This window comes from Vibrio sp. 10N.222.55.C6 (assembly GCF_041473395.1).
In the GTDB taxonomy this organism is placed as follows: domain Bacteria; phylum Pseudomonadota; class Gammaproteobacteria; order Enterobacterales; family Vibrionaceae; genus Vibrio; species Vibrio crassostreae_C.
Genome location: NZ_JBFRSD010000002.1, coordinates 349,716 through 407,386 on the forward strand (window position 1 = coordinate 349,716; position 57,671 = coordinate 407,386).

The window sequence follows — 57,671 nt, forward strand, 5'->3', positions numbered from 1 at the left end:
CCGATGTATCGCTCCAAATTAAGAAGCCCGAACAGAAATGTTCGGGCTTTTTGGTTTCTGACGTTTAGCTTTTACGTTTAAGAACTCTTCTTGTTCGAATCCGCACTCAACATTCATTTCTATCTCTGTTTCAAATTTTGCAATCAAGTTAGTTTTTAAAAGCGAGATTCCCTATGAACTCGTTCCTCGTGCTAGGGAATGACGGAAAGACGGTATGACCTCAAAGTCTCTCTAGTAACGTTTATAAATCCACGTCGTCATCCTCGGGCGTGAGGAACGAGCGAACCGGGGAGCTCTTGCCGTTTGCTGATTAACTTCAGTTTAATCTATTGCATCAGATAGTTTCTGAATAAAACAATACATCGACATGTTGTAAGGGACTCCCAATGAACTCATTCTTCAGGCTAAGGAATGACGGAAAGGCGCCACAGCCTCAAAGCCATCACTAACACCGCCTGTACACCCACGTCGTCATCCTCGGGTGTGAGGAACGAATGAACCGGGGATCTCTTTCCCAAACGATAGTGTGACGATATTTACAGCAATTACTTAGCCACCGCTGCTATTTATCAAGCTATTACTAAAAACTATTGATCGTTCATTTCACTTTATGTTACTTTCCCGCGCAATCTCGGAATGAAAATGTTCAAGAAGAGCAACGATTGCTTCTGGGGGATACGCGTAGTGACCATTCTTGCTGATTGGGACATTACGTAGGGTAGGTATTGGCTAGTCCTTTAGCTGATAGACGGGATACTTATGGCGCAGTTCGTCATGTTAATGGGAAACCCAACATTGAACACACTAATTACAACATTGCTAATCAGCTCTGCATTTCCAAAGGGACCAGCTCCTCATAGCTGCCCGATCCTGCAAAAATGTCCAATTCTTCAAAACAGTAGCATTACTGAACCTTGAGCTCACGCTAACAATTTATCGCTGTCTTAAGACGGCTTAATTTCGTATTCGTCATTTGACTTATGCGAGCGTACAGCTATATCTCATTTCTAGACAATACGTGTACTTCACTATGAACTCTCTCCAAATTTAACGAGAGTTGGTGGGTAATTGCGTCTGATGGAGGTGAGTATGAACACATTCAAGGGGACTTTTATGACTACCGCCTTTGAAGTCGATATCAATACTATCGCAAATTCATTTTCAACTATGGTTCCTATCTTAGAGGGAACGTACGACCTAACACCTGACGCTATTTTGCTAGAGCAAGAACAGCATGAGTCGGATGTTCGCTCTTACCCAAGACGCCTGCCTATTGCTATTAAACGAGCATGTGGCGCTTTAGTTGAAGATACTCGTGGCCAACTCTTTCTCGATTGCTTAGCCGGTGCAGGTACACTTTCTCTGGGTTACAACCACCCTGAGATTAACCAAGCACTTAAAGACCAACTCGATTCTGGTTTGCCATACCAAACACTTGATATCACGACTCAAGCAAAAGAGACGTTTATCAAGCGAGTTAAAGCTTTTCTTCCTCAAGACTTTTCAAATAACTCGGTTCTTCAATTCTGTGGCCCATCTGGCGCTGACGCTGTGGAAGCGGCGATCAAGCTCGCCAAGCAAACCACAGGTCGCAACACCATGTTTGCTTTCCGTGGTGCTTACCATGGTATGACGAACGGCACCATGGGTATGATGGGTAACCTCGGCACTAAAGAGCGTCGTAGCGGCTTGATGTCTGATGTGCACTTCATGCCTTTCCCATACAACCTACGCTGCCCGTTTGGTATTGGTGGTGAAGCGGGTGCTAACGCGAGCATTCGTTACATCGAACGTATGTTGAATGATGACGAGTCTGGCATCATGAAACCGGCGGCGATGATCGTTGAGCCTGTGCAAGGTGAGGGCGGTGTGATTCCTGCTCCAGCATCTTGGTTACAAGGCCTACGTCGCATCTGTGATGAGCACGGCATCCTACTGATTTTTGATGAGATTCAGTGTGGTGTGGGCAAAACTGGCCATCGATTTGCGTTTGAAGAGTCTGGTGTTAATCCAGATATCTTATGTTTATCTAAAGCGATTGGTGGCGGACTGCCTATGTCGCTGCTTGTGTTCGATAAGAGCATTGATACATGGAAAGCGGGTGAGCACACCGGTACATTCCGTGGTAACCAATTAGCAATGGTCTCTGGCGCTAAGGCGTTGGAGATCATCGAACGAGATGGCTTAGTTGAGCACGCGAACATCGCAGGCCAATATTTACGTCACGGGCTTGAGAAGATTCAATCACGCGTTAGCTGTATTGCTGAAGTTCGTGGTAAAGGCCTGATGCTCGGTGCTGAGATCAAACAACCAAATGGTGAGCTTAACAAGTTTGGCGAACCACAATCAGACGGCGAACTAACCCTAGCGATTCAACGAGCAGCGTTAGAGCGTGGCTTGATGGTTGAAAAGGGTGGTCGTGATGGCTCGGTAATTCGTTTCCTTCCGCCAATGATTATCTCTTTTGAGCAGATTGACTTTGCACTCCGCGTAATGGAAGAAGCGATCATCGCAGCTGGTGGTGGCTTACAACAAGACCCAGCTTCAAGCGAACAAGCAAACCAAGAATGGAACAAGCATTTCATCCATACAGGTTTAGGCGGTAGCGACGAATTTGCTAACGTGATGAACCAAACCACTCAAGCGATGAAAGCGGTTTTTGAACAGGTTGAAACCCCTTATTCGGGTTTAGATCCAAAAGTGCTAGAAGCAGCTATCAATGCTGTCGACCTTGATAACAATCAACACGCTTTGGTTGATGTTGTAGATAGTACTGCAGACCTTGTCGCTGCAAACTCCATCTTCGTGCAACACCCAGATTGCATTGCACACCTTCACACTCCTCCTCTTATGGCTTCGGTAGCAGCGGAATCGATTATCGCGGCGTTGAATCAATCAATGGATTCATGGGACCAAGCATCGGCTGCGACTTATGTTGAGCAGCGCGTTGTGGATTGGATGTGTGACAAATACCAACTTGGCGCACAAGCTGACGGTGTTTTCACTAGCGGAGGCACGCAAAGTAACCTAATGGGTTTATTGCTTGCGAGAGACTGGGTTGCGGATAAGCACAATGGTCATTCTATCCAAAAGCTTGGCTTACCAGAATACGCGAGCAAACTGCGTATCTTATGTTCAAAGAAATCTCACTTCACGGTTCAAAAGTCAGCCTCTCTACTAGGGCTAGGCGAAGCGGCAGTGTGCTGTGTTGATACCAATGCAAACGGCACTATCAAGCCTGATTTGTTAGATGCAGAAGTGAAAGCGCTTAAAGCACAAGGGTTGATTCCTTTTGCTGTTGTCGGTACGGCGGGTACAACCGATCACGGTGCTATCGACGACCTTGATGCGATTGCAGACCTCGCAAGCCAACAAGGCCTTTGGTTCCATGTCGACAGTGCTTACGGTGGCGCGCTTATCTTGAGTAGCCACAAGGCTCGCTTACAAGGCATCGAAAAAGCGGACTCTGTGAGTGTCGATTTCCACAAATTGTTCTATCAAACAATCAGCTGCGGCGCGGTATTGTTGAAAGACAAAGCGAACTTTAAGTACCTTCTACATCACGCAGATTACCTAAACCGCGAACACGATGAACTGCCAAATCTAGTCGATAAGTCTATTGCGACCACCAAGCGTTTCGATGCATTGAAAGTCTTCATGACGATGCAAAGCGTTGGACCAAAGCAGTTGGGTGATATGTACGACCATCTTCTTGAGCAAACGCTAGAAGTGGCAGACCTGATTCAAAACCAAGCTGACTTAGAGCTACTCGCAGAGCCGTCACTATCAACAGTGCTGTTCCGATCTAAGCCGTCAGCAAACGGCGAGCTAGATTTAGACAAATTGAATCAAACGCTAAGACTGGAAGCGCTGACTCGTGGTGTTGCAGTACTCGGTGAAACGGTCGTGGATGGTAAGAGTGCGCTTAAATTCACTATCTTGAATCCGTGCCTAAAGACATCAGATTTCAAATCTCTAATTAACAAAATTCAAACTCTAGCCACTGAGCTAGCAGAACAACAAGGGTAATTAATACTATGGCTATTCTACAAATTGGTGCAGGCGGCGTTGGTTGGGTTGTTGCACACAAAGCAGCACAAAATAACGAAGTACTGGGTGATATCACAATCGCTTCTCGCACAATCGCGAAGTGTGAAAAAATCATCGAATCTATCAAGGGCAAAAACAACCTTAAAGATTCAACTAAGAAACTAGAAGCACGTTCAGTAGACGCTGATGATGTTGATGCGCTTGTTGCTTTGATTAAAGAAGTTCAGCCGGATCTAGTGATCAACGCTGGTCCTCCTTGGGTAAACATGGCAATCATGGAAGCATGTTACCAATCTAAAGTTTCTTATTTAGATACATCGGTAGCGGTTGACCTATGTTCTGAAGGCCAACAAGTACCACAAGCTTACGATTGGCAGTGGGGCTACCGTGAGAAGTTCGCTGAAGCAGGCATCACAGGTATTCTTGGTGCTGGTTTCGATCCAGGTGTGGTATCAATCTTTGCTGCATACGCGGTTAAGCACTTGTTCGATGAGATTGACTCAATTGATGTAATGGATGTGAATGCTGGTGACCACGGCAAGAAGTTTGCGACAAACTTTGACCCAGAAACCAACATGCTTGAGATCCAAGGCGATTCTTTCTACTGGGAAAATGAAGAGTGGAAACAAGTACCTTGTCACTCTCGTATGCTTGAGTTTGAATTCCCGAACTGTGGTTCTCACAAAGTTTACTCAATGGCGCACGATGAAGTTCGTTCAATGAAAGAGTTCATCCCAGCTAAGCGTATCGAATTTTGGATGGGCTTTGGTGATGCATACTTGAACTACTTCAACTGCATGCGTGATATCGGTCTTCTTAGCCCAGATCCGCTAACACTGCACGATGGTACTGTGGTTCAGCCTCTGCATGTTCTTAAAGCACTACTACCGGATCCAACATCTTTAGCTCCGGGTTACACTGGTTTAACGTGTATCGGTACTTGGGTTCAAGGTAAGAAAGATGGTAAAGAGCGTAGCGTATTCATCTACAATAACGCAGACCACGAAGTGGCTTACGAAGACGTAGAGCACCAAGCGATCTCTTACACAACTGGTGTTCCAGCGATTACCGCTGCACTTCAGTTCTTCCGTGGCGAATGGGCTGATAAAGGCGTGTTCAACATGGAACAGCTAAATCCAGATCCGTTCCTAGCAACTATGCCGGAAATTGGTCTAGATTGGCATGTTCAAGAGCTTGAAGCAGGCCAAGGTCTTCCAGTGATTCATGAGCTGAAAAAATAAGAACTGATTTCTTGTTTTGATTGCTAATTAAAGGGGACATGGATTGTTCCCTTTTCGATGATGATAGCCTTGAAGCTTTGGTATCATTTATTTTGATTTTGTAACTCACTGCGCTCGGACAGGACAAAATCAAAATAAATCACACCAAAATTGTTAATTTACCTTTCCATCTATAGATGCTGCTTGAGTGTTTACAAAAATGACGTTTAAGAAAGAAGAACTAAAAACCCCATATTTCATGATCAACGAAGACAAGTTGATTGCGAACTTAGAAAAAGCCAAGCAACTGAAAGAGATTTCAGGTGTGAAATTGGTACTTGCGCTTAAGTGCTTCTCGACTTGGGGCGTGTTTGACATCATCAAACCGTACCTAGACGGTACTACTAGTTCTGGCCCTTATGAAGTGAAATTAGGTCACGAAACTTTTGGCGGTGAAACTCATGCTTACAGTGTGGGCTACAGTGAAGATGACGTGAGAGAGGTTGCTGACATCTGCGACAAGATGATCTTCAACTCTCAAAGCCAACTTGCTGCTTACCGTCATATTGTTGAAGGTAAAGCTTCACTGGGTTTACGTTTAAATCCGGGCGTGAGCTACGCAGGGCAAGACTTGGCGAATCCAGCACGTCAATTCTCGCGTTTGGGCGTGCAAGCTGACCACATCAAACCAGAAATTTTCGATGAGATTAATGGTGTGATGTTCCACATGAACTGTGAGAACAAAGACGTCGATGCGTTTATCGGCCTGCTTGATTCAATCTCAGAACAGTTTGGTGAGCACTTAGATAAGTTGGACTGGGTGAGCATGGGCGGAGGTGTGTTCTTCACATGGCCTGGCTATGACATCGAAAAACTCGGTCTTGCGCTGAAAGCCTTCTCTGAAAAGCACGGTGTGCAGATGTATCTTGAGCCGGGTGAAGCGATCATCACTAAAACAACCGACCTAGTTGTGACAGTGGTCGATATTGTTGAGAACGTGAAGAAAACAGCGATTGTGGATTCAGCGACTGAGGCGCACCGCCTTGACACGCTTATCTACAATGAGCCCGCATCAGTATTGGAAGCATCAGAAACAGGCAGCCATGACTACGTGATTGGTTCGTGTTCATGTCTTGCGGGCGATCAGTTCTGCGAAGCGAGCTTTGATGAGCCACTTAAGATTGGTCAAAAGCTGCATCTGTTAGACAGCGCGGGTTACACAATGGTGAAATTGAACTGGTTCAATGGCCTTAAAATGCCTTCAATCTACTGTGAACGTAGCAGTGGTGAAGTTCAAAAGCTAAATGAATTCGGCTATGAAGACTTCAAACGCTCATTATCACAATGGTCAGTTAAGTAACTGAATCACAAGTTCAGAGCAATACAAAGAGCAGCTAATGAGCTGCTCTTTTTTGTTCTTTAATTTTGTTTATTTAGCTTTCAATCATCACACGAGTATCTTCACTGAGCGTTTCGAGTTCATTAACTACGTCGTCGATCTGTACTTCGATTGGCAGCTTAACGGCGATTTTTGATGTGAATAGACTTGAGCTAACACCGCCGCCACCAGCGATAAAGACGCGGTGACAATCCATATCGAGAATACTGATTCCTTGTCTATCCAATACATGAGTCACTTCGTTGACGATACCTGCTCGGTCGTTAGAGTCGAGTCTCAAGTGATGGACCGTGTCTTGAACATTGTGTGTATGATCGGAATCGACAAACTGCACGATGAGATCTGGATTGGCGCTGAACGCTTCTTTTACAATCGATTCGTTGATGGCTGGAAGTTGAACCTTTAGTACGCCTGCGACTTGGTCTTCAATAAAGTTCACTTTACTGATGAGCCATTTGCCGTCGTTTTCGTGAGTAACCGCAGCAAGCTGTTTGATTGTTGCTGGTGATGCTTTTCCGATAAAGTTTACGATAAATGTACTGTTCATATCAGCCCCCAAGGTTTCAATTATTCTTTGCTAATTAAATGTTTGATATCATGCGATAAAGTTCTTTAATTTCAGTGTAGAAGGTTACATCGAACAATGTTTGACCTAGGTCAATTTTTGAAACTAAGCTTCGATGCAAAAAAAGAGAATGAAGAGTAGGGCACAAAAAAAGCGGCTAGAGAGCCGCTTTTTAGAAGAGTTGTCACTGTGATTGATGATTCAGCAACTTATATTCAATAACTTATATTGAGTAGTACTAGAGACGAATTAGAACGTTACTTTGAAGTTCATACCAACAAACTGAGAGTCGTATGGTGCGCCAGCATCGTAAGCAAAACGTGCAGCGTCTTGGTTATCCCACCAAGGGTTAGTATTCAGGTTAACTTCTGCATCACCGCCCCATGCGTCACTTACCCAGTAGTGAATGTGTCCAACAGGGTTAAGGAAGAATAGCGACACATCACCCATGGTTTGAGAGCCCATCACTTCGCCACCTGAAGCAATGATATCCTGCTCTGCTTCTAGCATCATTTCACCGACAACCGCACCGAAGAAAGGTGTGATGAAGAGATCTTGCCATGAAGGTACTTCTGCAAACGCTTCTACGCCGTATTCCCAGAAGAACGTCGACATAGTCCAAGAGTATAAGAATGACTCAAACTCGTCGTAACCTGCGTGTCGAGCTGCGGTGTAGTAAACACCACCGAAATATGGGTGCATTACGTAGTTTAGGAAGTGTTCGTCACGGTCCCATGTTGGACCAGCAGAAACGTTATCTTTCCACTTTTTACCTAATGAGCTGATATCACGTTGGTCATCATCCCACTTAGTAATACTTTCAGGGAGCAGAGTCATTAGACCCACTGTCGCGACACTCAAGCCAAGAATGGTGTAGGTTTGACCCATTAGGTAATCCCAATCTTTCTCCTGACTCACCAACATGTGTTTTGGTTGTTGGATTGAGAAGTCGTACTCATCACTCGATTCGCTCAGTGCGTAATTGGTACTAGGCTTGTAGGTGTACAAGTTGTCATTAAAACAGTAATCTTGAGCACATTCATCCGAGTAAGAAAGGTTGATTGGCTGGTCGAAGTCGTATTGGCTTGCAACCGAGTTAACTGACATTAGCATTGAAAATGCGGCAGTAACCTTTGCTAGTAACGGTGATTTGGACACAAGGGTCTCCATGAGAAAGTTTGGAATTGATCAGGGTCACAATTATCTATTAAATGCCTGATTTAGGGAACTAATAATTTATAGCTTTTCCTAAGAAAACCTTAGGTTTAACATTATTAATATTAGTGAAAAGGCGAATTGCTCCAAATTCAACCATAGACCAGTTTGTAAATAATGCAGTGTCTTTTTATGACAACAAGGGATAGAAATATGACGAAAATCGCAATGTTAAGCACAGGTGAAGAAGTTCTTCATGGAGACATTGTAGATACAAACGCAGCTTGGATGTCTGCTGAGTTTTATCAGCATGGTTTTGCGCTTGCTAAGCGCTCAACTGTGGGTGATCAAATGAATGCTCTTGTTGAAGAACTGCTGATGCTGAGCTTTAACTATGATGTGGTTATCGTTAATGGTGGTTTAGGCCCGACAACCGATGATATGAGTGCTGCCGCCGCTGCAGCTGCTTCCGAGCAGAAACTCGTCATGTTCCCTGAATGGCTTGCTCGTATGGAAGAGATGTTCTCTGGACGTGGCATGCCAATGCCAGACAGCAACCTTAAACAAGCTTTGTTACCTGCGAGTTCAGAGATTGTCGATAACCCTGTAGGGACGGCTTGTGGCTTCAAACTGAAAATTAACGATGCGACTTTCTATTTCACGCCGGGTGTACCAAGTGAATTCAAGCGCATGGTGACGTTTGAGATTCTTCCTGACTTGTCGTGTACCAACCCTCAAGTGGTTGCCTCTGAATGCAGTCGACTGTTTACGTTTGGTTTGTCTGAGTCCGGTATCTCTGATGTTTTGGATCAACTAAAGCTGCCAGAAGGTTATGAACTTGGTTATCGCTCTTATCTGCCGTTCATTGAGGTCAAACTGTTTGGTCCTAAGGCAGACTTAGAAACTCGCGTTAAGCTTCTGCAGATGGTTTACAAGCTGCTAGAGAGTAATGTCGTTAGTGTTGATGAGCCGATGATTGACCATATTGGACACATCATGGCGGAAAAAAAGAAGACGTTATCTGTGTCTGAAGTGTCGACCAAAGGTTCACTGTCAGCGTGGCTGCAATTGAATGAGCAGATAGAAGATTGCTTCGGACACTCATGGGTGATGGCTGAGTCAAAAGAGAGCGAACTTGAAAAGAGCGATCCATTAGCCGCGACCTTTGCGCTGGCTGGAGCAACAAGAGATAAGTGCGGAACTGAATTGGCTTTGGTGACTGGTAAGCTGGAAGGCAACACATTCAGCGTTGCATTGTCGACTGAAGCAGGCGAGTGGGGGCAGGTACTTGAGTTTTATCGTCAGTACTCGCGTGAAGACCAACGCAACGTGATTAAGACCGTTGCCGCCGATATGCTGAGAAGGCATTTAGATAACAAACCGATGTTTGGTACTTATTCTTCGGTTAAGCGATTAAAAGACATGTTTATTCCAGCGGCTATCATTAAGTAGCTATGTAAGCTAACTCGCTAAGTCTGTATTAAAAACGCTAGAAAAAACGAAATAAAAAGGCCCAACATCTAAATAGGTGTTGGGCCTTTTGTTTATCTAGCCTTCTAGATAACCAAACAAGCAGCGATGTTTACACGCAACTCATGTCTGTAAGAACTCGATTACAAACCGCTTGTCATATGTAGGCTGTAGAACAAACCACGGCCGATTAACTCTGAAGCCAAGAACAATACTAGTGCTAAGCCAAGGTTAACTGGGTTCACTTTTGCTTTGTTCAGCATAGGTAGAATCCAAATCAACAAGCTTGCCATTAGCAGTGCCACTTGAAGAATCACATAGCTACCTAAACCATCGACTAACTCAGACGCTTTTGCCGCTGAAGTTTGGATGTCTCCGATTAGGTTCAGTTTTCCTACTGTCACAAGCAAGCTGATAGCAACAGCGATAACAGCCAACATGGTGATGTTACGGTCAACCGTAAAGCGGCTGTCGTTTGCGAATACAATCACGAACTGAGATAACAGCAAGCCACCCACAACCATCGTCATGATGAAGCTCAGTGGTGTGTAGATGTTGTCCCACGTCGGTACTGTGTTGATCATGTATACGTTGATCATCGCGTACATGAAGATAACACCCAGTACCATCGCGCCAACCATCAGTGCTTTCTGGATAGCAACGCCACCTTTCTTGACTACCGACAGTAACCATTGCAGGCCACCGACAGCGAAGAATGCCGCACCGAAGAACACTTCGTTAGACAACCAAGCCGAACCTAGCTGATTAAAAGCGTTAAACGCGCGCAGTGGAGAGCCAAGGTGCGTTGTCGAGAACATGAAGCCAAGACCCATCAGTACCCATAGGATAAACATTGGAACCTTGTAGCTGTTCAGCTTCTCTTCGTCATGACCAAGTACCAGTGCACGTGCGCCAATCAGTAAGTAACCACCAACCGCAGTTTGCGCCAGCACCGTAAAGAAGATTAAAGACCACTCATGAAAAATCATCTTACACCTCCTTCGGGTTTGCTAGGTGACCGCTGGTATCGCCAGTCGGCTTCGCGTTTTTGTTCAGCTTAATCACGATGTTTGGTAGCGTTTCTGTTGAAGATGGCAGTGGAGCCACATCCGCACCAGAGCCGTACTTCTCACGAAGTGTATTGATTTCACCAAACTCCAATGCACGAAGTGGGCAAGACTCAACACAGATAGGCTGTTTGCCTTCAGAAACACGTTGGTAACAACCATCGCATTTCGTCATATGACCTTTCTTAGCATTGTATTGTGGTGCGCCGTAAGGACACGCATTGCTACAGTGCTGACAACCAATACATACGCTCTCATCAACCACAACCAAACCGTCTTCATCACGTTTGTGCATTGCGCCCGAAGGACACACTTTCACACACGCTGGGTTAGTACAGTGGTTACAAGCGATAGATAGGTAGTAAGAAAAGACATCTTTCTGAACCCAGGTATCACCATCTTGAGTGAAGCCACCACCGGCATATTCGTATACGCGACGGTAGTTCGTTTTGATGTCTAGATCGTTATAATCTTTACAAGCAAGCTGACAGGTTTTACAACCCGTGCATTTACTTGAATCAATGTAAAAGCCGTATTGTTTCATTCCAACCTACCTTATGCTTTCTTTAGCGCTTTGATTTGAACTAGGTTTGTATGCTGAGGGTTACCCTTAGCAAGTGGGCTCGGGCGCTGAGTCGTCAGCACGTTGATAGAGCCTGCATGGTCGATCTTCTGACCATCTGGTGCGTACCATGCACCTTCGCCTAGTGCCACAACTCGAGGAAGAATCCTAGGTGTCACTTTCGCTGGAATATGTACTTCGCCACGGTCGTTGAAAATACTCACCATGTCGCCGTTATCAATACCACGTTCTTTTGCATCGATTGGGTTGATCCACAACTCTTGCGGTGCTGCTGCTTTGATTTCTGCAACGTTGCCGTAAGTCGAGTGAGTACGTGCCTTGTAGTGGAAACCGGTTAGCTGAAGTGGGTACTTCTCTGCTAGTGGGTCGTTATGACCTTCGAAAGAGTCCGCGTAAATCGGAAGTGGGTGAATCACTTCGTCTTCTTTCAGCTTCCAAGTCTTCGCGATATCAGCCAGTTGCTCTGAGTAGATCTCGATCTTGCCACTTGGTGTGGTCAGTGGGTTCGCTTCAGGATCTTTACGGAAATCTTCATAAGCGATGTAGTGGTGGTCGTAGCTACGTTTGTAGATACCCAGCTCTTTCATCTCTTCGAAGGTTGGCAGTGTTGGATCGTTCTTACGAGTTTCTGCGTAAAGGTGCTCAATCCATTGCTCTTGAGTACGGCCTTCGGTGAACTCTTTTTCTACGCCCATTCGTTTCGCAAGCTGAGTACACATCTCGTAGATAGATTTTGCTTCAAACTGAGGCTCAATCGCTTTCTGCGCGTAGATGAAGTAAGGCATGTTCGCCGCTTTACCGTCCATACACCAGTCGTCTTGCTCAGACGTTGTTAAGTCTGGCAGGATGATATCGGCGTACTTCGCTGAAGACGTCATATGGTTATCAACCACGACAATCATTTCACACGCACTTTCATCTTGAAGAATCGCGTGAGTCTTGTTGATGTCTGAGTGTTGGTTAATGATGCAGTTACCTGCGTAGTTCCAGATCATCTTGATTGGGTTCTTAAGGCGCTCTGCACCGCGAACACCATCAGTGATGTCGGTCATTTCATGGTGACGGTAAATCGCGTCTGTCCACATGAACATTGAAATAGACGTTTCAACTGGGTTTGGCACAGTAGGGAAGCGCACAAATGGAATGTTGATGTCGCTTTCACGAGCGCCTGTTGAACCGCCTGATACGCCCACAGAACCAGTGAGCAGTGACAGCATCGCGATTGCACGACACGCTAGTTCACCGTTCGCAGTGCGTTGTAAGCCCCAACCTTGGTGAATCGCACATGGTTTCGCTGTGCCCATTTCACGGCCAAGCTTAACGATGGTGTCAACTGGAATCCCCGTGATCTTAGAAGCCCATGCTGGTGTCTTCTCTACGCCATCTTCACCTAAACCTAGGATGTAAGATTTGTAGTCGCTGTTTTTAGGCGCTGATGCAGGAAGGGTCTTCTCATCGTAACCGACACAGTATTTGTCTAGGAACGGTTGGTCGACAAGGTCTTCAGTGATCATCACGTGTGCAAGACCCGCTACCAATGCCGCATCTGTAGAAGGACGAATTGGGATCCATTGATCTTCACGGCCACCGGCAGTATCGGTGTAGCGAGGGTCGATGATGATCGTTCTTGCGTTTGATTTGTTTTTGCTTTCAACGTAGTGGTGGATCTGGCCGCCACCAGACATACGCGTCTCAGCAGGGTTGTTACCAAACTGAATGTTAAGTTTAGTGTTCTCTAAATCAGAGAAAGAGTTGTTGTTTGCCCAACCGCCGTAGGTGTAGCTCAAGCCTTTCGTGATTTGCGCTGTTGAGTAGTCACCGTAATGGTTTAAGTAACCACCACTTAGGTTCATTAGACGAGCAATCAGCGTTTGAGCTGGTGGCCAAGATTTAGTAACCGTGCCGCCCAGCGTACCTGTACCGTAGTTTAGGTAGATAGTGTCGTTACCGTAGTCTTTGATAAGGCGTTGCATGGTGCCTGCGACTTCATCATAAGCCTCTTCCCAGCTAATACGCTTAAACTTACCTTCACCACGTTTACCCACACGTTTCATTGGGTACTTTAGGCGATCTGGGTTATAAACACGGCGGCGCATCGAGCGACCACGTAGACACGCACGAACTTGGTGATGACCGTATTCGTCAGTGCCTGTGTTGTCTGTTTCTACGTATTTGATTTCACCGTTTTGTACATGCATACGCAGTGGGCAGCGAGAGCCACAGTTTACTGTACATGCACTCCATACGATTTTCTCATCCACATTTTCAGCAACTGCAGCCGCTACTGGTTTGGATTTGAAAGGTAATGCAATACCGCCCGCAAGTGCAGCTGCACTACCTACTGCAGAGGAAGCTTTCATGAAGCCTCTTCGAGTAAGATTCATTACCCCAGATTCTTTCTTATTCGTCATTCTAAGATGCCTTTTACTATTGATAGCTAGCACTTTATAGGTAGTTTGTTCTTTATGTATTTATTTCGAATTATTGATTGATTGGCATCAAATAAGTGTGGAATTTAAAGTTTATGAATTGAATGTATAAAATAGATCAAAGAATGAAATGAGTTAATTAATATAATTATCTTTAAACCTATAACGGTATAAATAATAATGATTATCGATACGCATAAATTGTTGGGTTCGCTATTTTATCAAGCGACAAGTAAAGAACAGTTAATCACCATTGTCGAAGCTTTGGTTGAGAGCGAAGTACTCTCTGAAGAATGCTTGCAGGCATTAAGAAGCGAAGACGAAGATGCGCTCGCAGCAGAGTTCAGCCGCCTGTTTGAAGGCGTTGGAGACATGCCAGCTCCGCCTTGGGGTTCTGTGTACCTAGATAAAGACCGCGTTGTGTTTGGTGCTTCTACGGTTGAGTATCGCCAGTTTTTAGAATTGAATCAGATTGAATTAGACACTGGGTTAAGAGAGCCGGAAGATCAATTTGGTTTAATGTTATTCGCTCATGCGTATTTGTTAGAAAATAATAATATTAATTCAGCTGGTGAATTACTTGAGGGTCACTTATTAACTTGGTCTTCTGTTTATTTAGAAAAACTAAATAAAGCATCAGAGTTATCTTTTTATAAAAAGCTATCGGTTGATGTAATAGATTGGTTTAAGTACTTAATATCTGAATATAATTTAAACGTTGCTACTAAAAAGTTATATATCGATTAATGTCTGAACAAATAAATTCAAATAGACGCGGTTTCTTAACTCGACTTTCTAAACCGGTTAAAGCCGCCGCGAATTATGAAGAGATATCACAGCGCTTGCATGCAAGACCGCCAAGAGCGGTCGATGAGGTGCTGTTTGAGCGTCTTTGCGACGGTTGTGGATTGTGTGAACAATCGTGTCCAAATAGCGTTATTGAGGTGCTAGAGGGCAGTGCGCTGCTGAATTTGGATTACAACAGTTGTTCTATGTGTAACAAATGCACTGAAGTGTGTCCGACCGGCGCACTTCATCCAACGGTCACGCCTTATATCGACCTCAAGCCGAGCTTTGCGGATAGCTGCAATAATTACATGCAAATGGACTGTTCAGCATGCCAAACGGCGTGTTCAGCTGGTGCAATACACATCGAAGTAGGAGAGTTGCCTACAGTGGACAAAGATAAGTGTAACGGCTGTGGAGAGTGCCGAAGCGCTTGTTATATTGGCTCTGTGACTCTTAACCTGACTCAGCAATAAACGTTTGGCTTTGTATGACACAAGCCAACAGGAAGATTTGGTTGAGTGATAGACGAGTCGCTTTAGATACCTAAAGACATAAATAGAAAAGGGTCCGCATTCCTAAAGGAAGCGGACCCTTTTTTGATTCTTATTGACGATATTCGAACAAAGTGACCTAAAGCCAGCTGGCTTATGCGCGTTTTTGCTTGTTTCTATGAATAACGTTACTCAGCGATAGCTCAGTCTTTGCTTTACAGATACAAGGCAATATCTCATTACCTTGCGTGTAAGCCATAGCAAAACCAACGTACTCGACCTCACCAGAATCCAACGTGCAGCGGCAAGCGCCACAGTGACCATCTCGGCAGTTGTATTCTGGCTCTAACCCAGCTTGTTCCATTGTTTCCAACAGAGTGTTTGAAGGGTTAGATTCAATTGAAGTCAGTTTGTTGATTTTGATTGTTGGCATTACAGCTCAAATCCTTCAAAGTCGTCAGCTTTTACTTCGTTGTCGATTTGGCCAACTAGGTAAGAACTGATTTCTGCTTCTTGTGGAGCAACTTGAACGTTATCTGAAGACAACCAAGCGTTGATCCATGGAATTGGGTTCGACGTTGCTGCTGGGTAAGCCGTACCTAGGCCAACAGCCTGCATACGGATGTTGGTAATGTACTCAACGTATTGGCAAAGAATGTCTTTGTTCAGACCAATCATAGAGCCATCTTTGAATAGGTATTCTGCCCACTCTTTCTCTTGCTCAGCCGCTTCTTTGAATAGGTCGAAACACTCTTGCTTACACTCTTCAGCGATCTGCATGAATTCAAAATCATCTTGACCATTGCGTAGCAAGTTGATCATGTGCTGTGTACCAGTAAGGTGAAGGGCTTCATCACGAGCGATTAGCTTGATGATCTTCGCGTTACCTTCCATTAGCTCACGCTCAGCGAATGCAAATGAACATGCGAAACTTACGTAGAAACGAATCGCTTCTAGTGCGTTTACAGACATTAGACATAGGTAAAGTTTCTTCTTCAGGTCGTGAAGTGAAATCTTAACGTCTTCGCCGTTGATGCTGTGGTTGCCTTCACCGTAGCGGTGGTAGTCAGCCGTTAGCTTGATTAGGTCGTCGTAGTAGAAAGCGATGTCTTTAGCACGCTTCAGAATCTCTTCATTTTCAACGATGTCGTCGAATACTACGCCTGGATCATTCACGATGTTACGGATGATGTGCGTGTAAGAACGAGAGTGAATCGTTTCAGAGAAAGACCAAGTTTCAATCCAAGTTTCAACTTCTGGTAGAGATACCAATGGAAGTAGGGCAACGTTAGGGCTGCGGCCTTGGATTGAATCTAGAAGCGTTTGGTACTTCAAGTTAGAGATGAAGATGTGCTTTTCATGCTCAGGAAGCTTGTTGTAGTCGATACGGTCGCTAGACACGTCTACTTCTTCTGGACGCCAGAAGAAAGAAAGCTGCTTCTCGATAAGCTTTTCGAAGATTTCGAATTTTTGTTGGTCGTAACGTGCAACGTTTACCGACTGACCCAAGAACATTGGTTCTTTTAGTTGGTCATTTTTTTGCTGAGAAAAAGTACTGTAAGCCATAAATGCCTCAAATCCTTTAAAGACCCGTAATAAAACGGACCCTGTTAATGCTTTAAACCCAGAGAAGATAACTCTTCTCTGGGGTCTTAATGTTTATTGCGGTTTAGATCTTACAACCGCCGCCTTCACAATCTTCTTCCGGCACTTGAACTGCATCGCCTTGGTCGTCTTTAGCACCATCACGAGTATTATGGTAGTAAAGCGTCTTAACACCGTACTTGTACGCTGTTAGTAGGTCTTGAAGCAGCTTCTTCATTGGTACTTTACCGCTGTCGTAAACACTTGGATCATAGTTAGTGTTTGCAGAGATAGCTTGGTCAACGAATTTTTGCATGATACCCACTAGGTGTAGGTAACCGTCGTTAGAACCAATGTTCCAAAGTAGCTCGTAGTTCTCTTTAAGATTTAGGAAATCTGGAACCACTTGCTTAAGGATGCCGTCTTTCGATGCTTTCACTGATACGTAACCACGTGGTGGCTCGATACCGTTAGTCGCGTTCGAGATTTGAGACGATGTCTCAGAAGGCATAAGCGCTGTTAGCGTAGAGTTACGCAGACCGTGCTCCATGATCTCTTCACGTAGAGAATCCCAATCGTAGTGCAGTGGCTCTTCACATACTAAGTCGATATCTTTTTTGTAAGTATCGATTGGCAGTAGGCCTTTCGCGTAGTTGGTCTCGTGGAAAGATGGGCAACGGCCTTGCTCTTTCGCTAGTTCAACAGATGCTTTTAGCAAGTGGTATTGAATTGCTTCAAAAGTACGGTGAGTCAGGCCATTCGCGCTGCCATCAGAGTACTTAACACCATTCTTCGCTAGGTAGTATGCGTAGTTGATTACACCTACACCTAAAGTACGACGGTTCATTGTCGACTTGTATGCAGCTGGAAGCGGGTAGTCTTGGTAATCAAGCAGTGCATCTAGAGCACGAACAACCAGCTCAGAAAGCTCTGCTAGGTCGTCCAGTTCATTGATTGCGCCAAGGTTGAATGCTGAAAGCGTACATAGTGCAATTTCGCCTTCGTCATCTTCTACGTTAGAAAGTGGCTTAGTAGGAAGCGCGATTTCTAGACATAGGTTCGATTGACGAACAGGTGCTACTTCAGAATCAAACGGGCTGTGTGTATTACAGTGGTCAACGTTCTGAATGTAGATACGACCAGTAGAAGCACGCTCTTGCATTAGCAGAGAGAAAAGCTCAACGGCTTTAACCGTTTCACGCTTCACTGAAGGATCGTTTTCGTACTTAACGTATAGCTCTTCAAAACGGTCTTGGTTTTCGAAGAACGCATCGTAAAGGCCAGGTACGTCTGAAGGTGAGAACAGGCTGATGTTGCCACCCTGAACTAGGCGAGAGTACATAAGCTTGTTCAGCTGTACGCCGTAATCCATGTGACGAACTCGGTTCTCTTCAACGCCGCGGTTGTTTTTCAGTACTAATAGAGACTGAACTTCACCGTGCCATAGTGGGTAGAATACCGTTGCTGCACCGCCACGAACACCACCTTGAGAACAACATTTTACTGCTGTTTGGAAGTATTTGTAGAAAGGGATACAGCCCGTGTGGAACGCTTCACCATTACGGATTTCAGAACCAAGCGCACGGATACGACCTGCGTTGATACCAATACCAGCACGTTGAGATACGTAACGAACAATTGAGCTTGCTGTCGCGTTGATAGAATCAAGGCTGTCACCACACTCGATCAGTACACAAGAACTGAATTGACGAGTAGGCGTACGTACACCAGACATGATCGGTGTAGGTAGAGAAATCTTAAACGTAGACGATGCGTCGTAAAAACGTTTGATGTAGTCAAGACGAGTCGATTTCGGGTATTTAGCGAATAGACACGCAGCAACTAAAATGTAAAGGAACTGAGCACTCTCGTAGATTTCTTTCGTTACACGGTTTTGCACGAAGTATTTACCTTCGAGCTGCTTAACCGCTGCGTAAGAGAAGTCTAAGTCACGTTTGTGGTCGATGTACTCGTCAAGCTCTTCGAATTCAGCTTTCGTGTAATCTTCCATAAGGTGGCTATCGTATTTACCCATATCAACCAGTTTTGCAACGTGGTCATACAGTGCAGGCGGCTCGTATTCGCCGTACGCTTTTTTACGTAGGTGGAATACAGACAGACGTGCTGCTAGATATTGGTAATCAGGAGTCTCTTCAGAGATTAAATCCGCTGCTGACTTGATGATAGTTTCATGAATGTCAGTAGTGGTGATGCCATCGTAAAACTGAATGTGAGCTTTCAATTCTACTTGTGATACAGAAACATTGTGCAAGCCTTCAGCTGCCCATGTAATCACGCGATGGATCTTCTCTAGATCGATCGTTTCTTTGCGCCCGTTACGCTTGGTAACAGTAAGTTGTTGGTTCATTCTGCTTAATTTCCCTAACAAAACTGAACAAGGCCGTGTTTTTGTGTATTTCTGTGTAATTTTTGTAAATTACGTTTCGGCTTTGTGATCTTGGTCTACCCATACATTGTAGTTCAAACACAACATATAGGGGTCATTTGTTTGTTGGGTTACAAGATAGTGCTACAACTGATATTTTTCAAGGTAAAGAAATGGGGTTGCTTGTGGATAAGTGGTGGATTGAAAAAAAACTGTAAGTGACCACTAACTGATGAGGTTATATGTGACTTGATTGTATAAAAGTCGGCTTTTAATGATGCTTTATTTTTGCACGCCCATAAAAAAAAATTCCTTGATCTTTGGCCAAAATGGGCGATTGATTTTAGGCGATTAAATTTAAATCGAGGTGGTCAAAATGGAAGCTAGCGCACGAAATTTAGACTGAAAAAAGTCGCAAAGTTATGGTAATTGCAACTCTTTTCATTCGTCTTTTTTACAAAAGGTTTTACGGTAGGGCTACCGATATTTTTTAGCCAAAGTTTTGCGTGTGGACGATGTAGTTTACGTCTACATTTGTGCCTAAACGATAAGTGTCCGTAAGAGGATTGTAGTGCAGCCCTGTAATCCCTAGTTCTTGCAGCGGAGTGTTATCGACCATCTTGATAAGTTCAGCAGGGCGAATGAACTTCTCGTGTTCATGAGTGCCCTCAGGAACAATCTTAAGTAGCTTTTCTGCACCAACAATAGCGAACAGGTAAGATTTGAAGTTACGGTTCAAGGTAGAGAAGAACACGTGACCACCCGGTTTCACTAATTTTGAACATGCACTAATCACAGATTGTGGATCAGGAACGTGCTCTAGCATTTCCATGCACGTTACCACATCGTACGTCTGTGGGTTCTGTTCTGCGTGGTCTTCGATAGTGCTCTGGATGTAATCGAGCTTGGTGCCCGTTTCTAATGCGTGAAGGCGCGCGACTTCTAGCGGTTCTTTACCCATGTCTAGGCCTGTCACTATCGCACCTTCAACCGCCATGCTTTCTGCAAGAATACCGCCGCCGCAGCCAACATCGAGGACTTTCTTACCAAATAGGCCTTCAGTCTTCTCTAATACGTAATTTAGTCGCAGTGGGTTGATTTGATGTAGTGGCTTAAATTCGCCTTCTAGATCCCACCAGCGTGACGCCATGTCTTCGAATTTCTTGATTTCTGCTGGGTCTACGTTCTGTGATTTAGTCATAATCGGCATTTCCAAGTTAAATAATGCATCCATGAAATTGCAGGCATTATAACTTGCCTTTTCGCGCTGACCAGAAGATCTACAATTTTGCTAGTTTATTGGATGTAAAGTGACCATGTTTCAGCAAGATATGATGCGGAGGTGCAATTTCTCATCAATTGATTGGCTACAAGGGTCACAAGATGGTAAAAGGAGAGGGAAAGTGATGCCTCCGTAGGTAAATTTGTGTTATATTTTTCGGTCTTATACGTATTCAAAAATACGATCTGACTATAGAGGGAAAATGGCTCTATGAGCGATCTAGCGAAAGAGATCACGCCCGTAAATATTGAAGATGAGCTTAGAGGTTCATACCTAGACTACGCGATGTCCGTCATCGTTGGTCGTGCCCTTCCAGATGTGCGTGATGGCCTAAAACCTGTACACCGCCGCGTTTTGTTCGCGATGAATGTACTAGGTAATGATTGGAACAAACCATATAAAAAGTCTGCTCGTGTAGTAGGTGATGTAATCGGTAAATACCACCCACATGGTGATAGTGCTGTATACGATACTATTGTTCGTATGGCGCAACCGTTCTCACTGCGTTACATGCTAGTTGATGGCCAAGGTAACTTTGGTTCTATCGATGGCGACTCCGCGGCTGCAATGCGTTATACCGAAGTTCGTATGGCGAAAATTGCTCACGAGCTCCTGGCTGACCTTGATAAGGAAACTGTGGATTACGTACCGAACTACGATGGTACAGAACAAATTCCAGCAGTACTTCCTACAAAAATTCCTAACCTATTGGTAAACGGTGCTTCTGGTATCGCAGTAGGTATGGCTACCAACATCCCACCACATAACCTTGGTGAAGTTGTTGATGGCTGTTTAGCATTTATCAATAATGAAGATATCACTATTGATGAGCTAATGGACTATATCCCTGGTCCTGACTTCCCAACAGCAGCACTTATCAGTGGTCGTAAAGGCATCGTAGATGCTTACAAGACTGGCCGCGGTAAGGTTTACATGCGTTCAAAAGCGGATATCGAAGTAGAGAAGAATGGTAAAGAAACCATTATCGTTACTGAGATCCCTTACCAAGTAAACAAAGCTCGTTTGATCGAGAAGATTGCTGAACTGGTTAAAGATAAGAAAGTAGAAGGCATCAGTGCACTGCGTGACGAGTCTGATAAAGACGGTATGCGTATTGTTATTGAATGTAAGCGTGATGCAGTAGGCGAAGTGGTTCTTAACAACCTATACGCTCAAACTCAACTGCAAACGACTTTCGGTATCAACATGGTTGCGTTGAATAACGGTCAACCACAGTTGTTCAACATCAAAGACATGCTTAAGTGCTTCGTAGACCACCGTCGCGAAGTTGTGACTCGTCGTACTATCTTCGAATTGAAGAAAGCACGCGACCGTGCACACATCCTTGAAGCATTGTCTCTAGCACTTGCTAACATTGATGAAATCATTGAACTGATCAAGAGCGCGCCAACACCAGCAGAAGCTAAAGTTGGTTTAGTGTCTCGTGGTTGGGATCTTGGTAACGTTGCTTCAATGCTTGAGCGTGCAGGTACTGACGCAGCTCGTCCTGATTGGTTAGAAGACCAATACGGCATCCGCGATGGTCAATACTTCCTAACGGAAACACAAGCACAAGCAATTCTAGAACTTCGTCTTCACCGCCTAACAGGCCTTGAGCACGAGAAGATTCTAGACGAGTACAAAGCCCTTCTAGAAGAAATCGCTGAGCTAATGCACATTCTTGCAAGCACTGAGCGTTTGATGGAAGTTATCCGTGAAGAACTTGAAGCAGTACGTGAAATCTATGGCGACGAGCGTCGTACAGAAATCACAGCGGCAGTTCATGACATCGACATGGAAGAGCTGATTGCTCAAGAAGACGTTGTAGTAACGCTTTCTAACGCAGGTTACGTTAAGTACCAAATCCTAAGCGACTACGAAGCTCAGCGTCGTGGTGGTAAAGGTAAGAGTGCAACTAAGATGAAAGATGAGGATTACATTGAGCGTCTGCTTGTTGCTAATACTCACGATAACATCCTATGTTTCTCTACTCGTGGTAAGACATACCGTCTGAAAGTTTACCAACTGCCATTAGCAAGTCGTACTGCTCGTGGTAAGCCTATCGTTAACATTCTTCCTCTAGAAGAAGGTGAGCGTATCACGGCTATCCTGCCTGTTTCTGAGTTCTCTAACGAGAAATTCATCTTCATGGCAACGGGTGACGGTACTGTTAAGAAGACATCACTGGATCAGTTCGCAAACGTACGTGCTAACGGCCTAATTGCAGTTAACCTACGTGACGATGATTCACTGATTGGCGTTGACATCACTAACGGTGATAGCGACATCATGCTGTTCTCTAAATCGGGCAAAGTTGTTCGCTTTAACGAGGACAAAGTACGTGCAATGGGCCGTACTGCCTCTGGTGTTCGTGGTATGAAGCTTCCAGAAGACGATCAAGTAGTATCGTTGATTGTTCCTTCTAACGAAGGCGATATCCTAACTGTGACTCAAAACGGTTACGGTAAGCGTACTGAACTAGCTGAATACCCAACGAAAGGCCGTGCAACGCAAGGTGTGGTTTCTATCAAAGTCTCTGAACGTAATGGCCCAGTTGTTGGCGCTGTTCAAGTTGAAGAAGGCGACGAAATGATGATGATCACCGACGCAGGTACGCTAGTACGTACTCGCGTAGCGGAAGTAAGCCAAGTTGGTCGTAACACTCAAGGTGTAACACTGATTCGTACTGCTGAAGACGAGAACGTTGTAGGTCTACAACGTATCGACGAAGTAGAAGAAGCTGAGATTGTAGAAGGCGAAGCTGAAGAGGCTGGTGCTGAAACTATTAACGCTGACGTTGCTGAATCAAGCGAAGAGCAAGCATCAGACGCTTCTGATAGCGAGCAAGACACTGAGTAATCTTTCACTTCTATAAATAGAAGTTGAGACAAAAAGCCGAGCCATTGTGCTCGGTTTTTTATTACCTAGAATTTGGCTGTGACTTGTTTAAAAGCCAATAGCTAAACCTCGATCAATATTGTTTTAGTGAGAAAAAGGTACAGTAAAGCGTCAATGAAAGGAGAATGGAATGGATATCTGGTTACTGATTGCTTTGCTGCTAATGAGCCTATTTCTAGTGGCAATCGTGATCGCATCAAACAGAAAAACCAGTCATCTTAAAGGCAACCTCCTTATTTCATGTGTGGCGATATTAGCCAGCATTCTGGTTTGGTCTCAGATGAAACAAGAAGCCCCTCAACTTACTTCAAGTGACGACAGCAGCTATACAGCAACAGATTTCCAAAATGAACTTCAGCAGAGCCTGGAGCAAGACCCTAATCAATTAGACCTTTGGTTTAAGCTTGGTGGTGTTTATATGCAGAAAGGGGAGTTTGATGCTGCATTTACCTGTTACGACTATGCGATTCGTTTAGACCCACAGGCGCCTTCAGGGCTTTATGCAGCTAAAGCGAGCGCCTTGTATTACCTAAGTTCACAGGCGATGAGTGATGATGTGAAAGTGCTCTTAAATCAATCCATGGAGCTTGATCCCAACGATCGTACGGCATTGATGTTGATAGCGACCGATCACTTCATCAGTATGCGCTACCAACAAGCGATCGATGCTTGGACTCAACTTCTCGATTCTAACCAGAAAGGCATTGATCGTGTCTCTATCATCCATTCGATCAACCAAGCTAAGCAAATGATCCGTTAAACGGGCACTATCTGTAATTTCGAGATTATTTGCTTTCTTGCATCTCAATTAAACCGCCAGCGTTGTGGATCTGTGTAAACCCTTGAGCTTTCAAATACTGGTAAGCTTGTCCTGAGCGGTTACCACTGCGGCAATACAAAACGATAGGTTGAGCTTTGTCTATGCTGGCAAAGTGCGTAGCGACTTCAGAAAGAGGGTAGTTAATCGCATTGTCCAGATGACCTTGCTTGAACTCTCCTGGTGTCCTGACATCAACGACCAGCGCACCTTCCTCAATCATTTCCCACCCTGTTTCTGCTCGTTCTGAGGCGTGAAGTCCTGAACTTGTTAATGCGATGCATAATGCCGAAAGCGAAAGTAAGTGCTTCATTCTTTGTTCCTTGAATTAGCTAAAAGGTAATGTGAAATTGGGACGGTTGAGTGCGCCCAAATCTAAAAAACCAGCCACACCTTTACAGTGTGACTGGTTTTATCTTATTGGTCTATTTGAAGGAACTAGTATTCGTAGTTAGCTTCACGCTTTTCAGCTTGCTCTTCCCACTTAGGAACCACGGTGTCTAAGAAGTGTTGCTTCTCAGCATTCATCTTATCCATGTCCATTCCTAGCGCTTTCTGAGCGGCTTCTTTGGTTGAGATATCTGGAATCTCGATTGGATCGGTAATGCCTTTCTTCGCAAGTAGACGAACAATCTTAGTTCGCGCGTCTGCTGCGCGGTCAACCGCCGTTCCAAGAACCTCTAGGGCTACTTCAGGCGCGTGCATGTGAACACCATGAGATGCGATAGCGTAGTCCCAACGCCATTGCGCATGACGAATATCTTGTAAGATAGGTGCCATCTCTTGTTCTGTTGCGCCTGCTTCCCATGCTGCGCCTGCTTCAAAGTGAGCGGCTACGATTTGTTTCTCAGCGGTCAGCTTCATGTTTAGTACTTGAGCTTTGCGGCTTGAAACGATGTTACGCATGGTCTCTTTAGATTGAGTATGGCAGTTAGCACAAGTGTCTTCGAAGCGGTCAAACGGGTTACCTACTTTATGGTCGGTGTAAACGGTACCGTCTTCTTTCGTCACTTTAGGCATGTGGCAGTCAACACAAGCGACGTTGTTCTTACCGTGAATACCTTCACGCCAAGTTTCGTAACCTGGGTGCTGAGCCTTTAGCATTGGTGCTTTAGAGACTTTATGTGTCCAATCTTTAAAACCAATCTGATCGTAGTACTCTTCCATCTGTTCAACACGCGTCCCTTTATCCCAAGGGAATTTCACACCTTTTGTTGGACCCGTGAAGTAGTATTCCACGTGACACTGAGCACACACAGAGGCTTGCTGATCAAAGCGACCTTGCTCTTCGAAGTTCTTCCCAATCGCATCGAACGCACGTTCAACATAAGGACGAGTGATCTTTAGTGCAGGTTCGCCATTTTTAAAGCCTTCACTTTGAGTATCGTGACAGTCGGCACAACCAATTGGATTGACTATCTCGCTGCCAAGACGAGCCCATTTACCTTCAAAGTAGCCGTCTTCACCACGCTCTTCAATAACGCGTGCTACGTCTGGGCTTTTACAGCTCCAGCACGCCATTGGCATTGGGCCTGAATTTTCGTCGGTTGGTCCGCCAGTACGCAGGGTTTGTCTTACATCATCAACCGCATAAAAGTGGCCGCGGGCTTTGTTGTAGTCTTTCGCGAAACCGTAGCCCGCCCATAGAATAACCATGTTTGGATCTTCTTTTAGTGCGTCTTCAATGGCTTCGCTCTCTGACGTTTGTCTCCATGAATGGTATTGATCTGGGTGGTTTTGCTCGAACTGGTCGTTACGAGGATCACCAATTTCTTTTTGTTCAGACGCAGCAAAACTGGTCGCGCTTACTAGTGATGCGCTAACCATTAATAATGCTGTGACGGAATTACGTATCCAATGCTTTTTCACAGTGATATCTCCAATATACTGATTTTTATACCAAGCGTTGTGAGTTTGCTATTCAAATTAAGAACTGGAGAATTGCTGTTTATATTAATTCATAAATAAACACATTTTGTTACGTGTCGGATGTTTGCTTGTTTTAGATCAATTAATGACAGTGACTTCAATCACGTTGAAGTTTATATAACCCTAAAGGGGTATGTGGACATCAAGTTAGACTGGTCCTATTGAGAATTATTATCATATATAACAAACAATTACCCGACATGCCCTCACTATAAATAGGGTGATTGTGTTCACATATTACCCTTTGTATATTTCGCTTTACCTAATTAGGGGTATATTCTAAATATAGAAAGCGTTGTGGCTTATCCAAAATAAGAATTGATATCATTTAAGCGGTAATAATATCGTTTAAGGGTACTTTTGTTTAACCGGAATATTATTTAGTTGAGAGTTAAATAATGCCGGTATAAGGAAAGGATAAAATGGGCAATATTAAATTGGCCATAGTCATAATGCTTAAATCCCTTCTAGCATTCTGCCTCTATGGTTATTCCATTCATGCTGTTGCAGAGCCTGCTGTTACGCCAGTAGGAGAGTCAACAAGACATGAAGTCGAATTAATACGTGACAAAGATTACAAGTGTGTCCAATGCCATAAAGATTCTAAAGAAACGGTATTTGGTTCACATGGTGAGAGTGCGCACGCTTTGCTTGGCCGTGAAGTGAATTGCACAGATTGTCATAGTTCTATTGGCCCCGATCACCGTGATGGTGCACCTGAGGTGGTGAAGTATCGCGCGGCTCAATCACAACCCGGAACCGAAAAGGTTTTCCTCGATCCTAGCTTAATCCTAGATGCCAACAGCCAATGTATAGATTGTCATAAGCCTGATGATCTGCGCGAAGCGAGTTGGACTCATGACGTACACGCACAAAACTTAACGTGTTCAAACTGTCACGATGTGCATGCGAGTGAAGCGAAGGTGCTTGGCTTAGATAAAAAGCAAACCATCAAGCTGTGTGTGGATTGCCATTCAGACTTCAACCAGAAGAAAGAAGGGGAGTAATCTATGAGCTGCTCAAGAAGAAACTTTTTAGCTGGCGCGGGTGCCGTTATTTTCACAACTGGTGTTGCAGGTACTGCAGCGGTTACAAGCCGCAAAACGCTGGCTAATGTTCAGGAAGATGGCACCAAGCGTTACGGAATGGTTCATGACGAAACCGCTTGTATTGGCTGTACTGCTTGTACTGAGGCGTGTCGTGAAGTAAACAAAGTGCCTGAAGGCGTATCGCGCTTAGAAATCATAAAGAGCGAACCTCAAGGTGAATATCCAAATGTTGATTACCGTTTCACTCGTAACTCTTGTCAACATTGTGATAATGCACCTTGTGTGATGGTTTGCCCAACAGGCGCCGCCTATAAAGATGAGAAGACAGGAATTGTTGATGTACATAAAGAGAAGTGTGTCGGCTGTGGTTATTGCCTGCTAGCTTGTCCATATCAAGTGCGCTTCTTCCATCCTAAGAATAAGTCGGCCGACAAATGTAACTTCTGCCGCGATACCAATCTTGCGCAAGGTAAATTACCTGCTTGTGTTGAATCTTGCCCTACCAATGCGCTGATATTTGGCGACTTAAATGACCCTAAGAGCGAGATAAACCAGGTACTTAAATCTGAAGTGGTTTACAGAGATAAGGCTTATCTAGGTACTCAGCCAAAACTCTATAAAGTGCCACACCAAAAAGGGGAGATTTGATTATGAGTGCATGGGATACAGCGTTTCAATCAGGTACCGTGGTTTGGGACTGGATCATTGCTATCTATCTGTTTTTGGCGGGTATGTCAGCGGGTGCAGTGATGATCTCGATTTACCTTAAGAGAAAGGTGATTGAGGACGATCCAGCGAATAATGGTGTATTAAAGGCAACGGCTTTTCTAGCACCATTCGGGATCATCTCAGGTTTATTGATCTTGGTTTTCCACCTGACGAAACCACTATCATTTTGGAAGATCATGATCTTTTATAATCCGACGTCAGTGATGTCGATGGGTGTGATCTTATTCCAAGTGTATATGGTGATCCTATTTGTTTGGATCGGCATTATATTCCGAAATCAGATTGCCGTATTCTTGAGTGATCAAGCATGGTTAAAAGGGCGACTCGATTTTGTCAGTAACTGGATTGGCAAATTAGAATCTTTTGAGAATGTTTTTGAAATATTCTTAGCTGTGCTTGCGCTATTACTTGCGGCTTACACTGGCTTCTTACTCTCTGCGCTAAATACCTTCCCAATGCTGAATAACCCAGTGTTGCCGATATTGTTCTTATTCTCGAGTTTATCCTCGGGAGCGGCGGCATGTATTTTATTTGGTGTGTTGGTCTTTAAGGAGTCTCCGCATAGTGCGAGTATTTCTTGGATCCACGGCTTCGAACGTCCTGTTGTTATGTTTGAACTGTTTGTCCTTGTTACTTTCTTCACTGGGTTGATATTTGCTGGTGGTCAAAGTGAGCAGGCAGTATGGAACGCGATTGGCGGTGGTTTCTGGGCAAGTTGGTTCTGGTATGGCGTAATTGGTGTGGGTATGGTTTTACCCTTGTTGCTTAACGCCGTGACACCAGCATCGGTTCGCCATAGTACTGTGTATATTTTCTCTGTTACTTCATTGAGTCTGATGGGCGTATTAATGCTAAGAACGTTTGTCCTTTATGCAGGACAATTAACGTTAGCTTAATTTCGCTCAAGGTTATAAGTGAGTGGATGTTGGATACTAAACATCTGCTCACTAAATTTCTTTTCGCTGAGTAGCAATAGCTAGTTGAGTTACATCAGCTAGTTGAGCAATCAATGCCAATAATGGTTTAACTTGGTTCTGCTTAGGTAGAGCCTGATTGAGGTGATATGGTCGGTTCTTTGGGGCTGTTTAGTTTAATTTTGGTCGCTGTTCTCAGCAGCATTATCGCTGTGTATTCGATGTATCAAATGCTAACTAAACAAGCACAAAATGTGGCTTTAATTCGCAGTTTCTCCCTCTCTAGCGCTTTGTTTTCCATTGGCGCTATCGTTTTACTTGGCTATGCCTTTGTAGGTGACGACTTTTCCATCCTCTATGTTGCAGAACACTCCAATACTCAATTACCCACCTTCTTCAAAATGGCCGCTGTGTGGGCTGGACATGAAGGCTCATTGCTATTTTGGGTCTTAACCATTAGCTGTTGGTCGGGTGTGATTGCCCTACAAAAGCAATATTCTTCTGAGTATCAGAGCCGCGTATTGTGGGTGATGAATGTGTTACTCGCGATATTTGCATGGTTTACCTTATTTGCTTCGAACCCATTTGAACTGAATTCGACCTTGCCACTTGAAGGGCGTGACCTTAACCCAATGCTGCAAGACGTTGGTTTGATATTCCATCCGCCTCTGTTGTATTTGGGTTATGTTGGTTTCTCTGTGGTCTTGGCATTTGCTGTGGCCGCTTTGCTGGTGGATCCGATTGAGTTCGATTGGGTCGCTCATTGTCGCAGTTGTTGTTTGGTCGCTTGGATCTTTTTAACCGCAGGGATCATTCTTGGTTCTTGGTGGGCATACTACGAGTTAGGGTGGGGTGGTTGGTGGTTCTGGGACCCGGTAGAAAATGCCAGCCTATTACCTTGGCTAACATCAACCGCTCTATTGCACAGTTTGGGTGTTGCTAAAGGCAAGCAACAGTTGCTGAAGTGGTCACTTAGCCTTGCTTTCATTACGTTTTGTTTAAGTATCCTCGGTACTTTTATTGTTCGATCTGGCGTCCTCACTTCCGTTCATGCTTTTGCTGTTGACCCAACCAAAGGTATCGCGCTGTTGCTGATACTGGTTTTGGTGTTAGTGAGTTCGTTTTCTCTTCTTATTGTTCGTGGTGAATCTTTCGAGTCGAATCCAATCACTAGCTTTGCGAGTAAAAGTTTTTTGAGTTTAGTGGCGGTACTTATATTTGTACTGGGTACGGCGGTGGTGGTGTTTGGTACCTTCTACCCAATGGTTTTTGAATTACTTGGCCTTGGAAATATCTCTGTGGGCGCACCTTACTTTAATCTTCTTATTGCGCCATTGGCTCTGCTTGCGATGGGAGTGATAGGGTTAGCGCCATTGCTCAGTATCAAACCTCAAGCGTCGAAAGGTGTGATTGGAATTATTACCTTATTGTCTCTCTGTCTTGGCTTTGTAACTTATGTTTTGCAAGTTGAAGCGATCCAAGTGATGGTGCTAATGACATGGTCACTTGCGTTTTGGGTAGCCCTGACTCATGTTTACGGCTTAGCGGTAACGCGCAACTCTAAGTTTCAACGCAAAGTATGGGTGATGACGTTGGCGCATGTGGGTGTCGCAGTATTAGCGATAGGTGCCGCGATGAATAGCTACCACTCGTTTGAGCGAAGTTACAAATTGAGCCCAGGTGAAGAGGTTGAGTTTATGGGCTGGACGCTCTCTCATCGTGATACCGAGCTCTATGTCGCCTCCAACTTTACTGCAGAAAAAGCGATACTCGAATTAGATGCTAGCGAGAAAAGCTTTTCCATCGCGCCAGAAAGAAGACACTACCAAGTTCGTGTTATGAACATGAGTGAGCCTGCAATGAAGTGGTTCTGGCATGGCGATGTTTATATCACCATGGGCGAGAAAGTCGATTCCACCGCTTACGCATTTCGTGTTCAGTATAAGGCGTATGCGCGCTGGATCTGGTTTGGTGGGCTGTTCTCCATTATCGGCGCTTTGCTCTCATTGACTCATCGTAAAAAGAAAACCGTTAAGGCGTCACAGTATGCATAACAGCGTTCGTAACAAGCTAATTACTCTAATTGCCTTAGCATTGATTGTGGTGCTGGGATTTGTCTTTGCGCTTGATAATAAGCAGCAATCGACCATGGTGTCTGAACAACAAAGGGCATTTCCAGAATTTACATCGAGTGCGTTAGTGAATAGTGAAGGCGTCAGTGGTCAGCAGAAAGTTACGCTTACTGATGTCACGCAGCACCCTTATCAACTGGTTAATGTATGGGCATCTTGGTGCGGGATATGTAAAACCGAACATTCATTTTTGCTTCAACTTCACGATAAAGGCATTCCCATCGTTGGGCTCAATTATCGAGATAACTCTGGGGCTGCGATTAACGTGTTATCGAACGATGGCAACCCGTACTTAACCGTGATCAGTGACCCTCAAGGCAAGTTAGCGTTAGAGTTGGGCGTAATCGGCACACCTGAAACGTATTTGGTTGATGCCAATGGCCAGATCATTAAAAAGCTATTGGGCGTGATTAATGAAATGGTATGGAAAGATGAGCTTGCGATGTATTTTGATGGTGTGAATGGATGATGAAGTCTCTAATACAAACCTTGTTTATGCTGTCAGCTCTTTTAGTGATTAGCCTTTCAACCATGGCTGAAGATCTGTTTACTGCCAGTAATACAGAGACGAGTATTCAAGTTGAACTGTTTGAGTTTGAAAACCCAGAACAACAGCAACGTGCTATTAGCTTGGCGAAAACGTTACGCTGCCCACAATGTCAAAACCAAAATCTGATTGAATCCAACTCACCAATAGCAAAAGACTTACGCCTTGTTGTGTTCAATATGGTGAAAGCAGGGAAGAGTAATAATGAGATTACTCGATATATGACGGAAAGATTTGGTGAATTTGTACTTTATAAGCCGGCGATGAAGGTTTCAAATCTATTACTTTGGTTGCTACCGAGCCTATTATTTCTCTTATTTATATATTTATCAGTAAAAAGTGTTAGGAAGAGCTCATAAAAATTGTGTATTACTGTTTACCAACTGACCTGTATTTTGTAACATTAACCGATTATAAAGGCTAAGCACTGCTATATAAGGATGTATCTGTGGATAACGTAATCTCAAATTTAAAGAAAGAGTTCCATACTCATGTCCAGTCAGATAAATGGGCAGAGAGATACAGTGCTAAGTCGAGCATTTCTACGCTTACGCAAGAAGAGCTAACCGAATTAGAGAATGCTTGGGTGCAACTTGTCATCTGGAAGCAAACTCAAGTAAGTTGAGCGTTCTGTAAAAAAGTGTAGTTTTAGCCGCAACTGTTTAATTTATAACCCCATGTTGGTCATCCCAATGTGGGGTTTTTTCTTACTTGAAAAATAATTGTTATATTATAACAATTTGTACAAGGTCGACCTTGAAAAAAATTGTTAACAGCCTCATAGTGTCTATCATTAGATAGTTAGCTACAAAATATTGCCTAGACATATAATGTAGCGTCGTTAAATACATCGAATTTTCAAGTGAGTATAGCTATGGCGGAAGTGCGTGCCAGAATAGATTTCAAAGTAGGGGTAACAAGCAGTATAGATGCTGAACTTCTGTCTTTTCATGGATTGAAAACAGATAAAGAGCATGTTGCTGTGATATTTAAATCAGCAGACAAGACACAAGACATACCTCTTGTTCGTATGCACTCTGAGTGCCTGACTGGTGATGTTTTCCATTCCTCTCGCTGTGACTGTGGTGAGCAGCTAGACGAAACCATTAGAATTATGGGTGAGACGGGTGGAGTGATTCTTTACTTACGCCAAGAAGGTCGTGGTATTGGCTTGTACAACAAAATCGATGCGTACCGTCTGCAAAGCGAAGGCATGAACACCTATGAAGCCAACAACCACCTAGGTTTTGGCGATGACCTACGCGATTTTACTGAAGCTGCTGAAATGCTACGCGCCTTAGGTACTACAAAAATCCGCTTAGTCACCAACAACCCTAAGAAGATCAATGAGCTAAAATCTTTTGGTATTGAGATTGAAGAAGTGGTGAATACCTCTGCTCATATCAAATCGGGTAATGAAAGCTACCTGAAGGCAAAAGTCTCACACGGTAAGCATAATCTGGATATCTGATTAGCCTCTTTGTTACGCTTAACATAAAAATGTTTAAAGACCTCACATATGTGAGGTTTTTTTGTATTTATCTTGCAATAAAATTGTAAGTTTGTATTATTTCAATCCGTAGTGCAAATGATAATGGTTTGCACTATTACTACGAATAATAATTTAAAGCTCAACAAGGATGCTTCATGACCATTAAATCTTTAGTGACAAAAGCCGTAACTTCGTCACTCATTTTTGCCTCTGCTTCTTCTTTCGCAGCAGTAACTCAAGATCAAGTTGTAGAACATTACGCAGATATTGCGCATGCAGTGTTTGCAGATTCAGTAATTACAGCAAAAGCGTTGAACTCTTCTATTGATACCTTCTTAGCTTCTCCTTCTGCTGGCAACTTCGAACAAGTAAAACAAGCTTGGCTTGAGTCTCGCGTACCATACCAACAGTCAGAAGTTTTCCGCTTCGGCAACGCTGTTGTTGATGATTGGGAAGGCCAACTGAACGCATGGCCACTTGATGAAGGCCTGATTGATTATGTTTCGACTGATTACCAATATGAACTTGGTAACGAAGGCGCTAGCGCAAACATCGTGGCTAACAAGACTTTCCAAATTGGTCAGACTACCGTTGATGCAACCAACATCACCCCTGAGCTAATCGCAGACTTGAACGAGATCGGTGGTTCTGAAGCGAACGTAGCGTCTGGCTACCACGCAATTGAATTCCTACTTTGGGGCCAAGATTTAAACGGTACAAACAGCGGTGCAGGTGAGCGTGCTTACACTGATTTCGTTGTTGGCGCTGAGTGTACTAACGGCAACTGTGACCGTCGTGGCGCATACCTAAAAGCATCTGCTGAGCTACTTATCCAAGACCTAGAGTGGATGGAAAAGCAGTGGGCTGAAGGCGAGAAAGGTAACTACCGTCAAGAACTGCTTTCTGAATCTAGCGAAAACGGCCTACGTAAAATGTTATTCGGCATGGGTTCACTGTCTCTTGGTGAGCTTGCTGGTGAGCGTATGAAGGTGGCTTTAGAAGCTAACTCTACTGAAGATGAGCACGACTGCTTCTCTGATAACACGCACAACTCTCACTACTACAACGAGCAAGGTATCTACAACGTTTATACGGGTCTATACAAGCGTGAAGACGGTACTCTGCTTTCAGGTCCTAGCCTGTTTGACCTAGTAGAGCAAAAAGATGAGCAAGCTGCGAAAGAGATCCAAAAGCAGTTTGACTTAGCACGTGCACAAGTTGGCCAGCTTGTTGTTTCTGCAGAGAAAAACAACCAGCATTTCGATCAGCTAATTGCTGCTGACAACGCTTCGGGTAACGCACTAGTAAACAAAACAATTGTTGCGCTAGTGTCTCAAACGGCTGCGATTGAGCGTGCTGCTGGTGTGATTGGCATTGATAGCCTAAACCCAGACACAGCGGATCACGAGTTCTAAGAACCCGAGCCGACACAAATGTAAGGGCTCTGATTGAGCCCTTAATTGTTTGATCCTCAAGAAAGCCACACCCACATAAAAACTAAAATCAAAAACACAGCAAGGCAATGTATGAAGTCGTATCTCTCAGCCTCACTATTAACCGCACTGTTTTTCGTATCTCCATTACACGCTCATGAAACCTACTCTGGCGGCAAAACGACCGTGAAGAAAGAAGGAGCGAACGCTTTTTCCCTTCCCGCAGCCAATCTACCAATGAGTAAGCGCTTGGATTTCAGCGTAGGTAATAGCTTCTTTAGAAACCCTTGGGTTCCTGCACCGTCATCAACCGATGCTCGTGATGGGTTAGGACCACTATTTAATACTAACGGCTGTCAAAACTGCCACATCAAAGATGGTCGTGGTCACGCGCCAGAAGAAGGAGATGAGAACGCAGTATCCATGTTGGTTCGTTTAAGCATTCCGGCTGAAACGCCTGAGCAGCGACAAGCCTTCATTCGAGATGGTGGAATTCCAGAGCCGACGTACGGCGGTCAGCTACAAGATTTTGCGCTTCAAGGTGTAAAACCAGAGGGCAAAGTGAACATTAGCTACACGGATGTTCCTGTTGAATTCAAAGACGGCACCGTCGTTACTCTGCGTAAACCCACTTTAAATATTACTGAACTTGCTTTCGGCGAGATGCATCCTAAGACCGAGTTTTCAGCTCGTGTTGCGCCACCAATGATCGGCCTAGGTCTGCTTGAGAGCATCCCACAAGAAACGATTCTTGGCTTCGCGAAGCAACAAGCTGCGGACAGCCAAGGCGTAACAGGCAAAGCCAATTATGTTCTTGATGTTCAAACTAACGAAATGGCGTTGGGTCGATTTGGTTGGAAAGCCGGACAGCCAAACCTAATGCAACAAAATGCTGCAGCATTTAACGGCGATTTGGGCTTAACAAGCAGTTTGTTCCCGAACGAAAACTGCACATCAGCTCAATCAACCTGTGATGATTTTCCAAATGGTGGTGAACCTGAAGTCAGCGATAATATCCTAGATTTTGTTGAGTTCTATTCGCAGCATTTGGCGGTTCCAATTCGTCGCAACGTTGATAAGCCTGCGGTTGTTCAAGGTAAAAAACTGTTTAAAGCTATTGGTTGCCAAAGTTGCCACCAAGCTGAAATTCGCACAGCAGAACGTGAAGGCTTACCTGCGTTGTCTAAACAGCTAATCAGCCCATATACCGATATGTTACTGCACGATATGGGAGAAGGCTTAGCCGACAATCGCCCAGAGTATCTAGCAAACGGTCAAGAGTGGCGCACCACGCCATTGTGGGGATTAGGCTATACCAAAGAAGTGAATGGTCACACCTTCTTACTTCATGACGGTCGTGCGAGAAATGTTATGGAAGCTGTGCTTTGGCATGGCGGTGAAGCAGAAATGGCGAAACAAAACGTTTTAGATCTTAGTAGCAGCGAGCGTGAAGCACTATTGGCGTTTTTAAACTCGTTATAAGCTGAGTTGAATTCAGTTTAGTTAACGGCTAATGACTTAAGAAAGCCGCTATTAAACCACTTAGCACCGCTGAACTTGTAGCAATACGAGGCCAGCGGTCGTTTCGCATTTAATGAACTCATATAATTAAAAGAAAAATTAGGAAGTAAGGTAACAGCATGATACATAAATTTTTGTTAATGCCTTTGTCGGCATTAATTATGGCAGGCTGCCAATCATCGGGTGAGCAAGCCGCTTCATCTGAGGTTAACGGTGTCTCTTATCAAGCAGACACGACCCACCACATCAGTCGCAGTGTCTATCAACAAGAGTTTGATTCTGCAGTCCTATTCGCCAAGCAAGCCAACAAGCTAGAAGTCTTGATGCAGGGTTACTGCCAAACTAATGATGTTGAGTTAGGTGCTTTGAAAAGTCAGTGGCAGCTCACCATGAACAGCTGGATGGCACTACAAGGCCAAGAAAGAGGCCCAACAGCAGCGCTTGAAGAGAGCTGGAATGTTCAATTCTGGCCAGACAAAAAGAACACGACGGGTCTTAAGATGCGTCAGCTAACTCAGCAGAACAAAGCTTGGACTCAAGACGAAATCGCGCAGCAGAGTGTGACCGTTCAAGGGCTAGGTGCGTTGGAATGGTCGCTTTATGACGAGCAATCGCCACTGCTTCAAGATAAAGCGCTAGGTTGCCAATCATCACAAGCGATTACTGAAAACTTAGCGATTAAGTCATCTTCGATTGCACAGGCATGGCAGGTTAACCCGTGGTTAGCACTGGACGAGATGCGTTGGGAATCGGAGTACATCGCTTTGTTGACCAATCAACTTGATTACAGCATGAAAAAACTGAGTCGTCCGATGGCTAAAATTGGTCATCCACGCCCTTACTTCTCGGAATCATGGCGCGCTCAAACCTCAATGACTCAGCTGAAATCGAACGTAGCGGCGCTAGAGAAATTGTACTTAGCAGATGGTAATGGTCTTGATGGTTTATTGAGAGAAAAGGGCTTAAATGACCTTGCCGATCGTGTAGCTGCCCAGTTCACGCTAACCTTAGATACTTGGCCTACAGACTCTAGCTTGTTTACTCTATTACAGAGCAAAGAGGGCTACCGAGAGGTGCTGACTCAATACAACAAACTAGAACGTTTGAAGTACCTGATTCATGAAGAAGTAGCGATAGAGCTTGGCGTGGTAATAGGATTTAATGCTACCGATGGTGACTGATAATACGCGAAGAACGCTACTCAAGGCTGCACTGGGTTGTGCAGCTGTTCCATTGCTTCCGTTTGGCTGCGCTAGTCGCTCTGGTGCTGTGAGCTCATCTAGTGAGCCTCAATTAATCGGTTGTGCGCTGAATGGGCGAGGTCAATATTCAGCGGTTGTGGCTGACGAATATGGAATGCCATTGAGTCAACTGCCGATCCCAGATCGTGGTCATGGCGTCGCGATTTGCCCAACCTCATCACATGCGGTGGTTTTTGCTCGTCGTCCTGGTGACTATTTTATGGTGTTTGACTATAAAAACGGTCAGCAGATCAAAATGGTCGTGAAAGGTAACAACCGTCACTTCTACGGTCATGGCGTTTACTCATTAGACGGCAAGTTACTGTATGCCACTGAAGGGAAAACGGACAGCAGCCAAGGTGTGATTGGCGTTTACGATGTCGAGCAAGGGTATCGTAAGGTCGAAGAGTTCAGCGGTTTTGGTATTGGGCCTCATGAAGTGATCATCATGCCGGATGGTAATCTCGCGATCGGCGTTGGTGGCGTTCATACTGATGGTAGAACACCGAAAAACCTCGATTCGATGCAGCCGAGCTTGAGTTATGTTTCTCCTGAAGGTGTGTTACTTGATCAGGTTGAATTGTTGGATAAGAAGCTGAGCATTCGACACTTAGCCCATGATGGTGCTGAAACCGTGCTTTGTGGCCAGCAATATCGTGGTGAACCAGATGAGTATCCTTCGCTATTGGCGATGCATACTAAAGGAGGCCAGTTTGAATCACTTAACGCAGAGCCAGAGCAATGGGCAAGGTTCAATCACTATATCGCCAGTATTGCGGCGTCAGACGATTGGATTATTGCGACTTCGCCAAGAGGCAACTGCTACGGTATTTGGTCTAAAGAAACCAAAGAATTAGTAGAACTCTCTGCGCTATCTGATGCTTCTGGTGCTGTGCTGCGTGATGGTGAGTTTCGATTAAGCTCTGGGGCGGGAAGTGTGGTAAGCCAGAGCAAGCCTTATGAGAAATCAACTCAGCAATCATCGGTCCAGTGGGATAACCATTGGAGTTCAATCTGATTTATAAAGCCTCTTAAAAATAACATGCTTACTCCGATTTCTTTGCCATACTTATGAGATGGTTGGTGATGGAGTTAAGCATGTTCGCAAAATACTTCTGTGGATTATTAGTTCTAGTTTCTGTGCACGCATGGAGCTATACGAGTTCTGACGAGAGCCGATTTCTTCCGGCTGATTCGGAGCTCTCTTTTATGCTGATTTATCCAGAGCTTACCCAGAGTATTTATCAAGACTCGTCTCTGCCTATTCTTTGGGATTCACCTGAACTTGTTAAGGCGTTTGAATTTCAATTGTCGCTTCTCGAACAAGCTCAAATGGCACCACTCTTCGATCGACAACTCAAGCAAATTCGTCACTATCAATCCCATGCTCAATGGCAAGAGTTGGACATATTACTCACCGATACCTTTATCTATTACCTGAGCTACGTTGAAAACGCCCCTCTTGCCGGTAAAGAGTGGTACTTCTCGGGCAAGCTGCATTCCAAATTACCTGCGCCTTCTCCGCATATTCTGATGAGATTAAAAAGCAGCGTTGCCAATGATTACTTATTGGAGATGGTGTTGTCTTACGCGCCGCCTGTTGGGGATTTTGACCAATTCAAAGCAACCTATTCGGTGTTAGAAACCGCCTCTGAACTCAATATTGAACGATATAGACAGAAAGGTTTGAAGCGATTAGGTGATCAGCTTTCAGACAAAGCGGTTCTTGTTGAGCGTATTGCTTTGGTCGGTGTTGATACCTCGATGATCGCGGTCGATTTTCCCAAGTTCGATCGAGATCTGCAAAAGGCGATTAAATCTTTCCAACGCATGCACGGTCTTACGGATGATGGGATCATCGGGCCAGACACGATCAAATGGATCAATATGGGCTTTGATGATCGACTTACTTCCCTAGCATTGAACGCCGAGCGTGCCCGCTTATGGCCAAGAAATAGAGACTCACTGATTGTGGTGAATGTACCTAGTTTTGATATGAAGTATTGGGAAGATGGGGAAGAGGTTTTTGAATCTAAAGTTGTGGTTGGGAGAAAATCGAGAAAAACACCACTCTTAGAGATAAATCTCGATTCGGTCATCCTAAACCCGACTTGGAATGTGCCATGGAAAATCATGGTCAAAGACATCTTGCCTAAGGTGAAAGCGGACGAAAGCTATCTAGATACACACAACTTCCAAGTGATTGACGGTTGGCGCACTATGGAGACGGTCGACACCACTGAGATCGATTGGCAGACTATCAATTTCAATTCTTTCCCATATCGAATGCGTCAGCAGGCAGGCTCGCGTAATGCATTAGGTTTGTACAAGTTCAACACACCTAACAAGCGAGCTATCTATCTGCACGATACGCCAAGTAAAGGTCTGTTTAATGACGACTTCCGTGCTTATAGCTCTGGTTGTATTCGTGTTGAGCATGCCGAGGAACTCGCGGAGTTGTTATTTGCGACTAAGGTAAAGAAAGTGCCGAATCAGGATGATGAACTTGCGCCCAATACTAAGGTTCGTCTCAAGAAGCGAATTCCAGTGCATATCATTTATCAAACCGTGTTGTTTGAAGAAGGAGGCATACAATACCGCGGTGATATCTACCAATATGATAAAGAGGGCGGTTGATTGAAATATGGTCAAGAAAGGTGATCTTGACTGAAAAATGACAACCAAGCTTCTATTGATAAAATTATAATGAGTATCAATAACTAACCGTGCAAAGGTTACAAATACTAACGTTTTGCACGGTTTTTGTACGTTGACGCAGCAAATTCCATTATGTATCGTGCATTTTTCGTTCGATCTAATTGGTTTTTTTGCTGTATGTCTCAAAGTTTATTTTCACGCCGTCAGTTTCTGACTTACGCTGGTGGTACTGCTGTAGTCGCCTCTCTTACTCCTTCTATCGCTTTCGCTTCATACCCGGATCAACCAAGAACGATTAGCATGAACAATCTTCACACTGGTGAACGATTAGAGACTTGTTATTTCGATGGCACTAACTATGTTGGTGACGAGATGGCACGCCTTAGCAAACTGTGCCGTGACTTCCGCCGCAATGAGATTCATCCAATGGATAAGAACCTGTTTGATCAGATCACTCAGATTCAAAATGTACTGGGTATTCAAAAAGAAGTTCAAATCATCTCTGGCTACCGCTCTCCAGCAACCAACGAAGCGTTGCGCTCTAAGTCGAGTGGTGTCGCTAAAAAGAGCTATCACATGCTTGGTAAAGCGATCGATTTTCGTATCGATGGTGTTGATTTAAAGGAACTGAGAGACGTAGCTAAAAGTCTGCAAGCAGGTGGTGTTGGTTATTACGCTCGTAGTAACTTCATCCACATTGATACTGGTCCAGTTCGCAGCTGGTAGAGCTAAGCTGAGTTATTGAGTGATACGGTAGGCACTTGTCAAAGTAGACATCCAATGTCATAGTTTGCCCAAATTTCAGTTTGTTCTAATAATTCGGTTTATTGCTGCTCAGTTTGTTGCTGTTTAGTTTGTTATTGTTGGGTTTGTTGCCAATAACATAGCGATATTCGAGTTGTTCACCAGATTCGCTCTTTAAGGTTTGTATATGTCTCTTAAGTATCAAGTTGTACCTGTTACCTCTTTTTCTCAGAACTGCTCGATTGTGTGGTGTGATGAAACCATGGAAGGCATCGTTGTCGATCCGGGCGGTGATGTTCAACAACTCGCGGCTATCATTGAAGAACTCGGTGTTAAGGTTGTGAACTTGGTACTGACGCACGGTCACTTAGATCATGTTGGCGGTACGGTACCACTTGCTGAGATCTTGAAGGTTGAAATTGTGGGCCCGCATAAGGCAGACAACTTCTGGCTACAAGGTCTAGAGAATCAAAGTCAGATGTTTGGTTTCCCACTGTGTAAAGCTTTTGAACCAAACACTTGGTTAGAAGAGGGCGACAAAGTCACTTTTGGTAATCAAGTGATTGATGTGATTCACACGCCGGGCCACACGCCAGGTCACGTTGTACTGTTCAGTGAGCAAGCTCGTTTAGCGTTTGTGGGTGATGTGTTGTTTAACGGCGCAATTGGCCGTACTGACTTCCCACAAGGTGACTTCAATACGCTTATCGCTTCAATCAAGACTAAGCTTTGGCCACTAGGCAGTGACGTAACATTCGTTCCGGGCCATGGTCCTGAATCGACATTCGGTCGCGAGCGTGCATCAAACCCGTTCGTCGCAGATGAAATGCCTCTGTACTAATTAAATCTTTGATTTTCCAACCGATTATTTGTGTCGATTGATTGAAAATGAAGCTTAGCTTTTGTCCTGAAAGCTAAGCTTTTTTATTGTGTGTGAACTTACTGGTAAACCTTAATCAGAAAGACGTTCAGCGGCAGCCAAGTAGCGTCGAGCCAGCCCCACAAACTCTTCTCCACTCATATTCAAATCATGGGTTGATATGAAAATGTCATAACCGTGGAAGCCCCTTTGATATTTCATTCTGTTGGCAAGCATCGCCTGCAATCCAGAATAGTTTTTAATCACCGCGTTTGGACTGTTTGTCTCATTCGGTGAATCAAGGTTGTCCTGTGATTGGTTATCGTTGAAATTCACGTTGTCGGTATTCTGCGACTCTTTGTATTGGCTTAGTTCGACACAGCCACTTTCAGTACAACGCGCATGGTAATGCGATGAGTCGAGAACCATATCCTCAAAGTTGGACTCTTTGCCTGCTTGTTTGGCTCCTAAGTACAAAAGTGCTCGTTGGCTGAGCAATAATTCACAAGTTATTTTAGGGCAAATCGAATCGAGGTAGGGCGAGTAATCTTTTACTTTAATTCCGACCCAGGGCAGAGGTTGATGCCAACCATCTTGTTCATAAGTGCAAAGACCAATTTTTTGGATGTTACTCCATTTTAAAACCCAACCCCCTTTGTAAAAGTGCTGCTGAAAATGAGTCGGGGTAAGTGTGAACATCACTCGGCTGCGCAGCATCAAATAGTAGCCAGTTCCCAGAAGCGCAATACTGCAAAAAGCACCCACGATCAGTAACTTTGGATTGTCACTGTAGAGCGAAACGATCAAGCAAATGAAGCCTAAAATAATGGCGAGGATACGGTACGAGCGAGTGAATGAAGGCAAAGAGAAATTACTAAGGTGACGAGTGTCCATAGGTAACACCAAGTTTTCATATTTTTGTCTGGATGGATAACCAGTGTATATGACCCTGAATTGATAAGTCGATGTTTAAATAATAGACGCTAGTAGACAATATCGGTATTTTTCGTCGACTTTCGACGCTTCACTCTACAAATAGCTCCTGTTTTTTGGTATAAATCGCGCTTCAAATTTTCACCACTGCGAAAAGAGCAGTGAACTGGAGAAATATTCAATGAGACTTGCTCATAAGCGTAAGGTGCAGGCTAAACTGCAGAAACGCACTAAAGCGGCTGTAGTTAAAGCAGTGGCAACGCCGAAAAAAGCGAAGCCTGTCGCAGAGAAAGTTGTAGCAGAAAAAACTGTAGCAGCAAAACCAGCGGTAGAGAAAGCAGTAGCAGCAACTAAAGAAGTTGCAGTAGCACTGACTCCTAAGCAACAACAAGTTCTAGACATCGTTGTTAGCAATGCTGAAGGCATTAACCCTAAAGGTATCGGCCTAGAAGCTGGTCAAGAAGACGCGAAAGCAGCTTCATGGGCAACAGGCGCATTGAAAAAACTTCTTGAAGAAAACCTAGTAGCGAAAGAGCAGCTAGCAGGTAACAAGGTTATCTACAAAGCTATCTAATCCTGTGGGATTACATTCGCTTCGTTAAGTTTTTAAGCCTCGATTTTCGAGGCTTTTTTGTATCTGGCACATTATGCCAAGTCCGAGCCCAAATCCAAGCCTAAACCTAGGCTCTATAATCTCAATTCCAATTCGATATACGGCTTAACTGATTAGTGTTGTCTCGTGTCAGAGCTTCGAATCAGCAAGCACTAAATTAGGGCGTTAGCTAGGTAGATCAAGAGAGCAAAGCCTTGATTTTTTTCCCTAAAATACAGCAATGAATAGAGCTTCATCACGAAATGGCAATCAATTGTTAAGAGTATTTAATTATTAATACTTAGGTATTTATCAATACGCATTGCCTTGGTGAATATCCAAACTCCTTTGAAATCGACACTATTCAATCATCTCCTACGTAGTTCTACTTAACCCTTTGGTCTAATACGCAGTTTGTGTGCGCCCGTCGTGCGTGCTCTCCCTGATATCTTGTTGCCTCATCACGGTGCACTCTTATGTTTAATCATAAAAAATGCTCATAGAAAGAGTGTTAACCCAACAAAGGACGTGAACATGAGTCTCATTTCTAACTCCCTCACACGAGTTTTTAAAAACGTTGCAGTAACTGCTGCGGCTTGTTTAGCTTTGGTCGCTACTGGTGCTACAGCCGCTGATAAGGTTTACCGTTTAAAACTTGCGGAAACTTGGGGACCAAACTTCCCAGTTTTCGGTGATGCAACCAAAAACATGGCGGCGATGGCTGAGAAGATGTCGAATGGTCGACTGCAAATCAGAATCGATTCAGCAAACAAACACAAAGCACCTCTTGGCGTTTTTGACATGGTTAAGTCTGGTCAATACGACATGGGTCACTCAGGCTCTTACTACTGGAAAGGTAAAGTTCCAAACACTCTTTACTTCACTTCTATGCCTTTCGGTATGACGCCAGCAGAACAATACGCGTGGTTCTATCACGGTGGTGGTATGGAGTTAATGGAGCAGGTTTACTCTCCACATAACTTGATGTCTTTCCCTGGTGGTAACACGGATATCCAGATGGGGGGTTGGTTTCAAAAAGAGATCAACAGCGTTGAAGATCTACAAGGTCTGAAAATGCGAATCCCGGGCTTTGCAGGCGAGATTCTTGCTGAGCTAGGTGCTAAACCGACGAACATTGCCCCAGGTGAACTTTACACGTCTCTAGAGCGTCGCACGATTGATGCACTAGAGTGGGTAGGTCCATCGCTGGATTTACGAATGGGCTTCCACAAAATCGCGCCTTACTACTACACAGGTTGGCACGAGCCGGGTTCAGAGCTTCAATTCCTAGTGAACAAGCGTACATGGAACAAGCTGCCTGAAGACCTACAAGAAATCTTACGTGTTGCAATGCGTACTGCGGCTTACGACATGTACACACAAGCAACGCACGAAAGTGGTAAGAACTGGGTTTCAATGAAGACAGAATACCCAGATGTACAAGTGAAAGATTTCCCACCAGAGGTTATGTCTGCTCTGAAAGAAGCGAACGATCGCCTACTGGCTGCACATGCTGAGAAAGATGAGCTAGCAAAAGAGATTCAAGCTTCACAAGCAAGCTACCTAGAGCAAGTACGTTCATGGACGGATATTTCACATAGAGCTTATCTAAATAGCCAAGCGAAATAATCGACAGTTGTTGAACTGAATCTAAATGAACCCGAAGCTTTTCTTATTGAGTATTTAAGAGTGAATAAGCCGAGGGTTCATTTTCAACATAATAATTAAATGCCCAAGAACCCTTTCTACGTCGTGCCTATTGCTAGCTATAAACTGAATCGTTTTTAGTTGGGTTAGCTGTACTGCAAGATGTCTTTTCAAATTCCATGGAGTCGGGAATGCGAAGTCTAATTTATATTGAACGCCTGTTTAATCGTATCGGTGACGCACTGGGATGGCTTTCCAGTATGTTGTTTATTCTACTTATCGCCAACGTCGTGTATGACGTTGTCATGAGATATGCCTTCAACGATGTCTCTATCGCCTTCCAAGAGATGGAATGGCACCTTTTCTCCGCCGTTTTCCTACTCGGTGTTCCTTATGCCATCAAGGCTGGTGGCCATGTTCGAGTTGACGTGTTCTATGAGCAACTGAGCTTTAAAGCACAAGCGATTATTGACCTGCTTGGCACGCTTATCTTTCTACTTCCGTTTTGCCTGCTGGTGGCTTGGTTTGGTATCGATGTTGCCAAAGAGAGTTATGAACTGGGTGAAACCTCAGGCGATCCCGGTGGCCTGCCGTATCGCTGGATCATCAAAGCTATGATCCCGCTGTCATTCTTTTTGATGGCACTCAGTGGCGTAGGTTTGATCCTGCATTCACTGAATAAGATTTTTAATCCGCATCTTATCCATGCAAACAATATTCATACAAAAAACAAGTAGAGGCTGAACATGATTGGAATAGTAATGTTTTTTGTCGCCTTGTTTGCGCTTTTACTTGGCTTCCCAGTGGCGTTTACCTTTGGTGGTATCGCGTTAATCTTTGGTGTTTGGGCTGAGGGCATTGAAATGTTTGCCTTCATGCCATATCGAATTCAATCCATTATGGAAAACACGGTTCTGATGGCCGTTCCATTGTTTGTTTTTATGGGGCTCGTTCTACAAAAGACCAAGCTTGCTGAGCAGTTGCTTGAGTCTATGGGGCGACTGTTTGGCGGCGTTCGTGGTGGTATCGCGATTTCAACCGTATTAGTAGGTTCACTACTTGCGGCTTCTACTGGCGTGGTTGGTGCTTCTGTTGTTGCTATGGGACTTATCTCCCTACCTGTAATGCTCAAGTACAATTACGACAAAGGCTTAGCCTGCGGCACTATTTGTGCGTCTGGTACGCTAGGGCAGATCATTCCACCCTCCATCGTATTGATTCTATTGGGTGATGTTCTAGGTGTTCCTGTAGGCGACTTGTTCCAAGCGGCGATTTGGCCGGGCGTGATGCTGGTCGGCGCGTACATCGTTTATATCTTGATATACGCAAAGCTACACCCTGAAGCGGCTCAACCTATTGAACGTGATGACTCCATCAGCCGTAAGCAGGAAGTGTTTAATGCACTGAAAGCGATTCTTCCGCCTCTAGCGTTAATCATTGTTGTACTGGGCTCTATCTTCGCAGGTGTTGCTACGCCAACAGAGTCAGCCGCATTAGGTGGCGCGGGTGCGATGATACTTGCACTGCTTTACGGTCAATTTAGTTGGTCGATGGTGTACGAGGCGTCGAAAGAGACGGTGAAAGTAACGGCGATGGTATTTGCTATCTTGTTGGGTGCAACGGCATTCTCAATGGCGTTTACCTACACTGGTGGCGACTATCTGGTTGAAGAGTGGATGCTACAACTGCCAGGTGAAAAATGGGGCTTCCTGATCATTACCATGCTGGTGATTCTGATTCTGGGTTTCTTCATCGACTTCGTAGAGATCTGTTTCATCATCGTGCCGATCATTGCGCCAGTTGCTGAACTGATGGGCATCAACATGACATGGTTCGCTATCCTTATTGCGATGAACCTACAAACTTCCTTCTTAACGCCGCCATTTGGTTTTAGTTTGTTCTATTTAAAAGGCGTAGCACCGAAAGGCGTGACGACTAAGGACATCTACCGAGGTGTGATGCCGTTCATTCTGATTCAAATCCTCGTACTTGGATCACTTCTCGCTTTCCCATCTTTCTATGGAATGTGAGTGAAGCCAAGAATGTGAATGATATGTTTCGACGGCTATCTATAAATTGCTAAAGTAAAACGGCTTATTGATGTTCAGTAAGCCGTTTTTTGTGAGGGAAAGGAATGCCTCTAAAAGCCAAGCTGATTTTGCTGACGTTGCTCCCGTTGCTGCTGGTAACGGCGAGTATTAGTTGGATCTCGCTGCACCAGACTAAGACGTTAGGCGCTAAAGAAGTCGAGATCTTTAGAGACAGCCTAATCAAGTCGCGTGAAAACGCCCTCAAAGACACGGTTGATCTCGCGTTCGACGCCATAGAACACGTCTATAACGATCCAAATATCCAAGAAGCCCAAGCCAAAAAAAAAGTTCGAACCATATTGTCTAAACTTAGATATGGCTCTGATGGGTACTTCTTCGCATACGATCGCCACGGGACCAACTTGGTTCATCCAATTCAGCCAGAATTGATAGGCCAAAACCTACTCCAACTGCAAGATGAAGATGGCGATTTTCTGATAGAGGCTCTGTTAAGAGAAGCGCAAACCGGAGGCGGGTTTCACCAGTATTTGTGGCAAAAACCGTCGACGGGTGAGGTGGTGTCTAAGCTGAGCTACGCCGCTTGGTTAGAGCGTTGGGACTGGATGATTGGCACCGGCTTGTATATTGAAGACGTACACCAAGAAGTGGCTTCGATGCAGGCTGCGATAAATAAGAATATTGAAACCACGTTCTTTTCGATTGTGGTGATTTTGAGCGTAACGGTCGCGGTCATCATCGTGCTGACCTTGGCTATTAACATGCATGAACATCGGATTGCTGATAACAACTTAAAGGAGCTGGCGCATAAGACGGTGATGTTCCAAGAAGACGAGAAGAAGCATCTAGCGCGTGAGTTGCATGATGGTATTAACCAATTATTAGTGTCGAGTCGTTGCCATTTGGAACTGCTCGGTAATAAGCTACAAAATGAAGACCTTAAAGCACATTTGAATAAGTCGCAGCATTCACTGATGCGAGCGATCGAAGAAGTGAGGCACATCTCGCATCAACTTCGTCCAAGTTCATTGGATGACATAGGCTTAGAAGCGGCATTGTCTTCATTACTGTTAGATTTTCAGGCGCACTCGGGCATAGAAGTCGAGACCATGTTTGCTACTCAACCTGGTAAGTTAAAATCAGAGGCGGCGACGACCCTATATCGAGTCGTGCAAGAGTCGCTGAATAATATAGAAAAACATGCACAAGCGACCAAAGTAACGGTTATCGCTCAGCAAATTGGTAATGTGTTGCAACTACTGATTCAAGATAACGGTGTCGGTTTCAACACCTATAAAGCGATGGAAAAACGAGGGATCGGGCTGCGTAACATGAGAGAGCGAGTGGAGTTCATCGGTGGTGACTTTGAATTGATGAGTGAGATTGGCCTCGGAACGGAAATTACAGTGTTACTGACACTAGAGGGATTAATGAATGAGTGAAGTTATTCGAGTTGTGATTGCTGATGATCACCAAGTGGTACTGGATGGCTTTATGGCGAGATTGGAACTCGAGCCAGATATTAGCGTGATAGGTACGGCCAGCAATGGACTAGAAGCGGTAGAGGTCGTTAAGTCTCTGCGCCCTGATGTGGTGTTGATGGATATCAGCATGCCTATCATGAATGGCATTGATGCCACCCATCTGATTAAAGAAGAAGACCCAGAAGCCAAGGTCCTGATGCTGACCATGCATAACAACCGTGAATACATCATGAAGGTGATGCAGTCGGGTGCTGTCGGTTACATGTTGAAAGAGATTTCGGCTGAAAAAATGGTACAGGCAATCAAAACGGTCAATCAAGGATCGACCTATTTCTGTGAAAAAGTCACGCAGAATTTGTTTACTCAGCCGATTACTCCCACGCCATCTGTCAAGAATCCATTGAGCAGACGTGAAGAGGCTGTGCTGAAATTAGTCGCAAAAGGGGAGAGCAGTAAAGAGGTCGCAAAGGCGCTGAATATCAGCTATCGAACGGTAGAAACCCATAGGCAAAATATTAAGCATAAGCTCGATATTCACTCTACGGCAGAGCTTGCTAAATATGCGGTCAGCTCCGGGCTTGTGGACTGATCTTACGCTAAATAACGTTAAATGTGTAATTTACGCCTCCTTTATGAAGGTTTTTTTAGTATTTTTGCGACAGGTTGATATTCTTCTTTTCGAAATTTAAGCGCCGAATGCAATGTTGCAAACTGTGCGCTGCAAATTAGAGAGGAAGCATGGAGCCTGTAAAAGATAGGTATAGTATTGAAAATACCGATTATACAGTAGGACAAGATAACGTTCAGAAATGGGGTTTTGATGTTCATAACCCAGTATTTGGAATCAGTGCAGGGGCGATCATTATCTTCCTGTTGGCACTTCTAGTCGCAGACCCTGAAACCGCAAAAGCGGCGCTTGATGGAATCAAATGGAAAGTCATTGGTAACTTCGATGGTTTCTTCATGTGGGCAGCAAACATCTTCGTAATTTTCTGTTTTGCCCTCATTGTCTCCCCGTATGGCAAGATACGTATTGGTGGCAATGATGCCAAAGCAGAGCACTCAAACCTATCTTGGATGTCGATGTTATTCGCCGCAGGAATGGGTATTGGCTTAATGTTCTGGGGTGTTGCTGAGCCAGTAGCTTATTTCACTGGCTGGTATGAAACACCACTAGGTGTTGAAGCTTACTCTCCTGAAGCGGCGAAGTTGGCTCTTGGTGCAACCATCTACAACTGGGGTCTGCACGGTTGGGCGATTTACGCGGTTGTTGCTCTAGCGCTTGCCTTCTTCACCTTCAATAAAGGTTTACCTCTATCAATCCGCTCTATTTTCTACCCTATCTTGGGTGATAGAACTTGGGGTTGGTTTGGTCATATTGTTGATATCGTCGCTGTGCTTGCAACGCTATTTGGCCTTGCAACTTCATTGGGCTTAGGTGCTCAACAAGCGACCAGTGGTATTAACCATGTATTTGGTACCGATGGCGGTATTGGCATGCAGCTGATTGTTATCGCAGTGGTTACTTTCTTAGCGACAATGTCCGTGGTTCGTGGCATCAACGGTGGTGTAAAGCTTCTGAGTAATGTGAACATGCTGGTTGCTTTGGGCTTACTTATCTTCGTTACCATCGCTGGTCGCATGGCGGGTATTAAAGCAATCCCAACCGCGCTAATGGGCTACATTGAAAACTTCATTCCCTTAAGCAATCCTCACGGTCGTGATGACGAAACGTGGATGCAAGGTTGGACGGTATTCTACTGGGCGTGGTGGATGTCTTGGTCACCATTCGTAGGCATGTTCATCGCTCGTATCTCTAAAGGTCGAACGATTCGTGAATTCATCGTTGCTGTATTGTTCATCCCAACGACAGTAATCATCATCTGGATGGCTATTTTCGGTGGCATCGCGATTGATCAAGTGGCGAACAAGGTGGGCGAGATTGGTGTGAATGGTCTGCAAGATATTACACTTTCTCTTTTCCATACTTACGATGCTCTGCCAATGAGCTCTGTGCTTTCAGTGGTATCGATTGGTTTGATTATGGTGTTCTTTATCACCTCTTCTGATTCAGGCTCATTGGTTATCGATAGCATTACCTCTGGCGGTAAAGTGGATGCACCGGTTCCACAACGTGTATTTTGGGCGTTGATGGGCGGCGCGATTGCAGCGGTTCTACTATGGGTTGGTGGTACGGAATCTATTCAAGCACTGCAAGCTGGAACGGTATCGATGGCGCTACCATTTGCCTTCATATTATTGCTTATGTGCCTAAGCTTATTGCTAGGTTTACGAACTGAAAATCAATTGGTTAAGCACCAAAATGCTTTGAGTTAAAAGTATTTTTGATAAAAAGGTCGACAGGGTCGACCTTTTTTTCGTCATAAAATTGAGTAATTACGTGAATATTGTTTGAAATTCCATCGAACCGATTCTAGTTTACTGAAAACAACAAGTTAACCTGCTAAACTTCAGAGATCCAAGTATTTGAATTATTGTGACAACAGCTTGTACTACTTGGATCGTAGGTTCGAGTTTGTAATTAAGTCGCAGGTAAGTAAGGAATACGAGGTCAATAGACCCTAATAGAATTCCGTAGAGAGGGATGATGACTAAAGGTATAGATAAATACAGTATCGACAGTACGGATTACACTGTCGGTCAAGATAACGTCCAAAAATGGGGTTTTGATGTTCATAACCCAGTATTTGGTATTAGTGCGGGACTTATCGCTTTGTTCCTGATCGGTGTTCTTATTACAGATACCGCTTCAGCAAAGGCTGCGCTAGATGGCGTTAAAGGCCAGATTATCAATTCGTTTGATTGGCTTTTCATCTGGTCGGGTAATATTTTCGTAATTTTCTGCTTAGGTTTGATTGTTTCTCCGTACGGCAAAATCCGCCTTGGTGGTGTTGATGCGACGGCAGATTACTCATTCTTCTCTTGGCTATCGATGCTGTTTGCCGCAGGTATGGGTATCGGCTTGATGTTCTGGAGTGTGGCAGAGCCAGCGGCTTACTTCACGGGTTGGTTTGAAACTCCGTTAGGTGTTGAACCAAACACACCAGAAGCTGCAAAACTGGCATTGGGCGCAACCATGTATCACTGGGGTCTACACCCTTGGGCGATTTATGGCGTAGTAGCACTGTCACTTGCGTTTTTCTCTTACAACAAGGGATTGCCTCTTTCTATCCGTTCTATCTTTTACCCAATTTTAGGTGATAGAGCTTGGGGCTGGGCAGGTCACATTGTTGATATTCTTGCTGTACTTGCAACGCTATTTGGTCTGGCGACATCGTTAGGTCTTGGTGCACAACAAGCGGCAAGTGGTATTCAGCATGTATTCGGCATTGAAGCGGGCTTAGGTCTGCAAGTTATTGTGATTACAGCGGTGACTTTATTGGCGGTAGTATCAGTACTTCGTGGTATTGATGGTGGCGTTAAAGTTATCAGTAACATCAACATGTTGGTGGCTTTCCTACTGCTTATCTTAGTGGCTCTAATCGGCTACGCGGTGACTTTAGGTTCTATCCCAACGACATTGATGGCATACATTGAAAACATCATTCCGTTGAGTAACCCTCACGGTCGTGAAGATGAAACGTGGATGCACGGTTGGACTGTATTCTACTGGGCTTGGTGGATCTCATGGTCTCCATTCGTAGGTATGTTTATCGCACGTGTTTCTAAAGGTCGTACCGTTCGTGAGTTCATCACAGCAGTACTGATTGTACCGACTACAGTGACTATCATTTGGATGTCAGTATTCGGTGGCATGGCGATTGACCAAATCGTGAATAACGTTGGTATTCTTGGTCAAGACGGCCTAACAGATGTATCACTAGCAATGTTCCAAATGTTTGATGCACTGCCGTTCGGGACTCTGCTTTCAATCATTGCGGTTGTATTGGTTCTAGTATTCTTCATTACATCGTCTGACTCAGGCTCTCTAGTAATCGACAGCATCACCGCGGGTGGTAAAGTTGATACGCCTGTGCCTCAACGTGTGTTCTGGGCGTTCCTTGAAGGTGCGATTGCTGTGGCTCTATTGTGGGTTGGTGGTACTGAAGCAGTACAAGCTCTACAAGCGGGTGCAATCTCGACGGCATTACCATTTACCATCATTCTATTACTGATGTGTGTGAGCTTGCTAATGGGTATGCGTACAGAAAAACGCTAGGCTTTTTAAGCTGAAATCTACTGCAATTTATACGCAGTAGAACGGTAAACAATATGAAGGCAGAAGAGGAAACTCTTCTGCCTTTTTTGTTTCTTCTTTACCGTGTTTTCTTGTCTCTTTTTAACATGTGAAGTGCGATAAAAATACTAATAACCGTAGAGATAATGCCGCCTTAAATTTGGCGACAAGCCAAGGAATTGACATTAGGTAAGCTTATGGTTTGCTTAAAATTATATTCCGATATTAAATTATAAAATTGCTCGAATTTAATACTGATATTGGGTAGTATGCGCGGGATTTCCCACCACTCGTGAAACTTTGACATGAAACTAACACTAAAGCAGAAGTTGATAGGTGCTAGCCTATCTGCTGTTGTCGTTATGGCTACAGCGTTGACTTGGTTATCAGCAAACCAATTATTTGAACAGACTCGTAATGGCGTATACCTACGAGCTGAAAGCGTATCTGAAGCAGCATCTGAAGGTATTAAAAACTGGATTGATATCCGTACTGATATCGCATCAGCATTTAATGACTTTTCACGAGAGGATGATGTTGTTCCTTTCCTTAGACAAGCTCGTGTAGCGGGTGGCTTTGACGATATCTTTTTAGGTACTCCAGAAGGTGGAATGTACCGTTCACATCCTGAACGTAATCGTGCAGATTACGATCCTCGTCAACGTCCTTGGTACCAAGAAGCAAACGCTGCAGGTAAGCAAATCATTACTACGGCTTACCAAGATGCAATCACCAAAGCACTTCTAGTAACGATCGCAGAACCTGTTCGCCACAACGGCCAACTTGTTGGTGTTGTTGGTGCAGACGTACTGATCGACCAGTTGGTTAACGATGTAATCAGCCTTGATGTTGGTGACAACGCTTACGCAATGCTAATTGATGCCTCTGACGGCACATTCCTAGCACACCCAGATTCAGCACTAAGCTTGAAGCCGGTAAGCCAGCTTTCAAACGATATCTCTATGCCTATCATCGAAAACGCAGTGCGTACGGGTAGCATCGAGATCATCAAAGAGCGCGGCGCAGACAAGCTGCTTTACTTCACGAAGGTGCCTAACACTAACTGGATCTTCGCGGTTCAGATGGACAAAGCAACAGAAGAAGCGAACCACTCAACGCTACTTACTCAGCTGATCATCACTGCTGTCGTTATTACGCTCATCGTAATCGTACTCGTGTCTTGGTTAGTAAGCTTCCTATTCCGCGACCTAAACCGCGTTTCAGCAGCACTTGAAGAAATTGCTTCAGGTGAGGGCGATCTTACTCAACGCCTTGAGCCTAAGAGCGACGACGAAATTGGTCAGCTTGCAGCAAACTTCAACCGTTTTGTGGGCAACATGCACACCATGGTGATCAAGCTAAGCGAAGTATCTGCTGCGCTGGGCAACCAAGCGCGTCAAACGGCTTCTCAAGCTGAAGAACGTAGTGCTCGTATCCAAATGCAACAAGACGAGATCAACATGGTAGCAACAGCCGTTAACGAAATGGCTGCAGCAACACAAGAGATCGCAGGTAACGCAGACCATACTGCACAGAACTCATCTGAAGCGGTTGGCGCGTGTGAGCACGGTACTGGTCAAGTGACACAGACTCAAAGCTCTATCCAAAACCTGGCTCAAGAAGTTCAAATCGCAACCAACGTGATTCTAGAACTTGAAGAGCACGGCAACAGCATCAACGCTATCTTGTCTAACATTCAAGGTATTGCAGAACAAACAAACCTACTTGCACTTAACGCCGCTATTGAAGCAGCACGTGCCGGTGAGCAAGGTCGTGGTTTCGCAGTAGTAGCGGATGAAGTTCGAGTTCTGAGCCAACGTACACACGGTTCAACGCAAGAAATTCAACAAACGATTGAGTTGCTGCAAGGTACAACAGGCAAAGCGGTTAACATCATGAACGATAGCCGTACTCTTGCTGAAACCAGTGTTGATGACGCGAACTCAGCGGCTGCAAGCCTAACGCAAATCCATGCTGCTGTTGAACGCATCAGCGACATGGCAACACAGATTGCTTCTGCTGCAGAAGAGCAAGCGTCAGTAACGTCTGAGATTACTCGTAACACTGAAGGAATCCGTGACGTATCTAACGAGCTAGCAGACGAAGCACACCAAGCTGCAGAGCAAGCTGCGCAGCTTTCTGAACTGTCTCACGAGCTAGAAAGCGAAATCAGCCGCTTCAAGCTGTAATCGAAGCCAATATAACAAAGCCCCGACTTAGGTTGGGGCTTTGATGTATCTGTACCATCTAGACTAACGAGTTATTTAAACTCAAACTTGCCCTTCATAATTGCCCAGTGGCCCGGGAATGAACATAGGAAAGAGTAGTCGCCACCGGCTGTCATTTTCTCTGTGCTGAAAGTGATTGAGGTTGACTCGCCACCACCGATAACACGAGTGAAGGCGTAAACGCGGCTGTCGTCAGGTTTTACGTAGTTATTGTCGATACCTGCCGACATACCATCGATGCCTACTGCTTGTAGCGACGCAGTGTCTGTTATAACGACGTTGTGACCCATTGATTGGGCTGGCATAGAACCAGTATGGTTTAGCGTCAGCTTCACTTCTTTACAGCTCGCTGGAACGCTTAATGTGTCAGTTGAAAATTTCATTTGATCACTAGCATCAATCGATACTTCACATTCCGAGCTCGCTTGAGCGGTAAAGCTAGCACCTACAAGCGCTATCGTTGTTGCGATTAATCGTAAAGACATACACTGTTCTCCATTATTTTAGGGGGAGGTTATTCCATGAGGTTGATTGATACGTATTATCCTAGAAAGATGATCATAGTAATGTGCTACGACTTGAATTGTGTGCAACTCGTTGCTTTGTAAATGGTAAGTTTTTGTAGGAAAGGGCAAAACTAATCAGCGCATGAACAACCGTTTAGGGGGGAATGGTTGCTCGAGACTAGAATCGCAGACAACAAAAAGCCCGAGCATAAACTCGGGCCTTGAATAGTTTTCTTTATAGCTTAAGGGGAAGCTAGATTGCCTGACGAAGTTGGAAATAACGTCCTTCTTCGTTTAACAGCTTCTCGTGAGAGCCGTTTTCAACAATCTCGCCTTGTTCAATCAGAACGATAGAATCCATCGATTCCAGACCAATCAAACGGTGTGTAATGAAAATAACCGTCTTGCCTTCGAAGTGCTTCTCGAACAGCGTCATGATGCTTTGCTCTGTTTGCTTATCTAAGCCTTCTGTTGGCTCATCAAGAAGCAGGATAGGGGCATCATGAAGGATTGCACGTGCAATACCAATACGGCGCTTCTCACCACCAGACAGTTGACGACCACCGTCACCCAACCAGCTATCAAGCGCGTTATTCTCAAGCAGCTTTTCTAGGCCAACGTCTTTTAAGATATTCGCTAAGTGATCATCGGTTGCTTCTGGTCTTGCAATCAACAAGTTGTCACGCAAAGTACCATTTAGAATGTCGACACGTTGGCTTACCACACTGATTGATTCACGAAGCTGTGATTCATTCCACTGAGTCAGTTCAATGCCCGCAATTGAGATGTAACCCTTCTTAGGATCCCAGTAGCGAGTCAGAAGCTGAATCAGAGTCGATTTACCAGAACCTGTTTGACCCACAATCGCTACTTTGTTCGTTGCCAGAATCGTTAGGTCAACAGCGTTCAGAACACTGCGCTCAGAATCAGGGTAGTTGAACGTCACGTTTGAGAACGTAATATCAAGCGGCTTGTTGATGTCGAGTTTCTCTTCAGCGAACTGAACTTCAGGCTCCGACAAAATAACTTCGTTCAAGCGACGTGCTGAAGACAGAGTTTGACCTAAATGCTGGAACGCACCTGCAATTGGCATTAATAGCTCGAAGCTTGCCATGGTTGCGAATGCCATTAGCGCGATGAACGGGTCTGGTGCATTACCACCCACGCCGTCAGCCGCAAGCCAAAGCATAAGAACCAGCGTCAAACCGTTGAACAGCATTAGCGCTGCTGAAGCCATACCGGTTAGGTTAGCGTTCACAAACTGATTCGCCATCAGCTTGCGTTGCGTTTCTAGAATCGCATTACGGTAACGCTCCTCAGCACCGAACAGAGTTAGCTCGCTGTAGCCTTCAATCCAATCAAGCGTCGTTACACGAAGATCCGCTTTGTTCTGTGTTAGCTCACCACCATTACGTTTACCAAGCTTGTAGAACAAGATTGGCCAAACCAACAGCATGATAAGAAGGATAGAACCTAGGATTAAACCTAGTGAGCTATCGAACCACATCAAGAACAGAGTCAGGAAGAAAATCCCGAACACACCCACCGTCACAGGGCTTACTAAGCGCAAGTACACGTGATCCATGGCGTCGACATCGGCAACCAAACGGTTCAGTAGGTCAGCATCACGAAGGTTTGAGATACGACCTGGGATCAGCGGAGCCAGCTTCTTGAAGAAGAAGATACGTAAATCAGTTAACAGTTTGAATGTTGCATTGTGGCTGACAACACGTTCACCCCAACGACCCGCAGTGCGGCTCATTGCCAAACCACGTACACCACCACCCGGCAGCATGTAGTTGAAGGTTTCACGTGCAATCGTAAGGCCTGCAACCGCAGAAGCTGAAATGAACCAGCCTGATAGCGTTAACAAGCCAATAGAAGCCGACAGAGTAGCAAAAGCCAGTAGCATGCCTAGCGATAGGCCAAACCAATGCTTTTTATAGAGTTTCAGGTAAGGCAGTAAATCACGCATCTAAATTACCCTTATTGTCTTGTTGAGCTAAGTTCGCGTTAAGCATCTCTTCGAATAAACCACCCGCAGTCGAAAGCTGAGAGTAATGACCTTGTTCAACAAGACCACCATCGCGCATAACCAGAATGTTATCGACCGATTGAAGCGGAGCGAGTTGGTGCGTCACAAGTAGGGCAGTGCGGCTTTCGATGTTGCTATTGATGCCTTTCATTACCAACTGTTCGCTACGAGTATCTAGGCTGGCAGTGGGTTCATCGAGCAACCAGAACTGACCGTCTTGAATCATTGCGCGAGCCAGAGCCAAACGCTGAGATTGACCAACAGATAAGCCGCCAGAACGATCAGAAATCATGTAATCCAAGCCGTGCTCATTTACGAATTCGTTAGCAAAAGACTGCTCAAGTGCATTCTCGACAACTTGGTCAGTGATATCGTGCTTACCTAGAGTGACGTTGTCACGAATTGTGCCGTGCAGTAGTAACGGGTTTTGACCAACCCAGCTAATGGTTTTACGCCAAGAGGCCAAGTCTAGGTCACGCAGTTCAATGCCATTGATTTTCAAGCTTCCTTCATAAGGCATGAAACCAAGAATAGCGTTGATCAAACTTGTTTTACCTGCACCACTTG

The 57,671-nt window shown here is 44.7% G+C and carries 47 protein-coding genes (1 of these 47 only partly in view); 32 read left to right on the top strand and 15 right to left on the bottom strand.

What is annotated here, in order from left to right:
• The first annotated feature begins 1,089 nt into the window (after positions 1-1,089).
• The 3 genes from AB4486_RS03265 (at position 1,090) to nspC (ending at position 6,630) form a co-directional block, all read left to right on the top strand.
• Complete coding sequence (locus tag AB4486_RS03265) at positions 1,090-4,029, top strand: pyridoxal phosphate-dependent class III aminotransferase (protein ID WP_170791836.1); 2,940 nt, start codon at positions 1,090-1,092, stop codon at positions 4,027-4,029.
• Positions 4,030-4,037: 8 nt separating this feature from the next.
• Positions 4,038-5,291, top strand: coding sequence for a carboxynorspermidine synthase (locus tag AB4486_RS03270; RefSeq protein WP_017061002.1), 1,254 nt, complete (start codon positions 4,038-4,040; stop codon positions 5,289-5,291).
• 199 nt (positions 5,292-5,490) lie between these two features.
• Entirely contained in the window at positions 5,491-6,630 is a 1,140-nt protein-coding gene (gene nspC, locus AB4486_RS03275; RefSeq protein ID WP_017063550.1) for a carboxynorspermidine decarboxylase, read from the top strand.
• Positions 6,631-6,703: 73 nt separating this feature from the next.
• Here nspC and AB4486_RS03280 read toward each other — a convergent pair whose 3' ends face one another.
• Entirely contained in the window at positions 6,704-7,216 is a 513-nt protein-coding gene (locus AB4486_RS03280; protein ID WP_017061000.1) for a glycine cleavage system protein R, read from the bottom strand.
• A 267-nt stretch (positions 7,217-7,483) separates the two neighbouring features.
• Complete coding sequence (locus AB4486_RS03285; RefSeq protein WP_017065591.1) at positions 7,484-8,392, bottom strand: DUF3943 domain-containing protein; 909 nt, start codon at positions 8,390-8,392, stop codon at positions 7,484-7,486.
• Positions 8,393-8,602: 210 nt separating this feature from the next.
• Here AB4486_RS03285 and AB4486_RS03290 point away from each other — a divergent pair, with 210 nt between their 5' ends.
• Positions 8,603-9,841, top strand: a complete 1,239-nt coding sequence (locus tag AB4486_RS03290) for a CinA family nicotinamide mononucleotide deamidase-related protein (RefSeq protein WP_372116470.1) — start codon at positions 8,603-8,605, stop codon at positions 9,839-9,841.
• A 161-nt stretch (positions 9,842-10,002) separates the two neighbouring features.
• Here AB4486_RS03290 and AB4486_RS03295 read toward each other — a convergent pair whose 3' ends face one another.
• From AB4486_RS03295 to AB4486_RS03305, 3 genes are read right to left on the bottom strand one after another with little or no spacing between them, the layout of a single operon-like run.
• Positions 10,003-10,848: a DmsC/YnfH family molybdoenzyme membrane anchor subunit gene (locus tag AB4486_RS03295; RefSeq protein WP_017060997.1), complete on the bottom strand. Its 846-nt coding sequence runs from the start codon at positions 10,846-10,848 to the stop codon at positions 10,003-10,005.
• 1 nt (position 10,849) lies between these two features.
• Positions 10,850-11,470 carry a DMSO/selenate family reductase complex B subunit gene (locus tag AB4486_RS03300; protein WP_004733360.1) on the bottom strand — a complete coding sequence of 207 codons (621 nt, stop codon included), beginning with the start codon at positions 11,468-11,470 and terminating at the stop codon, positions 10,850-10,852.
• 11 nt (positions 11,471-11,481) lie between these two features.
• Positions 11,482-13,920, bottom strand: coding sequence for a DmsA/YnfE/YnfF family dimethyl sulfoxide reductase (locus AB4486_RS03305; protein WP_372116471.1), 2,439 nt, complete (start codon positions 13,918-13,920; stop codon positions 11,482-11,484).
• Positions 13,921-14,118: 198 nt separating this feature from the next.
• Here AB4486_RS03305 and AB4486_RS03310 point away from each other — a divergent pair, with 198 nt between their 5' ends.
• Positions 14,119-14,685: a molecular chaperone gene (locus tag AB4486_RS03310; RefSeq protein ID WP_017060995.1), complete on the top strand. Its 567-nt coding sequence runs from the start codon at positions 14,119-14,121 to the stop codon at positions 14,683-14,685.
• Positions 14,685-15,200 carry a ferredoxin-type protein NapF gene (gene napF, locus AB4486_RS03315; RefSeq protein WP_372104689.1) on the top strand — a complete coding sequence of 172 codons (516 nt, stop codon included), beginning with the start codon at positions 14,685-14,687 and terminating at the stop codon, positions 15,198-15,200. The genes AB4486_RS03310 and napF overlap by 1 nt, the downstream gene beginning before the upstream one ends.
• A 172-nt stretch (positions 15,201-15,372) precedes the next feature.
• On the opposite strand, the gene yfaE is transcribed toward napF, so the two are convergent.
• The 4 genes from yfaE to ubiG form a co-directional block, all read right to left on the bottom strand.
• Positions 15,373-15,651, bottom strand: coding sequence for a class I ribonucleotide reductase maintenance protein YfaE (gene yfaE, locus AB4486_RS03320; protein WP_010438115.1), 279 nt, complete (start codon positions 15,649-15,651; stop codon positions 15,373-15,375).
• A complete protein-coding gene (gene nrdB, locus AB4486_RS03325; RefSeq protein ID WP_017063554.1) occupies positions 15,651-16,784 on the bottom strand; it encodes a class Ia ribonucleoside-diphosphate reductase subunit beta in 1,134 nt (377 codons plus the stop codon). Before nrdB ends, yfaE begins: the two co-directional genes overlap by 1 nt.
• Positions 16,785-16,887: 103 nt before the next feature.
• Positions 16,888-19,170, bottom strand: coding sequence for a class 1a ribonucleoside-diphosphate reductase subunit alpha (gene nrdA, locus AB4486_RS03330; RefSeq protein WP_017060992.1), 2,283 nt, complete (start codon positions 19,168-19,170; stop codon positions 16,888-16,890).
• Between the two features lie 508 nt (positions 19,171-19,678).
• The gene (gene ubiG, locus AB4486_RS03335; RefSeq protein ID WP_372116472.1) at positions 19,679-20,422 is read right to left on the bottom strand and encodes a bifunctional 2-polyprenyl-6-hydroxyphenol methylase/3-demethylubiquinol 3-O-methyltransferase UbiG; all 744 of its coding nucleotides are present in this window, start codon (positions 20,420-20,422) and stop codon (positions 19,679-19,681) included.
• Positions 20,423-20,680: 258 nt separating this feature from the next.
• Here ubiG and gyrA point away from each other — a divergent pair, with 258 nt between their 5' ends.
• Together gyrA and AB4486_RS03345 are read left to right on the top strand one after the other, a co-directional pair.
• Positions 20,681-23,329: a DNA topoisomerase (ATP-hydrolyzing) subunit A gene (gene gyrA / locus AB4486_RS03340; protein ID WP_372116474.1), complete on the top strand. Its 2,649-nt coding sequence runs from the start codon at positions 20,681-20,683 to the stop codon at positions 23,327-23,329.
• 169 nt (positions 23,330-23,498) lie between these two features.
• On the top strand, positions 23,499-24,128 hold the full coding sequence (locus tag AB4486_RS03345) for a tetratricopeptide repeat protein (protein ID WP_372116476.1): 630 nt from the start codon (positions 23,499-23,501) through the stop codon (positions 24,126-24,128).
• A 25-nt stretch (positions 24,129-24,153) separates the two neighbouring features.
• On the opposite strand, the gene AB4486_RS03350 is transcribed toward AB4486_RS03345, so the two are convergent.
• Both AB4486_RS03350 and nrfA read right to left on the bottom strand, forming a co-directional pair.
• Positions 24,154-24,498 carry a rhodanese-like domain-containing protein gene (locus tag AB4486_RS03350; protein WP_017063559.1) on the bottom strand — a complete coding sequence of 115 codons (345 nt, stop codon included), beginning with the start codon at positions 24,496-24,498 and terminating at the stop codon, positions 24,154-24,156.
• A 125-nt stretch (positions 24,499-24,623) separates the two neighbouring features.
• Positions 24,624-26,054 carry an ammonia-forming nitrite reductase cytochrome c552 subunit gene (gene nrfA, locus AB4486_RS03355; protein ID WP_029235145.1) on the bottom strand — a complete coding sequence of 477 codons (1,431 nt, stop codon included), beginning with the start codon at positions 26,052-26,054 and terminating at the stop codon, positions 24,624-24,626.
• Positions 26,055-26,536: 482 nt separating this feature from the next.
• Here nrfA and nrfB point away from each other — a divergent pair, with 482 nt between their 5' ends.
• From nrfB to AB4486_RS03430, 15 genes are all read left to right on the top strand, one after another.
• Entirely contained in the window at positions 26,537-27,121 is a 585-nt protein-coding gene (gene nrfB, locus AB4486_RS03360) for a cytochrome c nitrite reductase pentaheme subunit (RefSeq protein ID WP_008222036.1), read from the top strand.
• 3 nt (positions 27,122-27,124) lie between these two features.
• The gene (gene nrfC, locus AB4486_RS03365) at positions 27,125-27,811 is read left to right on the top strand and encodes a cytochrome c nitrite reductase Fe-S protein (RefSeq protein ID WP_017060985.1); all 687 of its coding nucleotides are present in this window, start codon (positions 27,125-27,127) and stop codon (positions 27,809-27,811) included.
• Between the two features lie 2 nt (positions 27,812-27,813).
• A complete protein-coding gene (nrfD, locus tag AB4486_RS03370) occupies positions 27,814-28,788 on the top strand; it encodes a cytochrome c nitrite reductase subunit NrfD (RefSeq protein ID WP_017063561.1) in 975 nt (324 codons plus the stop codon).
• Between the two features lie 167 nt (positions 28,789-28,955).
• Positions 28,956-30,860, top strand: coding sequence for a heme lyase CcmF/NrfE family subunit (locus AB4486_RS03375; RefSeq protein WP_372116478.1), 1,905 nt, complete (start codon positions 28,956-28,958; stop codon positions 30,858-30,860).
• Positions 30,853-31,407, top strand: a complete 555-nt coding sequence (locus AB4486_RS03380) for a DsbE family thiol:disulfide interchange protein (RefSeq protein ID WP_102332079.1) — start codon at positions 30,853-30,855, stop codon at positions 31,405-31,407. The genes AB4486_RS03375 and AB4486_RS03380 overlap by 8 nt, the downstream gene beginning before the upstream one ends.
• A complete protein-coding gene (gene nrfF, locus AB4486_RS03385; RefSeq protein WP_017063564.1) occupies positions 31,404-31,844 on the top strand; it encodes a heme lyase NrfEFG subunit NrfF in 441 nt (146 codons plus the stop codon). Before AB4486_RS03380 ends, nrfF begins: the two co-directional genes overlap by 4 nt.
• An 89-nt stretch (positions 31,845-31,933) precedes the next feature.
• Positions 31,934-32,110 (top strand): hypothetical protein, encoded by a 177-nt coding sequence (locus AB4486_RS03390; RefSeq protein WP_017060980.1) that lies wholly within the window; start codon positions 31,934-31,936, stop codon positions 32,108-32,110.
• A gap of 249 nt (positions 32,111-32,359) precedes the next feature.
• Complete coding sequence (ribA, locus tag AB4486_RS03395) at positions 32,360-32,956, top strand: GTP cyclohydrolase II (RefSeq protein ID WP_009848836.1); 597 nt, start codon at positions 32,360-32,362, stop codon at positions 32,954-32,956.
• A gap of 176 nt (positions 32,957-33,132) precedes the next feature.
• Positions 33,133-34,392, top strand: coding sequence for an imelysin family protein (locus tag AB4486_RS03400; RefSeq protein WP_017072495.1), 1,260 nt, complete (start codon positions 33,133-33,135; stop codon positions 34,390-34,392).
• Between the two features lie 111 nt (positions 34,393-34,503).
• A complete protein-coding gene (locus AB4486_RS03405) occupies positions 34,504-35,892 on the top strand; it encodes a di-heme oxidoredictase family protein (RefSeq protein WP_372116481.1) in 1,389 nt (462 codons plus the stop codon).
• Between the two features lie 158 nt (positions 35,893-36,050).
• A complete protein-coding gene (locus AB4486_RS03410) occupies positions 36,051-37,112 on the top strand; it encodes an imelysin family protein (RefSeq protein ID WP_372116482.1) in 1,062 nt (353 codons plus the stop codon).
• Positions 37,102-38,190 carry a DUF1513 domain-containing protein gene (locus AB4486_RS03415; RefSeq protein ID WP_372116484.1) on the top strand — a complete coding sequence of 363 codons (1,089 nt, stop codon included), beginning with the start codon at positions 37,102-37,104 and terminating at the stop codon, positions 38,188-38,190. Before AB4486_RS03410 ends, AB4486_RS03415 begins: the two co-directional genes overlap by 11 nt.
• A gap of 80 nt (positions 38,191-38,270) precedes the next feature.
• Positions 38,271-39,809, top strand: coding sequence for a murein L,D-transpeptidase (locus AB4486_RS03420; RefSeq protein WP_372116486.1), 1,539 nt, complete (start codon positions 38,271-38,273; stop codon positions 39,807-39,809).
• Positions 39,810-40,007: 198 nt separating this feature from the next.
• Positions 40,008-40,556 carry a YcbK family protein gene (locus AB4486_RS03425; RefSeq protein ID WP_017060953.1) on the top strand — a complete coding sequence of 183 codons (549 nt, stop codon included), beginning with the start codon at positions 40,008-40,010 and terminating at the stop codon, positions 40,554-40,556.
• A gap of 205 nt (positions 40,557-40,761) precedes the next feature.
• The gene (locus AB4486_RS03430) at positions 40,762-41,415 is read left to right on the top strand and encodes an MBL fold metallo-hydrolase (protein ID WP_017060954.1); all 654 of its coding nucleotides are present in this window, start codon (positions 40,762-40,764) and stop codon (positions 41,413-41,415) included.
• A gap of 111 nt (positions 41,416-41,526) precedes the next feature.
• On the opposite strand, the gene AB4486_RS03435 is transcribed toward AB4486_RS03430, so the two are convergent.
• Entirely contained in the window at positions 41,527-42,327 is an 801-nt protein-coding gene (locus AB4486_RS03435) for a DUF2982 domain-containing protein (RefSeq protein ID WP_017060955.1), read from the bottom strand.
• Positions 42,328-42,547: 220 nt separating this feature from the next.
• On the opposite strand from AB4486_RS03435, the gene AB4486_RS03440 reads away from it, so the two are divergent.
• The 9 genes from AB4486_RS03440 (at position 42,548) to AB4486_RS03480 (ending at position 54,524) form a co-directional block, all read left to right on the top strand.
• The gene (locus AB4486_RS03440) at positions 42,548-42,940 is read left to right on the top strand and encodes a hypothetical protein (protein WP_017060956.1); all 393 of its coding nucleotides are present in this window, start codon (positions 42,548-42,550) and stop codon (positions 42,938-42,940) included.
• A 552-nt stretch (positions 42,941-43,492) separates the two neighbouring features.
• Positions 43,493-44,587 (top strand): TRAP transporter substrate-binding protein, encoded by a 1,095-nt coding sequence (locus tag AB4486_RS03445; protein ID WP_017060957.1) that lies wholly within the window; start codon positions 43,493-43,495, stop codon positions 44,585-44,587.
• Between the two features lie 209 nt (positions 44,588-44,796).
• A complete protein-coding gene (locus AB4486_RS03450; protein WP_017060958.1) occupies positions 44,797-45,342 on the top strand; it encodes a TRAP transporter small permease subunit in 546 nt (181 codons plus the stop codon).
• A 9-nt stretch (positions 45,343-45,351) separates the two neighbouring features.
• Complete coding sequence (locus AB4486_RS03455) at positions 45,352-46,635, top strand: TRAP transporter large permease subunit (protein WP_029235146.1); 1,284 nt, start codon at positions 45,352-45,354, stop codon at positions 46,633-46,635.
• Between the two features lie 104 nt (positions 46,636-46,739).
• The gene (locus tag AB4486_RS03460) at positions 46,740-48,095 is read left to right on the top strand and encodes a cache domain-containing protein (protein ID WP_372055522.1); all 1,356 of its coding nucleotides are present in this window, start codon (positions 46,740-46,742) and stop codon (positions 48,093-48,095) included.
• On the top strand, positions 48,088-48,726 hold the full coding sequence (locus AB4486_RS03465) for a response regulator transcription factor (RefSeq protein ID WP_017060961.1): 639 nt from the start codon (positions 48,088-48,090) through the stop codon (positions 48,724-48,726). Before AB4486_RS03460 ends, AB4486_RS03465 begins: the two co-directional genes overlap by 8 nt.
• A 149-nt stretch (positions 48,727-48,875) precedes the next feature.
• On the top strand, positions 48,876-50,474 hold the full coding sequence (locus AB4486_RS03470) for a BCCT family transporter (protein ID WP_372116487.1): 1,599 nt from the start codon (positions 48,876-48,878) through the stop codon (positions 50,472-50,474).
• A 271-nt stretch (positions 50,475-50,745) separates the two neighbouring features.
• Complete coding sequence (locus AB4486_RS03475) at positions 50,746-52,317, top strand: BCCT family transporter (protein ID WP_017060963.1); 1,572 nt, start codon at positions 50,746-50,748, stop codon at positions 52,315-52,317.
• Positions 52,318-52,640: 323 nt separating this feature from the next.
• A complete protein-coding gene (locus AB4486_RS03480) occupies positions 52,641-54,524 on the top strand; it encodes a methyl-accepting chemotaxis protein (protein WP_017070254.1) in 1,884 nt (627 codons plus the stop codon).
• 71 nt (positions 54,525-54,595) lie between these two features.
• On the opposite strand, the gene azu is transcribed toward AB4486_RS03480, so the two are convergent.
• The 3 genes from azu to cydD form a co-directional block, all read right to left on the bottom strand.
• Positions 54,596-55,048 (bottom strand): azurin, encoded by a 453-nt coding sequence (gene azu / locus AB4486_RS03485; protein WP_017063577.1) that lies wholly within the window; start codon positions 55,046-55,048, stop codon positions 54,596-54,598.
• Between the two features lie 274 nt (positions 55,049-55,322).
• Positions 55,323-57,044 carry a heme ABC transporter ATP-binding protein/permease CydC gene (gene cydC, locus AB4486_RS03490; RefSeq protein ID WP_372116488.1) on the bottom strand — a complete coding sequence of 574 codons (1,722 nt, stop codon included), beginning with the start codon at positions 57,042-57,044 and terminating at the stop codon, positions 55,323-55,325.
• Positions 57,037-57,671: the end of a heme ABC transporter permease/ATP-binding protein CydD gene (gene cydD, locus AB4486_RS03495; RefSeq protein ID WP_017059751.1), read on the bottom strand. Its footprint extends 1,150 nt past the window's final position; the window shows 635 of its 1,785 coding nt (coding positions 1,151-1,785); its start codon lies beyond the right edge, outside the window; its stop codon occupies positions 57,037-57,039. Before cydD ends, cydC begins: the two co-directional genes overlap by 8 nt.

Bases quoted from the DNA above. Each gene is read 5' to 3' on its own strand.
- AB4486_RS03450 (WP_017060958.1), top strand. From the start codon at position 44,797: ATGCGAAGTCTAATTTATATTGAACGCCTGTTTAATCGTATCGGTGAC.
- AB4486_RS03350 (WP_017063559.1), bottom strand. From the start codon at position 24,498: ATGAAGCACTTACTTTCGCTTTCGGCATTATGCATCGCATTAACAAGT.
- AB4486_RS03445 (WP_017060957.1), top strand. From the start codon at position 43,493: ATGAGTCTCATTTCTAACTCCCTCACACGAGTTTTTAAAAACGTTGCA.
- AB4486_RS03470 (WP_372116487.1), top strand. From the start codon at position 48,876: ATGGAGCCTGTAAAAGATAGGTATAGTATTGAAAATACCGATTATACA.
- AB4486_RS03265 (WP_170791836.1), top strand. From the start codon at position 1,090: ATGAACACATTCAAGGGGACTTTTATGACTACCGCCTTTGAAGTCGAT.
- AB4486_RS03270 (WP_017061002.1), top strand. From the start codon at position 4,038: ATGGCTATTCTACAAATTGGTGCAGGCGGCGTTGGTTGGGTTGTTGCA.
- AB4486_RS03415 (WP_372116484.1), top strand. From the start codon at position 37,102: ATGGTGACTGATAATACGCGAAGAACGCTACTCAAGGCTGCACTGGGT.
- AB4486_RS03430 (WP_017060954.1), top strand. From the start codon at position 40,762: ATGTCTCTTAAGTATCAAGTTGTACCTGTTACCTCTTTTTCTCAGAAC.
- AB4486_RS03295 (WP_017060997.1), bottom strand. From the start codon at position 10,848: ATGATTTTTCATGAGTGGTCTTTAATCTTCTTTACGGTGCTGGCGCAA.
- ribA (WP_009848836.1), top strand. From the start codon at position 32,360: ATGGCGGAAGTGCGTGCCAGAATAGATTTCAAAGTAGGGGTAACAAGC.
- AB4486_RS03380 (WP_102332079.1), top strand. From the start codon at position 30,853: ATGCATAACAGCGTTCGTAACAAGCTAATTACTCTAATTGCCTTAGCA.
- yfaE (WP_010438115.1), bottom strand. From the start codon at position 15,651: ATGCCAACAATCAAAATCAACAAACTGACTTCAATTGAATCTAACCCT.
- AB4486_RS03280 (WP_017061000.1), bottom strand. From the start codon at position 7,216: ATGAACAGTACATTTATCGTAAACTTTATCGGAAAAGCATCACCAGCA.
- nrfF (WP_017063564.1), top strand. From the start codon at position 31,404: ATGATGAAGTCTCTAATACAAACCTTGTTTATGCTGTCAGCTCTTTTA.
- AB4486_RS03405 (WP_372116481.1), top strand. From the start codon at position 34,504: ATGAAGTCGTATCTCTCAGCCTCACTATTAACCGCACTGTTTTTCGTA.
- AB4486_RS03460 (WP_372055522.1), top strand. From the start codon at position 46,740: ATGCCTCTAAAAGCCAAGCTGATTTTGCTGACGTTGCTCCCGTTGCTG.
- AB4486_RS03425 (WP_017060953.1), top strand. From the start codon at position 40,008: ATGTCTCAAAGTTTATTTTCACGCCGTCAGTTTCTGACTTACGCTGGT.
- nrfD (WP_017063561.1), top strand. From the start codon at position 27,814: ATGAGTGCATGGGATACAGCGTTTCAATCAGGTACCGTGGTTTGGGAC.
- AB4486_RS03465 (WP_017060961.1), top strand. From the start codon at position 48,088: ATGAGTGAAGTTATTCGAGTTGTGATTGCTGATGATCACCAAGTGGTA.
- AB4486_RS03480 (WP_017070254.1), top strand. From the start codon at position 52,641: ATGAAACTAACACTAAAGCAGAAGTTGATAGGTGCTAGCCTATCTGCT.
- AB4486_RS03435 (WP_017060955.1), bottom strand. From the start codon at position 42,327: ATGGACACTCGTCACCTTAGTAATTTCTCTTTGCCTTCATTCACTCGC.
- AB4486_RS03455 (WP_029235146.1), top strand. From the start codon at position 45,352: ATGATTGGAATAGTAATGTTTTTTGTCGCCTTGTTTGCGCTTTTACTT.
- nrfB (WP_008222036.1), top strand. From the start codon at position 26,537: ATGGGCAATATTAAATTGGCCATAGTCATAATGCTTAAATCCCTTCTA.
- AB4486_RS03300 (WP_004733360.1), bottom strand. From the start codon at position 11,470: ATGAAACAATACGGCTTTTACATTGATTCAAGTAAATGCACGGGTTGT.
- AB4486_RS03410 (WP_372116482.1), top strand. From the start codon at position 36,051: ATGATACATAAATTTTTGTTAATGCCTTTGTCGGCATTAATTATGGCA.
- ubiG (WP_372116472.1), bottom strand. From the start codon at position 20,422: ATGGATGCATTATTTAACTTGGAAATGCCGATTATGACTAAATCACAG.
- napF (WP_372104689.1), top strand. From the start codon at position 14,685: ATGTCTGAACAAATAAATTCAAATAGACGCGGTTTCTTAACTCGACTT.
- cydC (WP_372116488.1), bottom strand. From the start codon at position 57,044: ATGCGTGATTTACTGCCTTACCTGAAACTCTATAAAAAGCATTGGTTT.
- gyrA (WP_372116474.1), top strand. From the start codon at position 20,681: ATGAGCGATCTAGCGAAAGAGATCACGCCCGTAAATATTGAAGATGAG.
- nrdA (WP_017060992.1), bottom strand. From the start codon at position 19,170: ATGAACCAACAACTTACTGTTACCAAGCGTAACGGGCGCAAAGAAACG.
- AB4486_RS03375 (WP_372116478.1), top strand. From the start codon at position 28,956: ATGGTCGGTTCTTTGGGGCTGTTTAGTTTAATTTTGGTCGCTGTTCTC.
- AB4486_RS03305 (WP_372116471.1), bottom strand. From the start codon at position 13,920: ATGACGAATAAGAAAGAATCTGGGGTAATGAATCTTACTCGAAGAGGC.
- AB4486_RS03400 (WP_017072495.1), top strand. From the start codon at position 33,133: ATGACCATTAAATCTTTAGTGACAAAAGCCGTAACTTCGTCACTCATT.
- AB4486_RS03420 (WP_372116486.1), top strand. From the start codon at position 38,271: ATGTTCGCAAAATACTTCTGTGGATTATTAGTTCTAGTTTCTGTGCAC.
- AB4486_RS03475 (WP_017060963.1), top strand. From the start codon at position 50,746: ATGACTAAAGGTATAGATAAATACAGTATCGACAGTACGGATTACACT.
- nrfC (WP_017060985.1), top strand. From the start codon at position 27,125: ATGAGCTGCTCAAGAAGAAACTTTTTAGCTGGCGCGGGTGCCGTTATT.
- AB4486_RS03440 (WP_017060956.1), top strand. From the start codon at position 42,548: ATGAGACTTGCTCATAAGCGTAAGGTGCAGGCTAAACTGCAGAAACGC.
- AB4486_RS03310 (WP_017060995.1), top strand. From the start codon at position 14,119: ATGATTATCGATACGCATAAATTGTTGGGTTCGCTATTTTATCAAGCG.
- AB4486_RS03345 (WP_372116476.1), top strand. From the start codon at position 23,499: ATGGATATCTGGTTACTGATTGCTTTGCTGCTAATGAGCCTATTTCTA.
- nrdB (WP_017063554.1), bottom strand. From the start codon at position 16,784: ATGGCTTACAGTACTTTTTCTCAGCAAAAAAATGACCAACTAAAAGAA.
- azu (WP_017063577.1), bottom strand. From the start codon at position 55,048: ATGTCTTTACGATTAATCGCAACAACGATAGCGCTTGTAGGTGCTAGC.
- nspC (WP_017063550.1), top strand. From the start codon at position 5,491: ATGACGTTTAAGAAAGAAGAACTAAAAACCCCATATTTCATGATCAAC.
- AB4486_RS03290 (WP_372116470.1), top strand. From the start codon at position 8,603: ATGACGAAAATCGCAATGTTAAGCACAGGTGAAGAAGTTCTTCATGGA.